This window comes from Pseudoalteromonas sp. UG3-2, assembly GCF_037120705.1.
In the GTDB taxonomy this organism is placed as follows: Bacteria; Pseudomonadota; Gammaproteobacteria; order Enterobacterales; family Alteromonadaceae; genus Pseudoalteromonas.
In genome coordinates, this window is sequence record NZ_JAWLJU010000002.1 from 1,557,128 (window position 1) to 1,614,798 (window position 57,671).

Sequence of the window (57,671 nt, forward strand, 5' to 3'; positions counted from 1 at the left end):
TGCTTATTGATAAGCAGATAGCCTTTTCTAATAAACGCGGGAACCTCTTGAGCAACGATTTGCGCGGCATCTTGTGGCGCCAAGTCGGCCATGTAAGCCTCGGCAGTGCGCTCATTCATTATCATCACATCCGCGCGATCGCGCAGAACAAGCGCAACATTTTTACTGGCGTAAGTGTTATGTAGTGTTTGAATTTGATACTTATCAATCGCAGCCAACAATTCATCTGGATAGGTTAAACCTTTATTTAAGAGTAGCTTAAAGGGCTTAAGATCTTGGTAAGAACGAAACTCAAGCGGCAGCGATTCATGGTGGTAAAAACGGCTGGTTTCAATAGTGAGGGCATGCTGGGTATAAATGTATTCCAAAGCGCGACGTTTGCTGTAATACCAATACGCACTGCCGGCGTAGGCGGCCTTTTTGCCTTCTTCGTAGGCGCGTTGCCACGGCATAAAAATAAACCGCACTTTGATATCATGGAGCGCAAAAGCATCTCGAATAAGGGCGGCAACACAACCTTGATCGCGTTTACTCTGATCTAGGTATGGCGGCCATTGCCCAGTGGTAATATTGATAACACGAGGGGTGTCCGCAGCATGAGCCAGAGTTACAAAAAAGGCAAAAGCGAACGCAAGTATTTTCATAGCATAAATAGTGACCGTTTAGACTAAAGTATAAGCCACTATTGCGTATAAAGGTACAATTTTTAGTTATGCGCGCTATTACCTTGGAATACTGAGTAAATACACCAGTTGTAACAACGACCCGGAGCAAATAGCAGTGTCTGCCGCCGCTACCACCTTCGGCTTGCCATGAACCGCCACCCCTAGTTGCGCCTCTGCCATCATTAGCAAGTCGTTGGCGCCATCGCCAATGGCGACCGTTTGCTCAGGTGCAATGGCGTACTGTTGTGCCAGCGCCGCCACTACTTGCGCTTTTTTCTCAGCATCGACGATATCCCCAATAACACGCCCGGTTAATTTGCCTTGCTCCACTTCCAAGGTATTGGCATAAACCGCATCTAACCCTAATGGCTCAATCAAGGCTTCAGCAAACCAAGTAAAGCCGCCTGAAGCCAAAGCTAAACGCCATTGGTGCTGTTTTAATACCTGACATAGCTCCACTATCCCAGCCATCAGTGGTAAGTTATCCTTCAGCCCTTGAATTTGCTCTAGTGATACAGAGCTTAGAGAAGCCACTCGCTGGTGCAGGCTAGCGGCAAAAGATAAGTTACCGGCCATCGCTTCTGCCGTTACCGCGGCGACCTCGTCGAAACGACCAGCAAGGCGTGCGATTTCGTCAATGCACTCAATTTCTATTGCTGTGGAATCCATATCCATCACCAGCAAGCCCGGTTTACTTAGTTGTGGCGGTGACTGTAGCAGCGCACCTTGAGCGCCACAGCTTTGTGCAAACTGTTTCACCGCGGCTTTGTCTAGCTCAAGTTCTGAAGGCAACGCCACGGCTAAAGCGACCGCTAAGTTCGCCACAGGTTGGTAGGCACAAAGGTAAAAATCGTTAATGTGCTGCTGGGCTAGAAATTGCTCTAATTGTAAGGCATGCTCACTAGTAAACTGGGCGCCAAAAATAGTAATAAACTGGCTGTACTCTTGCGGTGAACTATTCACGGCAGAGAAACTTGTGTTACCTTCATATTGAAACCAGCGCCCTAAGGGCAGTAACTTTTCTAGGGGCTGAGCTTTACCGCTGGGTGTCAGCGGGGATACTAAAGACATAACAATGCGATTCCTTTATAACGTAAGTTCGATTTTTAGCATGAATAGCGAGAGCTGTCAGCTCTCAACCTAGGTTAAAGCGAGTGACACACGATAAATATGAAAAATTTACATGTTACCGATATTATTCGTAGCAACCGTAGCCGCAGATTACTGCGCCTGTGCATTGCTGCGGTTAGCTTAGTGATGATCACTTGGCTGGCCTTTAACACCAGTTTTGAATCCCATCGCTTGCTGCACAATGGCGCCGATTTAACCGCACGCAGTCTCACCAAACAGTTGGCTAAAAACGTCGCATTGCCCTTATCGCGCAACGACCCCCCCAGGCTCAACGCCTTAGCCAACCACTTAGCGGCCGATGACTTTGTTTTGCAGGTGGCCATTTATGATAACCAAGGACGCTTTTTAGTGGCCAGCAATGGCATTAAGGCGCCAGCAAACTATCAAAACCTGCCAAAAACCTTGCCCGGTTTAAGCAAAACCAAGAGTATCATCTCAGAGCCGGTGTATACTCCAAATGGCCAACCGTTAGGTTTTGTTAATATGGTCTATTTAACCGAAGCCGCCATGGCGCAAAGCCATGACCACTTCCATGAATTGGGCCGAGTGGTGTTATTGATGCTGCTTATTACCGTGGTGTTTACTTGGCAAATTGCACGCGCTTTAAAGCGCTGGGAAGTCAGACGTCGCTTTTTAAAACGCGTCAAACCGCCGCTTAAAAAAGCATCAGAGTCATAATGCAGCTGGCTACGCAGTAGAAAGGTTAAATAGCTGCAGAGTATTGTCATACAGCGCTGGGGCAAGCAACTCCTGGGGTTCACTACGGTATTGGCATAACGCCGCGAACACTTCCACCACTCGCTTAGGGACATTCACTTGACCTTGGTAACCATGCAGTGGCATCGAGGGCGAGTCCGTTTCCAATACTAAGCTCGACAGTGGTAGCTGCGCCAATACCTGAGCCGTTTTTTCACCGCGCGGGTAAGTAATGGTGCCGCCGACACCGAGCTTAAACCCTTGCTTGATATAGTAATTCGCTTGTTGCAACGACCCGGTAAAGGCATGGATCACCCCGCCAGATTGCGGCCTAGTGCGCTTAAAACTGGCTGCAATGAGGTGGTGACTGTTACGGTGATGAACAATTAACGGCAACTGCAGTTCATTACTGAGCTCAATATGCGCTGTGAATAAAGCACTTTGCCTGTCGATGTCTACGCAGCTCGCGTCGATACCACACTCGCCGATGGCGCAAATATCGCGGCGATGCTCCCGCGCCCATGATGCGAGCTCAGACATATCTTGGGGTTGATGCTCGCTGATAAAATAGGGGTGTAATCCGGCCGCGATATGACAATGGCGGTGAGCTTGGCGCAATGACAACAATTGCTGGCTTTTTGCCAGTGTAATGCCTGGGATCACAAACTGCTCAACCCCCAGTTGCTGAGCCGCAGCTAGATGTTGTGGTAATTGCGCTGCCAACTCAGCAAAGTCGAGGTGGCAGTGACTGTCAATAAAACGCAGCTTAGGGGTTGAGTCGCTCAATCTGCCAACTACCATCAGCTTGTTTTATATACATAAAGCGGTCGTGCAAACGATGTTCGCCGCCTTGCCAGAATTCAATTTTACTGGGCTCAACACAATATCCACCCCAGAAATCAGGTAACGGAATTTCACCTTTGGCAAACTTGTCTTTCATGCCACTGAAGGTTTGCAGCAGAGCTTGGCGCGAAGACACCGGGCGAGACTGCTGCGATGCCCAAGCGGCTAGTTGGCTTTCTTTTGGTCGCGATAAAAAGTACTTTGCTACACGAGCGGTAGGTAATGGCTTGGCTTCACCATAGACGATCACTTGCCGCTCCATGTCATGCCAAGGAAAGTGTAAGCATATTTTATTGTTGTGCTTCAGCTCTTGTGCCTTGCGGGAGCCAGTATTGGTAAAAAACACAAACCCTTGCTCATCGACGTTTTTCAGCAGCACAATGCGCTGCGAAGGTTGACCATGCTCGTCAACCGTGGCCACTACCATAGCCGTGGGATCGGCAAATTTCGCATCAATTGCCTGCTGCAACCACAGCTCAAACTGCGCAATCGGGGAGCTCTTAAGCATTTCACGACGCAGACCATCTTTAGTGTACTCACGACGAATGTCTTCAAGTTTCATTACCCTATCCTTAATAAAAAAGCCGCTAACAGCGGCTTTTATTGTACTTAAGAGTTGCAAACAAAGTAAGCTACATTTGCTCCATCACTTCAATACCCAGCAGGTCTAGGCCGGTTTTCAGTGTATTTGCAACCAGGTTACATAGCATCAGGCGGCTTTCGCGCACCTCTGCTGCAACGTCTTGTTTCAATATTGGACACGCTTCATAGAAAGTCATATACAAGCTCGCCAGCTCGTATAAGTAACCACACAATACGTGTGGTGTGGCTTCATTGATCATCAGATCAAGTACTTCCTCAAACTGCAGTAGTTTGATGGCCAAGGCTTTCTCTTGTGCTTCTTTAATGGCGATCTGGCCACTTAGAGCATCGCCATCCACACCCGCTTTACGGAAGATACTGCGAACTCGAGTATAAGCATATTGTAAGTAAGGAGCCGTCGCCCCTTCAAAGCTCAACATGCTATCCCAGTTAAAGATATAGTCGCTGGTTCTGTGTTTTGACAAGTCGGCGTATTTAACCGCGCCAATACCCACTTTGCGGGCAATTTCTTGACGTGCTTCTTCACTTAACTCAGCCATTCTGTCAGCGAGCTTATCAGCGGCACGGCTGACCGCTTCGTCGAGCAGATCTGAAAGCTTAACGGTACCGCCGGTACGGGTTTTAAATGGCTTGCCATCACTGCCCATCATAGTGCCAAACAGGCTCGGCTCATAGCTGGTTTTGTCTTGCAGTAGTCCGGCTTTACGCGCGGTGATCTCAACTTGGTTAAAGTGTAAGCCTTGGCGCGCATCAACAAAAATAAGAATACGGTCAACATCTAACTGGTTAGAGCGATAATCACATGCCGCTAAATCTGTGGTTGAATATAAGAAGCCGCCCCCTGATTTTTGCACGATGAATACCGATGGCTCGCCGTCTTTATTGGCCAGCTCATCTAAAAACACCACTTGTGCGCCCTGATCTTCTACTGCAATTTGCTTGTCTTTAAGTAGCTCAATAACTCCAGCCAAACGGTCGTTGTAGGCACTTTCCGCCATGATATCGTCACGAGTCAGTGTCACATTGAGCTTTTCATACACTTCTTCAGAGTGCTTCACTGACGTGTCGATAAACATTTGCCATAGCTTTTTGCAGTGCTCGTCGCCACCTTGTAGTTTCACCACGTAGTCACGAGCTTTGTCTGCAAAGCCGTCTTCGTCGTCAAAGCGCTTCTTGGCATCGCGATAGAAGCTTTCAAGATCTGCCAACGCCACGTTTTCAAGGTCAACGCCTTGATTTAGCAAGTCTTCTAAGTGCGCAATCAACATACCAAACTGCGTCCCCCAGTCACCCATGTGGTTCTGACGGATCACGGTATCACCACGAAACTCTAGCGCACGAACCACAGCATCACCAATGATGGTAGAACGCAAATGCCCTACGTGCATTTCTTTCGCTAGGTTAGGCGATGAGTAATCAACCACAACCTTATTGGGGTTAGCGTGCTCAGCTACGCCGAGTTTGCTATCGCCATTAGCCGTTTCCAGGCTCGCCGCTAAAAACGCTGGTTTTAAATGGATATTAATAAAACCTGGGCCGGCGATCTCGGTTTTTTCAGCCAGATCGGACACTTCCAGATTATCAATAATTTTTTGTGCCAACTCTCTAGGGTTGGTTTTTAGCGCTTTGGCAGCGCCCATTGCGCCGTTTATTTGGTAATCGCCAAACTGTGGGCGAGTACTTTGTGTTACCGCAGGGTTAGTGCCTTCAGGGATCCCAGCAGCTTGCATCGCTGCATTGGCTCTTTCAATTAGAATGCTCTTAATGTTCATGACTTTTCCTATAATACGCAGCGATTAGTGTTCACGAGTATGGCTAAACTTCACTTCTGGATAACGCTCCATCGATAAGTTTAAGTTCACTCGACTAGGGGCGATGTAGGTTAAGTTATCGCCACCGTCCAGTGCCAAGTTTTGCTCACACTTACGGCGGAACTCGGCCATTTTCTTATCATCGTCACAGCTGACCCAGCGCGCGGTTTGAACTGTTACACTCTCGTAGATGGCATCGACGTTGTACTCGGCTTTTAACCTTGCAACCACCACGTCAAACTGCAGCACCCCGACCGCCCCTACGATCAAGTCGTTATTGGCCAGCGGTCTAAATACCTGTACCGCGCCCTCTTCAGAAAGCTGTACCAGCCCTTTTAGCAGTTGCTTTTGTTTTAGAGGATCTTTTAAGCGAATACGACGGAATAATTCCGGTGCAAAGTTTGGAATACCGCTGAACTTTAGCGTTTCCCCTTGGGTAAAGGTATCACCAATTTGAATGGTACCGTGGTTATGTAAACCGATAATATCACCGGCAAAGGCTTCTTGGGCTCGCTCGCGATCTCCCGCCATAAACGTTACCGCATCGGCAATACTCACTTGCTTGCCAATTCGCACATGGTTCATTTTCATGCCTTGGCTGTACTTACCAGATACGATACGCATGAAGGCAATGCGGTCACGGTGTTTAGGATCCATGTTAGCTTGGATTTTAAACACAAAGCCGCTGAATTTTTCTTCATCGGCTTTCACTTCACGCTCGTCGGTTTGACGCGGTAATGGCGTCGGCGCCCACTCAGTCAAGCCATCTAGCATGTGGTCAACACCAAAGTTACCTAATGCAGTACCAAAAAACACCGGTGTTAACTCGCCTGATAAAAACAGCTCTTGATCAAACTCATGGGAAGCGCCAATCACCAGCTCAAGCTCTTCACGCAGTTGCTCTGCTAGGCTGTCACCAATGGCCGCATCCAGTTCGCTGTTATCTAAGCCTTTGATCACACGTTTTTCTTGAATGGTATGACCTTGACCGCTTTGATACAAAATAGTCTCATCGCGGTGGATGTGATAGACCCCTTTAAACTCTTTACCGCAACCGATGGGCCACGTCACCGGAGCACACATGATGTTTAACTCGGTTTCTACTTCATCAAGCAGTTCCATGGGATCGCGAATATCGCGGTCGAGTTTGTTCATGAAGGTAACAATTGGCGTATCACGTAAACGTGTGACTTCCATTAGCTTACGGGTTCTGTCCTCAACACCTTTAGCTGCGTCAATAACCATCAAACACGAGTCAACGGCAGTCAAAGTACGGTAGGTATCTTCCGAGAAGTCTTCGTGCCCTGGCGTGTCTAAGAGATTGACCAAGGCATCATTGTAAGGGAACTGCATCACTGAGGTGGTGACCGAGATGCCCCGCTCTTTTTCCATTTCCATCCAGTCAGACTTAGCATGCTGGTTAGAGCCGCGACCTTTTACTGTACCGGCTTTTTGCAGCGCCTTTCCGAATAACAGCACTTTTTCGGTAATCGTGGTTTTACCCGCATCCGGGTGTGAAATAATCGCAAAAGTGCGTCTGCGCGACACTTCCTGCGGAATACTCGTATTTGACATTGAAATTCTACTTATGGCATTGGCAACCGCACATGACTCGGCCGCACTAAATTCGAACAAAGATTGCTATATTCTCTCCGATCTTGGCCTTTTTAACAACTTGATGTCGGGATTTTTCGCCCTCTACAGCGGATAATCTCGGTTGTGCAACGCCAAGGCCAGTAAAAGCCTCAATATGAGGATTCACAAAGGGGTTACAGTAGCGCAAGTCTTAGGTGGGTAAGGTGGATGTAGCTGGTGCGCACGACAGCACGCACAAACAAGGTAGATTACTCTGGCTTGAGTGCCACTTTTCTGTCGTTGTAATAGGCGATTAAATCATCGACCATTTGCTGGCAATAGGCGCGTATTCCAGACACCAACATGTGCTTCTCACCATAACCAACTTTTTTGCCATTGCTGATTAAGTCAAACTTGAGATTAATTTTGCCGCGCTTACCGTCGTAACTAAATTCTGGTTTAGCTGCTTGTAAGCTCACTTCTGAGACCCGAATATCATCCATTTCAATGGCCATTGACTCATAAATTACCATTGGCCTTGCCGGGTTTATCATCACCTCTTGCTCGCCCATCAGTGGAATAATTACATGAGGAAACGCGGTGCCAGAGAATTCCACGTAATTTTTCGTTAGGCTGTCAATTAAGGTTGGACATTGACTAGTTTCGCCAGAGCGGCTAACCGAAAGCATCACTTTATCGTCGGCTTTAATATCAAACTTATCGCCACCTTCCGGCAAAGTGAGCTCGGTGGTTTCATCGACCATACCGACAAAACTAAATTCCATGCTTTCACTAATGCCATAGTGTTTTAGCACTAAGGCAAACAGCAAATCACCAGGTACGCAGAACTTTTTGGCATCAACATCGTGCAGAGGATTAAAGTCATCCGCCATGCGCTTAGCAAACAAACTGCCCTGCTCTCGGGTGATGGTAATTTTATTGCCTTGCTGCTGGTAATACGGCTCTAACATGATTAATTTTCTCTAATTTTTACGACAAAACGGCAACATACTAACAGAAAAACGCGCACGAGAGGTCATATCTGTTACAGCAAGTAGCTGAGAGGCTCTGCGCCCCAAGTGAACAATAACAGCGCCGACAACAACACAAAAATACCATAGGCAATCAGACCAGAGCGCATTTTAGGTTGGCTTGATAGCTCGGCTTGTTTACCACTGAGTAGCGTTTTCACCAGATTTTGGCCCTTTAAGCGATAAAGCACGATGGCGGCAATATGCACCACAATCGCGGCGATGATGAATTCAATATTGGTATGATGAACATCGCCTGCCAATTGGGCTAAATCATAAGAGATGTATTGCACCAAGGGCCCTTCCACTAAGATGTCGTCGGTGGTCATTAACCCCGAAATCAGTTGCACCAAAATCAGTGCAAAGAACAGCAACACCATTAGACTTCCAGCGGGATTGTGACCAACATGAGGTTGTTTTGATTTTAGTGCCGCAACAATGGCTTTTGGTGAATGAAATAACGCACTCAACTTGGCAGTTTGGCTACCGATAACCCCCCAAATAAGTCGCGTGATCATTAAGGCCAATAACAAATACGCAATCACAAAATGCCATTCCATCATGCCTTCTTCACCGGTGATATACAAAGCCACCAACGCCGCCACCAGCAGCCAATGAAAACCACGAATAAAGCCATCCCATACTTTCGTCATTTTAGTACCCCTTTAGAAAAACTGCGCTAATGATGACAGGTTCTAAATCCAAGTACAAAAGTCTCAAGATAAAATGTTTACTAAGATGATCTTCAGCAAAGTAATTGCACAAATTTCGTTCTTCATTATAATAAATCGCACACGATTTAATTGCGAGAGATTTATGTCATCCATTTATCAATTTGAAGCCACCACATTACAAGGGCAAGCTTACGATTTCAGTAACCTACAAGGCAAAGTAGTGTTGATTGTTAATACCGCCAGTGAGTGTGGTTTAACGCCCCAATATGAAGGCCTGCAACAACTCCACGAGCAATATAGCGAGCAAGGGCTAGTGATCATTGGCTTTCCATGTAACCAGTTCGGCCAACAGGAACCCGGGGATGCTAAGCAAATCGAACAAGGGTGTTTGGTTAACTATGGCGTTGACTTTCAAATGATGGCCAAGGTCGACGTTAATGGCGAGCACGCACACCCTATTTATAACTACCTCAAGTCGGCGTTGCCGGGGTTATTTGGCAATAAAATAAAATGGAATTTCACCAAGTTTTTAATCGGTAAAGACGGTAAGGCATTAGAGCGTTATGCCCCCATTACTAAACCTGAAAAAATAGCCAAAGACATCGAGCAAGCATTGCAGGCTTAAAGCAATGAGCGACAAATACCCGCAACTGCGTTTAGAAAACCAATTATGTTTTCGCTTATATGCCGCTTCACGGCAGGTCACTCGGCTTTATCAGCCATTACTGAAAAAGCTCGACCTGACCTACCCGCAATACATAGTGTTGCTTATATTGTGGGAGCAAGATGGCTTGTTGGTCAAAGAAATAGGCGCCCGCGCTGAGCTCAGCAGCAACACCTTAACCCCCTTGCTGAAACGCCTTGCAGAGCGAGACATAGTCACTCGTTCGCGCAATAGTGAAGATGAGCGACAAACCTTTATCCACTTAACCGATAAAGGCAAAGCATTAGAGCAAGAATGTGCTTGTATACCTGCGGCGATGTTAAACCAAGCAGGAATGAGCATGGCACAAATTGCAGCCCTTAAAGACACCCTCGATGCGTTTTTAGCGCTACAAAAAAGCCGCTAATTATATAGCGGCTTTTCCTTAATGGGGCTGTGGCTAGGCTATCGACGGATACTCGCGGTAGGCCTTTTCTAGCTTTTTGGCTTGCTTTTTCGACACGCCAATGTGGTTGAGCGCTGCACGTAAACGAGCACGAGACAGATCCGAACCTAACACCTCCATGGCATCAACCACTGAGGTCGAAGACGTTTTACCGGTGATGGCAACAAAGATCGGCTCTAAGAAGTCTTTAATTTTCAACTCATGGTGAGTAGCCACGGTTTTGGCGATGGCAAAAATCTCCGACTTATTCCAGCTGCGCAGCTTATCTAGCTCCCAAATAAAGAACTGTAGCGCTTGACGCACCACTTCCTCGTCAGCTTTACCAGCAGTCAATAAAGCGGGGTCGTATTCTGGCATGCCCGCAACAAAGTGACCTGCCAGATCCACTAAATCCGATAAGGTGTTAATCCGCGCTTTGGCTTCAGGTAGCACGCGTGCCAAAGTTGTGGCATTAAATTTCCAATCCACAAAACGCTGGATCAGCTCTTCGTCTGATAAGTTTTCGCGGATCCATAAGCCGTTTAGCCAGTTTAGTTTTTCGATATCAAAAATTGGTCCGCCTAACGACACGCGCTTCATATCAAAGTGCTCGATCATTTCGCCTAGAGTGAACTTCTCACGCTCATCTGGCATTGACCAACCCATGCGACCTAGGTAGTTCAACAGCGCTTCCGGTAAAAAGCCCATTTCTTTGTAATAATTAATAGAAGTTGGGTTCTTACGCTTGGATAATTTCGACTTATCAGGGTTACGCAACAGTGGTAAGTGACCTAAAACCGGTGCCTGCCAGCCAAAGTCTTCATACAGCTTTAATAGCTTAGGCGCAGAGTTAATCCACTCTTCACCACGGAAGATGTGGCTGATCTGCATGTGGTGATCGTCAACCACGTTAGCCAAGAAATAGGTCGGGTAACCGTCGGCTTTCAGCAGCACCTGCATGTCGACGTTTTCCCATGGAATTTCGATTTCGCCACGCAAATAGTCGTTAAATTTAAAGGTGCCTTCAGCTGGGATTTTCATACGGATAACGTAAGGTTTACCCGCTTCTAGGTTTGCCTTTATTTCTTCTTCAGAGAGCTTTAGACCACGGCCGTCGTATTTTGGACGTAACCCTTGTGCCATTTGCTCTTCACGCATTTGCTCGAGCTCTTCGGCGGTAGCGAAACAGTAAAACGCTTTACCCTCTGCAACCAATTGATGGGCATATTTTTTATATAACTCAGAACGCTCAGACTGACGGTACGGGCCGAACTCACCGCCGACATCTGGGCCATGATCCCAATCCAGCCCTAACCAGCGTAGGCTGTCCATAATGGCTTGTTCAGACTCTGGAGTACTGCGAACTTGGTCGGTGTCTTCAATACGAAGTACAAACTCGCCATCTTGCTGCTTAGCAAAACAGTAGTTAAACAGGGCAATGTAGGCAGTGCCTAAATGCGGGTCACCCGTTGGTGAGGGCGCAACACGAGTACGGATTGTCATCAAAATTCTCTTAAAAAATAGATTAATCGGTTATTGGCGCTATGCTAGCACAGCGCCCAATTTGGGCAAAGGTAGTGAACTAGCTGTTAAGCCGCTTTTTCCAGTTTTTCTAAATAAGTAACGATATCGCTGGATTCATACAACCAAGTGACCTCACCTTGCTCTTCTATACGCAAACAAGGTACTTTCACTTTGCCACCTTGCTCCAGTAATTCTTGGCGGTGAGTGGGGTTTTCTTTGGCATCGCGGGTTTCCAGCTTTAAGCCTTCACGTTTAGCCGCACGTCTGACCTTAACGCAAAATGGGCAAGCCTTAAATTGGTACAACTTTAGCTTTGCCGTCATGGCGTCGAGCTTTTGTTGCTGCTCCGCAGAGCGCTTTTTGCTACGGGGTGTAAAAATAAAATCGAACAGTAAAATTAATCGCCCTAGCAGCCATCTAACAAACTTCATGCATACCTCCAACAAATATAAACCACAGCCACAAAATTAAGGCGAAAGTTTATCACATTCAACACAAATGATGGAAATATCAGAGGGGCCTTAAAACAGCTCAATATCACTTAATGGCTGGCTTTGCGGCAGCACTTCTAGGTCTTGGTAGTTTGTTACTTGGTTGCGACCCTGCTCTTTGCTGTGATAAAGCGCTAAATCACTTTTGTGAACTTGCTCAGACACCTGCAAGGTATCTTCAATTTCACTGAACCCAATACTCACGGTCACTTTGCCCACTTGCGCAAAGCGATAATCCGCAATCGCTTGCCTAAGGCGTTCCAGCGCTGCTCGCGCCGCTTTACTGTTATGGCTTTGAAACAACACGGCAAATTCCTCTCCGCCATAACGAAAGACATAATCTTCAGCACGAAAGTTCTCTTTTAGCAGCCTCGCCACCAATAAAATCACTTCATCACCAATCACATGACCAAAGTTGTCATTTACTTGCTTAAAATGATCAATGTCCACTAAAGCCAACAGCCAGTGTCTATCCTCAGGCTCTTCACGGCACACCACGAAGCCATCGCCATTGATTATTTCCATGACTTTTTCATCAAATGTTTGGCGGTTAAGGAGCTCGGATAAAGGGTCAATACGGGCAAAATACAAGGTGGCCATTTGGTGGGCAAAGACATGGAGCAAGTGCTTGCAAAGGGTGGCTTGCGAAACATTCAGCTGCCCTTCTAGGTATAAAAAACCAATTCGCTGACCCTGAAAGTGGAGCGGCACGACACTGTTCCCCCCAGAGAGGAAAAGATCTTTTTCCTCATATTGTTTCGGTATTTGTGTGATGGCAGTGCTTGCTAGGTGGAGTAATTGCGCATCCGCTTCACTTTGAAAAATCACCTTGGGTGTCTCGCGAGCCGATAAGCTGCGACTAAAAAAGAATACGTAGCGACATGTGAACAACTCGGCAACCACATATTCTAGGGCACGAAACAGTAACAGCTCGCTTTTTTGCGACAGCAACTCTAGGGTTAATTCATGACCACATGTCGAATAACGATTTGCCACAGCCCCTCCTCTGGTTGATGATAGATTGAGTAAGTGTAGAACATCTAACAAAAAAAACAGCTTAGTGCGGCCTGAGGGAAAAATTAAGCCGTGCTGTTTGCCGCGCTCGTGGTCATTAAGACTAAATTATCACGATGAACCACCTCTGTGTTGCACTGATATCCGAGTAACTCAGCGAACGCTTCGCTGTGACAACCTTTCACTTTATCAAGGGCTAGGTGGCTGAGCTCAGATAACCCCTGAGCCACCACGCTGCCTTTGCTATCGCAGATTTGCACTAACTCACCTGGGGCAAACGTCCCGGTTACAGCCATCACGCCTTTGGCTAATAAACTCGCACCAGTGCTACAAATGGCGTTAACGGCACCGCCATCACATATAATTTGACCACTGGCTTTTGGCCCTGACAGCAACCAGCGTTTACGCCCACCTAAAGGGGCATTGAAGCGCATAAAGGTGGTACTTGGAGCGGTTTGCGCCATCACTCGGGTAAGAATGTCGCTTTCACTGCCTTTGGCAATAATCACATCAACCCCGGCGCGCTGGGCAATGTCTGCTGCTTGCAGTTTGGTGGCCATGCCACCTGTGCCTAAGTTACTACCACTGTCTCCAGCCAAGGCTCTGATGCTGTCATCAATGGCGTGTATTTGAGTGATCAATTGGGCACTGGGGTTGGCGCGGGGGTCAGCAGTGAATAAGCCATCTTGATCGGTGAGCAGAATCAGTTTCTCGGCATTGGCTAAAATCGCCACATAGGCTGATAAGTTATCGTTGTCGCCGACCTTTATTTCAGCCGTAGCGACAGCATCGTTTTCATTGACGATGGGGATCACTTGATACTCTAGAAGCTTACCTAGCATATCCCGCGCCGTTAGATAGCGGCTTCGGTCCTCTAGGTCGGCGCGAGTTAGCAGCATTTGTGCTACTTTCACCTCAAAAATGGCAAACAGACGTTGCCAGAGGTGGATAAGTTCGCCTTGACCAAGGGCTGCGAGCATTTGCTTTTCGGCCAGTGAATTCCCCACTTGCTGTTGCAGTATTCCTCTGCCTGCGGCAACGGCACCACTGGAGACAATCACCAGTTGATATCCGGCCTTTGTTAATGCCACACACTGACGCACTAACTCAATCATGCGCGCCTGATTAAGCCTAGTGGTGGCGGCCGTTAATACACTGGTGCCTAATTTAATTACGAGAGTTGGTTTATGCTTTTGCATCTTGATCCGAGGTGCCCAACACACTGTCGCTAGGAGATTCAGTTATAGCATGGAACCTGTTCATGCCAAATAGACGCAGATTGAATTTTCCTAAACTAGCGGGCTATGGGTATAATGCTGCGGCTATGATTTCAATCAAAGCACGCTCCCACCTTAAATGACACAGTAGCCGAGTTGCTAAGCGCTGCGGCTGGTAAGATTAAACAGGTTTGATTGACATGAAAAAACACAAAAAAAGTAAAGAGTTGATGATGCTGCCATTGCTGTTTGTGGTGATTGCGCTGTGTATTGGTGGCCACTTTATTTTACAACCCAGTTATCAGCAAAACAGTTTGGCAGAATACAGCCTAGCGGCGCTGCCTTTTGTGATGTTTGCCATTGTGGTTATTGCCATCAAAATGGCCATCAAAGCAGATAAAGACGACCACAACGACTGAATTTATAACGGGTGATAGCCAAACCACAAAGGAGTTAATGGCGTCGACTGCCCGCTGGGGGTAAGCTTAATATTGAGCTGTTGGTCGAGTAAGTCAACGGCAAAACAATCATCGACATCGTGTAAATCATCTTTGTGCAGATGGCTTAAACCACTGAGTAAATGAGCTTTTGCTTTCTCTTTGGCCTCATCTGGAGAACCCGCCACATAGAGCCCAAAATCGTGAATTTCCGCGAGGCTTCCAGGGCGGTACGCCCCTAAATTAACAAAATACAGCTGCTGCGATTGGCTAACCGGCTGCTCCGTAAGCTCTACGGCATGGCCATCGGCGTGCTCGATAATGGTGTAGCTATCCATATGCACACTGCCCTTGTCGCCAACCCACTGCTGCTTGAGTTTGGGATAAGCCTCTTCAATCGTGTTCGCGGCAACAAAGCGCACGTCATGCATTTCAATATGACACCCGGCAATGCGCCCGCCTAAATACACAATAAACAATTTCATTACACGTCTCCTTGCAAAACAGCAGTATAGCAACTGTCATTGGTGGCTAAAAGGTTGGCAATCTGGGCTTTGCCCTTTATGCTGAACAGATTATATGCAAACAAGGACAACATAATGAAAACAATCGTTCTCGCGCTTGCCACTTTATTTAGTGTCACCGCCACTGCGCAAGTGACCTTAATTCATAACGTCAATGGCTACACCCCAACTAAAGCGCAACAACTCAAACAGTTTAGCTCGCTGGTGATCAAAGACGGCAAAGTGGTAAAAACCAGTCAACAGGATTTATCCTCGCAATACCCCAGCGCCACTCACTTTGATGGCCAAGGAAAAACCTTACTACCGGGTTTAATCGATGCTCACGGCCATGTCATTGGCTTAGGCAATAACCTCCTGACACTGGATGTCCGCGGCAGTAAAAGTGCAGCTGAAGTGGGCGAGAAGCTTGCCGCCTATGCCAAACAGCACCAAGGCAAATGGATCATCGGCCGCGGCTGGGATCAAACCCTGTGGCCTGGTGGTCAGTTTCCCAATGCCGCTGACTTGGACCGCTATGTGAGTGATAAACCTGTGATGCTGTCTCGGGTAGATGGTCATGCCATTTGGGTGAATTCCAAGGCCATGGAGTTGGCCAATCTAGACCCGGCAGTCACAGCGCCTGAAGGCGGCGAAATAATTCGCCTTAGCAATAACCAACCTAGCGGCATTTTTATCGATAAGGCCGAGGCGCTGATCCGCAAACACGTTCCCGAGCAATCGACAGAGCAAGTCAATCAAGCTTTAAATAAGGCCGGTGAGCACTTGTTGAGCTTAGGGATCACCGCAACTCACGATGCCGGCATCGATCATACTACTTGGCAGGTGTATCAACAGCGTGCCAAGTCCAATACCATGCCACTGCGCATTTATGCCATGCTCAGTGCCAGCGACCCTAAGCTTGGTGAAATGCTGGATGCTGGGGTGATCAAAGACCTTAATGACCACTTGTTGATCCGCAGTGTGAAAATTTACGCCGATGGTGCCCTTGGCAGCCGTGGCGCAGCGCTCATTGAAGATTATCATGACCGCAAAGGCCATAAGGGCTTAATGTTAGAAGACCAAGGCACCTTGGAGTCTTTAATCACGCAAAGTATTCGCCATGGTTACAGTGCCCATACTCACGCCATTGGTGACCGTGCCAATCGCATCGTGCTGGATGCCTATAAAAATGTGTTTCAGCAAGCCGGTGGCAAGCTACTGCGTAACCGCATTGAACATGCTCAGATTGTCCACCCAGACGACATTCCACGCTTTAAAACCTTAGACATCATACCATCAATGCAGCCGGTTCACGCGACATCGGACATGCACATGGCAGAGCAGCGCCTTGACGATGGCCAACTAAGAGGAGCGTATGCTTGGCAAACCTTTTTACAACAAGGCAGTAAAGTCGCTGCGGGTTCAGACTTTCCAGTAGAACTGGCGAATCCTTTCCATGGCTTACATGCTGCCATCACCCGACAAGATCACCATAACCAACCCAAGTCGGGCTGGCGTCCAGCTGAAAAGCTCAGTCGTGAACAAGCATTACAAGCCTTTACCTTAGACGCGGCGTATGCGGCTTTTCAAGAATATAAATTAGGTAGCTTAGAGCAAGGTAAGTGGGCCGACTTTATTGTTCTCGACAGCGATTACTTTAGTGTGCCAGAAGAAAAAATCGATGACATTAAGGTCGAGCAAACCTGGATAGCCGGTGAACTCAAGTATCAACGCTGATGCTTGTGTAATTTCACCAAGTGGTAGGTGTTAACCAAGGCCAGAATGCCATTGGTTAACGCCACCGGCCACGCCTGAATAACAGCGCCATACGCCGTAAAGCAAATACAGCCCATTAAATTAAACCAACGCAACTTGACGACATTGCTCATCATCAAAGAAACAACTAAAAAAGCGGAGGCCAAATAGCCTAAATATTCCCAACTCATTTGTTCTCTCCTCCAACTTGCGTTAGCATACGCTGTATAGCATTTAAGAAAAAAGCTAACCCACAAGCCCCTAAGAAATTAGCACCAATACTTTAGCTCTAACACGGGAATCGGGGGTTTAATCGTAATACAGAATAGCTCATTAACATGAACTAAACGCAATATTATTTAAACGGTGTGAGTTAGCGTAAAACCTGAAAATTCATGCTAACTTCATTATAGTTTAATAAATAGGACAATTGTCCGAAGAGCCATCTAGATGTTTCAATATCATTTTTCAACCAATTTGGTCGAACAGCTGCTTGCCTTTGCCGGTAATAGCTTTCAACACCGTAAAAAGGAAGTCTTGATCCACCAAGATGAGCCGCTTACTAAGCTGATCCTGGTGACCAGTGGCACGGTATCGTTTAGTTATGATGTCGGTAATGGCCGACGCCTACTGCTGGGGCAACTGGACTGTAATAATACGCTGATTGGCGAAATTGAAGCGCTAAATAATCAACCCTGTATTTATACCGTATCGTGTTTAAGCGATGTGACTTACCACCTTATTGAGCTAAAACATTGGCGTAAGCTATTGCTAGAGCAACCCGAGTTAAGTCTTTATACGGCGCAAACCATTGCCGCTAAATTTGCTGAAAACCAAAAGATCAACCTCGATAAACTGCTGCTGCCTTTGAGTTATAACATTGCCAAAGACTGTTTATTGCGAGCGGAAAACTCTAACCCAACTTTGCTGCGTGCTTATTCCACTGTGAGCGCCGAAGCCGAACGTTTTGCGACCACAGAACGCGCGTATCGCCGAGTGGTGAGTGAGTTGGTGGAAAAAGGCTTGATTGTTCGCAGCAGCGAAGGATTAAAACCCGTTGATGTGGATGCCTTAGAGGATTTTGTAGACAGCTTCGCACAAGCGTAAGCGCAGTATTTTGAGGCGCTTTCGCGCCTCAAAGCGATAACCCTATGTGATTTACTTATCGAATAAATGCTTGATATTCGCAAGATCCGACTTGCCTTCAAGCAGCTCATCCGGGGTTAAGCCCGATAACTCATGCGGGAATACTAACCACTCATCCGACTCATGAATGTAATAATCCGGCGTCATTGGCACCTTTTTGTTGGTGGGCTTGTAATAAGGACAAGCGACGCGAATGTCTTTTGGTAGGTTCAGTCGCATCAACTCTTCCAGCTTTTCACGTAACGCGAAAATACTGCGACCCGAGTCGAACACGTCATCGACAATCAGGAGTGAATCACCGGCGTTGGCGTTTTCCACAATGTAATGCAAACCGTGTACTTTGATTTCTTTCGACTGCTTGCCGATACCATAGTACGAAGAAGTACGTACTGCAATGTGATCCGTTTCTATGCCTTTGTAATCATAATACTCTTGCACTGCGATACCAATTGGTGCGCCACCGCGCCAAATACCGATGATAAAATCAGGTCGAAAGCCATCTTCATACACCTGTGCGGCCAAGCGAAAAGAATCTTCTAGCAATTGTTGCGCTGTGATATAGCACTTATCTGACATAGTTACCCCTAGGAAAGCCCGTGTGATGGTGATAAGCAGCCAATGCTACTTTCCATACTTTTAAAAAATAGTACTCTGCCCCAAAGCTGTTGCGCGACCCTATCGCCAGCACCAGCCATACGGGATGCAGTTTGGTATAACCGAGCATTTTAGCGTAATGACCATAAAAATGCTGCACTGTTGCCACTTTTTTCTCTGCCATGCAGGTTTTTGAGCAATGGTGCAGTAAAAAGGGCCGCGGTTGCGGCCCTTTGTCTTAACTTGGTTCGCCGTCTGGCGAGTCGCTTTCCACCTCTTGGGCGGTTTGCTCTAACTCATAGCGGTCAACCCGCTGCAGTCCCCGCGGTAGTTTATTACCACGACGGCCACGCTCACCATAATAATGCTCTAGATCACTCGGCTTTAAGGTGAGTTTGCGCTTACCGGCATGAAGGGTCACGGAGCTACCTGCAGGCACCACCGCCAATACCTTAACGAACTCTTCGCGGCTTTGCACTTTGGCACTCGGGATAGAAATAATCTTATTGCCTTTACCCTTACCTAGTTTAGGTAGGTCTCGCAGTGGGAACAACAGCATTCGGCCTTCACTGGAGATCGCCATACACATGTCAGAGGCGACATCGAACACCGGAATGGGCGCGAGCAATTGCGCACCCTTTGGCACACTCACAAAGGCTTTACCGTTTTTATTTTTGCTGACCATGTCGTTAAACTCAGCAATAAAGCCATAGCCACCGTCGGTCGCCATCAGGTAGTGGGCTTGCTCTTCGGCCATCACTACGTGCTCAAAATTGCACCCGGGCGCTGGATTAAAGCGCCCTGTCATGGGTTCGCCTTGGCTTCTTGCCGATGGCAAACTATGGGCATCGGTGGCAAACGCACGGCCGGAAGTGTCAAGGAACACAGCAGGTTGATTGCTCTTGCCGCGTGCCGAGGCTTTATAAGCGTCACCAGAGCGGTAATTTAACCCTTGGGCATCAATGTCATGACCTTTGGCAACCCGCGCCCAGCCTTTTTCTGATAGCACCACGGTCACGGCTTCAGAGGGGATCAAGTCTTTTTCGTTGAGGGCTTTGGCTTCGTTGCGTTCAACCACCGGCGAGCGTCTATCATCGCCATACAGCTCAGCCGCTTCCTTGATTTCTTTTTTCATCAAGGTCGACATACGACGCTCAGAGCCTAAGGTTTTTTCCAAGCCTTCACGTTCTTTTTCCAGCTCTTCTTGCTCACCGCGAATTTTCATTTCTTCGAGTTTCGCAAGGTGACGCAGTTTTAACTCCAAGATTGCTTCGGCTTGTTTATCGGTCAAACCAAAGCGTGCAATGAGCTCTTCTTTAGGCTTGTCTTCATTGCGAATGATTTCAATGACTTCGTCGATATTCAAAAACGCAATCATTAAGCCTTCGAGGATGTGTAACCGCGCCAATACCTTGTCGAGACGGTATTGCAAACGGCGGCGTACCGTTTCACGGCGGAACAGCAACCACTCAGACAAGATTTGGCGTAAGTCTTTTACCTGCGGGCGACCATCGAGACCAATCATGTTCAAGTTAACACGATAGTTTTTCTCCAGATCGGTGGTGGCAAATAAGTGCGCCATCAAAGACTCGACATTAACCCGATTAGAGCGTGGCACAATGACGATACGAGTGGGGTTCTCGTGATCGGACTCATCGCGTAAGTCTGCCACCATCGGCAGCTTTTTCGCGGTCATTTGTGCGGCAATTTGTTCTAATACTTTGGCACCAGAGCAATGATGAGGCAAGGCCGTGATCACCACTTCGCCCTGTTCTTCACTGTACACCGCACGCATCTTAATGGAGCCGCGACCAGTGGTATACAGCTTTTTAATGTCACTGCGCGGAGTGATGATTTCGGCATCCGTGGGGTAATCCGGCGCGTGCACTATATCTAGCAGCTCTTCTAACTCTGTTTTTGGTTTGTCGAGTAGCAAGCAGCATGCCTCGGCCAGTTCACGGACATTGTGTGGCGGGATGTCGGTCGCCATCCCCACCGCAATCCCGGTTACGCCGTTAAGCAGAATATGCGGTAACCGTGATGGTAACACCTTGGGCTCATTCATGGTGCCATCGAAGTTCGCGGTCCAATCCACCGTGCCTTGGCCTAACTCTTTCAACAGCACCTCGGAGAACTTCGACAGTTTGGCCTCGGTATAACGCATGGCTGCAAACGATTTCGGGTCGTCTGCCGCACCCCAGTTACCCTGACCATCAATCAGCGGGTAGCGATAAGAAAACGGCTGTGCCATTAATACCATGGCTTCATAACAGGCACTATCACCGTGTGGGTGATACTTACCAAGTACGTCACCTACAGTACGGGCAGACTTTTTATATTTAGCTTGTGCCGACAACCCCAGTTCGCTCATCGCATAAATAATACGACGTTGCACTGGCTTCAAGCCATCACCAATATGCGGTAAGGCTCGGTCCATGATCACGTACATGGAGTAGTTAAGGTAGGCGTCTTCGGTAAAACGCCCCATTGCTAGTTGTTCAATGCCCTGTAACGACAGGGCTTGAGGATCAGTCATGTTACACCTTACTTGTTGTTGTAGCTGATGCGAACCATCGCATTGGCGTAATCATCAAAACCATAGCAGCGTAACCCACTGGCATGATTTTGTTTGTTATTAAACTTCGGCTTTATCACCATGTTGCTCAAGCCAAGACTTGCGGTCGCCGGATCGCTTTTTCGCCAGCAACATGTCCATCATTTCCAGCGTTTGCTCTTGCTCATCAAGGGTTAGCTGCACCAAGCGTCGAGTGTTGGGATCCATGGTGGTTTCACGCAGCTGCATAGGGTTCATTTCCCCCAGCCCTTTAAAGCGCTGAACATTGACCTTACCGCGTTTTTTCTCGGCTTCAATGCGGTCTAAAATGCCTTTTTTCTCGTCTTCGTCTAAGGCGTAAAACACTTCTTTACCGACATCAATTCGAAATAAAGGCGGCATGGCGACAAACACATGGCCTTGTTTTACCAAGGTTGGGAAATGCTTAACAAATAGCGCGCACAGCAGTGTTGCAATGTGCAGACCATCGGAGTCGGCATCGGCAAGAATGCAAATTTTACCATAGCGCAATCCCGACAAGTCTTCTGAGTCAGGATCGATGCCCAAAGCAACAGAAATATCATGCACCTCTTGCGAGGCGAGAATCTGCCCAGACTCCACTTCCCACGTATTGAGTATTTTACCCCGTAGCGGCATGATTGCTTGGAATTCACGGTCACGCGCTTGCTTAGCAGAGCCACCCGCTGAGTCCCCTTCCACTAGGAAAAGTTCTGAGCGCTCGGTTTCAGTGCCAGAGCAATCGGTTAGTTTACCCGGTAGCGCTGGGCCAGAAGTGACTTTTTTACGCACCACTTTTTTCGCCGCGCGCATGCGCTTTTGGGCGTTACTAATGCACAGCTCAGCCAGTAACTCAGCGGTTTCGGTGTGTTCGTTTAACCACAAGCTAAAGGCATCTTTAACAATGCCTGAAACAAAGGTGGCACAGGAGCGTGAAGACAGTTTTTCTTTGGTTTGCCCAGCAAACTGCGGGTCTTCCATTTTTACTGATAACACGTAACTGCAGCGGTCCCAGACATCATCTGGAGTCAACTTAACGCCTCGCGGCACTAGGTTTCGAAATTCACAAAACTCGCGCATGGCTTCCAGTAAGCCTTGGCGAAGGCCGTTTACATGGGTACCACCTTGCGCGGTGGGGATGAGGTTAACATAGCTTTCGGCTATCGAGTCGCCGCCTTCAGGCAACCAATGCAACGCCCAATCTACGCCCTCAGTAGAACCACTGAAACTGCCTGTGAAAGGAGGCTTAGGTAGCACCTCAAAGCCTTCGGCGCTGTCTTTTAGGTAATCCTCGAGACCGGCTTCATAATGCCATTCTTGAGTCTCTTTGGTTTGCTTATTAATAAAACGGATTTTCAAACCTGGGCACAATACCGCCTTGGCCTTTAAGATGTGATGCATCTTGCTGAGGGAGAAGTTGGCCGAGTCAAAATAGCTAGGATCTGGCCAAAAATGCACCGAGGTACCGGTATTGCGTTTGCCAACCGTGCCGGTTACGGTTAAGTCTTCTACTTTATCACCGTGGGCGAACGCCATTTGGTAGACTTGGGCATCACGCTTAACCGTGATCTGTACCCGCGTCGACAGCGCATTCACCACCGAGATCCCTACCCCGTGTAAGCCACCTGAGAACTGATAGTTTTTATTCGAAAACTTACCACCAGCATGGAGCTTAGTTAGAATAAGCTCAACCCCAGGGATCCCTTCTTCAGGGTGAATGTCCACCGGCATACCACGACCATCATCGACGACTTCTAACGAGTTATCTTCATGCAGGATCACATCAATTTTAGTGGCGTGCCCAGCTAACGCTTCATCGACACTGTTATCAATAACTTCTTGGCCTAAGTGGTTTGGCCTTGTGGTATCGGTGTACATGCCCGGACGGCGTTTTACCGGCTCTAAACCATTTAGAACTTCAATGGCTTCGGAATTATAATTTTGCTCACTCATAGGCTAGTTCTAGTTGTATTTTTATCCGCAAATAAGTCTCAACCACGATGTCTCGCAGTTGCAAATAAGGTGTGACGACAGTAATTGCGTCACGGTGATGCTCTTTACTTAACTAAGTGATTGCTAAAAATTCAGCGATGGTATCAAAATAGCGCGAAAATCCGACAAAGCTATGATCTCCACCAAACTCAACAAACTGCTGACAGTGTTGGTAATAGCGTACGGCATCGATAAAAGGCAGTACTTCATCACCAGTTTGTTGCAATAATAACAGCTTTTCAGGGCTTGTAAGGGTATTTATGTAGAGCGCTCGTAGCGCCTCCACATGCTTATGTTGCAACGTATAATGACACTCTTGGTATGGATTATACTGCGGCCCAAGAAAATCGTTCAACAACGCAAACGGCCTTACCGCCGGATTAATGACCACGGCTTTACACCCCAAGGTCTGCGACAAATAGGTGGCATAGTAACCACCTAAAGAGCTGCCTAATAACACAGTATCAGAATCTACCAAAGCATGCAGCTGTGTTAATGCGATTGTTGGATCATAATGCAATCTAGGTACACTGTAAGTGCTTTGTTTTTGCTCCATATAACGGCCAAACTCAGTCGCTTTAAAAGACCGCTCAGAGCTGTTAAAACCATGGATATATACTACGCGTCGAGCCATTTCACCTCTGTTGTTAAGCTCTGTGGTGATAACTCAATGACCCTAAATGCCGGGCCTAAATTCTGTTGCTGCCATTGTAGCGTGTTTTTAGCAAACTGTATTGATGTGGCCGGTGTTGCAAAAATAGCAAAGCCACGAAGCGACAGTTGATACTCATGGTGAACATGGCCATGAAACAGCGCTTGAATCTGCGTGTTATCCACCAAGCAATTCACTAACTGGGGACCGTTTTCTAATATATGCTTATCTAAATACCCAGCTATAGGTACTGGATGGTGATGCACAAAAGCAATGCCAGGTTTATTACCACACTCCACCACTTCCTGCAAATGCGCTGTCTCACACCACCCCGCTGGGGTTGGGCCTTTCGAGTTGAGCAGTAATACTTGGCCAAATGGACCTGCTAAACGCTTATGGGACTTAATTTGCCCTTGGCTAATACAGTGCAAGCTGTCGATGTCATCGTGATTGCCTGGCAGCCAAAACACCGGACAAGCCAGCTCACTTTCCGCCACCAAGCGGGCAAACAACTGATACGATTCCAAGCTGTGATCTTGAGTCAAATCCCCACCAAAAATCACCGCATCGAAGGATTCCTTAGCCATGGCTGCCAGCGTGCGGCTGAAGTTATACGCTGTATTGACGTTAAAATATTCATCATTGGGATGGGCAAATAAATGGCAATCACTGCAATGGCCAATTCGCAGCGTGGTGTTATCAAAATGAAATACCTCGTTAAACCAAGCCATTATCAAAATCCCAATTCAAATGCACACGACCTTTTTCAAGACATACCATCAACCAATCCGCCAAAAAGGCATTTAGCTGGTACTTTTCATCTTTTTGATGCATATCGGGGTTGGGGTAGCCATAGGAAGGCTTGATCCGACGGTGATAATCACGATGGATGACTTCTGCCACTTTGGCGTCGTGATACAACCTAACCAGTAAGGCGAAATGGGGTAAGTGGCTAGTTATTGCTGCTAATTGCTCAATACTAACATCGGTGGTGTATTTACTGACGTTTTCAATGGTGATGCCATAACGTGCCGCGGATAAGTCGACCACACGTTGCTCACCGACAACTTCTTCGGGCAACACTTTAAGCGCACGTAAATAATTACGTTCGCATAGCGTAATATATCGTGGCAGAGATTGAATATACTGCTTAGGACTCAATACCTGTGACAAAAATTACTCCTCGTTCCCCGTTAGTACTTGCGTTTTATTTAATGCCAACCATTGTAGACTAATTACGGTGGCAGCGTTATCAATTTCCTCACTTTCTAGCCGTGCCATGGCGTCACTAAAAGGCAATACATGCACTTTAATGTCTTCACTTTCATCATCCAGTCCAAACACCCCTTGATCCTTTGCCTGAGATAGATCCGTTACAGCAAGATAAAGATACAAACGCTCGGTGGTGCCACCTGGGCTGGACAAATAAGAGCGCATATAAATCAGTTTATCCAACTCAAGCCCGGCTTCTTCTTGCGCCTCTTTTCGCGCTACGGCTTGATAATCTTCACTGCCCTCCGCCATGCCGGCGATGCATTCAAGTAACCATGGAGATTGTCGTGAAGCCAAGGCACCAATGCGAATTTGCTCTATTAATAACACTTCATCAGTGTTTGGATCGTAAGGCAATACCGCCACCGCGTGACCACGTTCAAGGATCTCTCGTTTTACGGTGTCAGAGACACCGCCTGCAAATAGTGCATGTTGAAATTCATACTGATGGATAGTAAAGAAACCATCAAACACGGTATTTACTGCACTAATATTGACATCATGTTGATCAAATTGGCTCAAGGGCTGCATAAAATAATCCTATAAATTGACCACTAATGGTTTAAAAATCGACCACCTGCCCCTATATCAAGTGTCATACTAAAATGAGTAAACGAAGTCGTTTACCTTTAATGTTTTCCACATTACAATGGCAGGGTGATTTTTATATATTCTGTTACACTTGTTGGCGATGGTTTACCTTTTTAGCCTTAATCGCTCGGCAAAAACAGGTTACCATGCTGACAGTATAAAATTTGTCTAAGGACTGAGCGAAAAATGAAAAAAACCATCTTATCTCTAGTCGTCGGTTTATCGTGCTCACTCGCGAGCAGCCTATCCCACGCGGAAGACTTGTTGCAAGTATACGATATTGCCACGGCAAACGATCCGACCGTATTAAAGGCGAAAGCCCAAGCAGACGCGCAAAAGTATGCCAAAGACAAAGCGCTAGGGGAATTGCTACCACAGCTAGGCTTTAGAATGAGTTATTCTGACTCAAACGTTGAAGGAGCGTCACCGCAGCAAACGGATGCGACTGGCTATACTTTAAACGAAGCAGATACAGATAGCTTTAGTCGCTCAATTTCACTAAGCCAAACCATTTTTGATATGTCAGCCTGGCAAGGCCTATCAATTGCCGAAAAAGTGGCGCTACAGGCAAGCACGCAATACGAGCAACAAAAACAAGCATTGATCGTACGCATCGCGGAAGGCTATTTCGATGTCTTAAGCGCCTTAGATAACCTTGAATTTGTGCAAGCAGAAAAACGTGCCATTGAGCGCCAGCTAGAGCAAACCAAGCAACGCTACGAAGTGGGTCTAACCGCTATCACTGACGTTCACGAAGCACGCGCTCAGTTTGACCGCGCAGTGGCTAACGAAATCGTAGCGAAAAACGCAGTGGAAACGGCCCGTGAAACACTCAGAACCATTACCGGTAAGTACCACTCAAAGCTAGACAAACTCGACACTGAAAAGTTCTCTACGGTAAAACCAAACCGTGAAGCGACGGATTTTATCGAGATTGCTAAAAACAAAAACCTCGATTTACAGGTGGCGAAATCAGCCGTTGATATTGCCAAAGATCAAATTGATTTGGCCCAAGCCGGCCATTACCCAACCCTGAACCTAAGTGCTAGCTACAGCGATTCACTGGAAGACAGCCAAGGTCGCCAGCATGCTCCTCGTGGCGACAACACACAAATTGGTTTAACCCTTGACGTACCAATCTACACTGGTGGCCGCACTGTTGCAGCAACCGAGCAAGCACGTGCTAATTTTGTTGCCAGCAGCGAAGACATGGAAGCGGCTATGCGCAACATGACGCGTTCGGTGATCACCTCGTACAACCAAGTAGCCTCTGATGTGGCAACCTACCGCGCTTTAGAGCAAGCGGTGGTATCAGCCGAAAGTGCATTGCAAGCAACGGAAGCCGGTTTTGATGTTGGTACACGTACCATCGTTGACGTGTTAGTGAGCACGCAAAACCTCTATAACGCCAAACGTAACCTAGCAGATATCCGTTACCGTTACGTACTGTCTTCACTGCGCTTAAAGCAAGCAACGGGAACCTTAACTCGTGCCGACCTTGAAGCCATCAACCAAGGTCTAATCGAAGGCTAAGCCGTTCATTTCGTCACCAAAAAGCCAGCACATGCTGGCTTTTTGTGTTTTTCTTCCTGAGTCGCTAAACTAGCCCCTCTATTTTTGTCTCAGGTACAGTATTTTGGTAAATCATTCTCCCTTTAAGTGGTCATTCCTGGCCCCGAAATTTTGGCCGACTTGGCTTGGAGTGGTGTGTTTATATCTTATCTCTTGGTTACCACAACGCCTGCAATTCTCATTAGGTAAAGGCTTGGGCCGTTTAGTGCATAAATACATGCATAAGCGCCGCCATATTGCTGATGTTAATTTAAAATTGTGCTTTCCCGAGCTCAATGAGGCGCAGCACCAGCAAATGCTACGCAAAAACATGGAAAACACCGGCATTGCCACCTTAGAAACGGGAATGGCATGGTGGTGGCCCGAGTGGCGCGTCAAACGCGTTGTCGGTTCCATTAAAGGGATTGAGCATATTGAGCGGGCACAACAGCAAGGCAAAGGGGTACTGTTACTGGTCCCTCATATGCTGCATCTAGAAATGATTAGTCGCGTACTTGGCACTAAGATCCAAGGTGTGGGCTTCTACCGCCCACATAATAATCCGTTAATGGAATTCTTTATGACCCGAGGGCGACTGCGTTCCAACGAGTACTTAGTTACGAAACGGGACGTTAAGGGGTTGCTCAAAGCGCTCGGCTCAAAGCGCGTGTGTTATTATTTACCTGATCAAGACTATGGCCGCAAACGCGCCGAGTTCGTGCCCTTTTTTCAAATGCCAGACGCCGCCACCACAACTGGTACTTTATTATTCTCTGGTAGTAGCAGAGCTGATACTTTAAGCTTACACTGTACTAGAGATGATAAAGGGTTGTATCATTTAGCAATACAACCTGAAATGGCGGATTTCCCCAGTGGCAATGATGCCGCAGACGTAACGCGCGTGAACCAGCGAATGGAACAAGCCATTCTATGCGCACCAGAACAGTATATGTGGGTGCACCGCCGTTTTAAAACACGGCCCGATGAAAACGCCGAGTCGGTTTATTAGCGCCCAGGAGTAGTTCAACATGGCTAAAAAAAAGAAAAATACCGTATCTGCAATGTGGTTTTGGGTAAAACACCTTTCACTGGGCGTTTTACTGATTTGGGCTGCCTATTACTTTTTGTTTGGCGCCAGCAAAACCATGAACTTTAAAGAAACCACCAATGTCGCGGCACAAGGCTTATCGCAGTTTTATGAAAGCTTTAGAAACCGCATGTCTAATCGCGACACCGACCGCGATAAGTATGTGATCAAATTAGACAAACCCACCTTCCCCATTGAAGATGCCTTAGCAAAGCGCGCCCTAGCAGTAAAACCGAGTAGCCCTAATTGGACCGGAGAAAAGCAAGCACGACGCTTTGATACTGGTGATACCTTGAAATCGGTATTAGCACAGCAAGCCAAGGCCGAAGGCGTTGAGCTATTTTGGTATTTAGATAAAGACTATGTGGTTAAATATAATTTCCGTCTCGATACCGACTTTATCAGTGCCCTGTACCAGGTTGGTACCGCCATTAATGACGACTTTGAATTTCAGGTGTATACCTTCTTTTGCCCTCGCTCGCGAGCAGCGGTGATCACCCAAAACCCGCCTCTTTATGTTAGAGAGAACTGTCGTAAACTGGCTGGATAAGCTCTTAGATATTTTTTATGAAGCAGCCCTTCGCTTCGTTTGAGTTTTGATTATGATTATGATTATGAATGAGAATAAACCCTACTATTCAGTGACATACTATCTATGAATCAAAACATTGTTCACTATCGTAAATCAAATGATGATATAGCTGCCTGAAGGCAGTTCACGGAGGTACAACCACCTCTTCAGACCTTTCACAGCACTATCTACCTGTCACCTTCCCATAAAATGAGACATGCATAATTGGAGTTTTCTGCAATCATTAAAGCAGGAGACTAACTATGAAAAAATCACGTTTTACCGAATCACAGATTATTGCTGTGCTAAAAGAAGCTGACTCAGGTATGAAAGTTGAGGACGTATGTCGTAAACACGGCATTAGCAATGGGACGTTTTACAACTGGAAGTTGAAATATGGTGGTATGGAAGCTTCTGATGTTAAAAAGCTTGAAGAAGAAAACATTAAGCTCAAAAAATGTATGCTGAAGTCAGCCTAGAGAATAATGCTATCAAGGAGCTCTTTGCAAAAAAGGGCTGGTGACAGCAGACCGGCGTAGTTGCGTAAGCACCTTAGTTTAAGCTGGCCTGAGCATTGTAAATTAACTTACTAATATATTTGGAGTATTTATGAAGCCGTTAATGACTATCGAAGAAACCTGTGCTGTATTGCGTGTGTGAAAAGACTTTAGGTGAATACCATAAATCTCACCAGTTCAAAGTACTTATGAAATGCTATAAGTTTTCACGTAAAAACGTATTATTTTTCCCAGACTCTATCATCAAGTTTCGCGACGCCTGCCACATTAAATAATGTAGCAGCTTTAAAGTAATAAAATAGCCCCAAAACGGGGCTATAAGCTTAATAAAATGGGGTATAACCAGAGTTTAGTAGCGCCTAACTTTTCAACCTTACTCTATCGCGAGTTCGAATAACAATAAAAGCTAATATTAATAGTAAATTTAACCACCCAAAAGCACCGCCGCTAGATTCCTGTTTTTGTGGTTCAGGTGTTACCGGAGTAGTGCTGTCTGTACCACCCGTATCACCGCTTCCCGTATCAGACTCACCGGAATCATCACCGCCTGATGAACTTTCAGTTGGTGTTACACTGAGTAAATTACCATTTTTATCGTAGGAATAACTGACTACAGTACCGTCTTTATAGGTGGCCTCAGTAATACGGTTGTTATTGTCGTATTTGTATGTTGCCGCAAATGAAGGAAACATAAGCAAAATAAGAAAAACACTCATTACTTTAATAATCATTTAAGGCTCCAATTTAGTTTTGTATATAGTGTTGCCATAATTAGGGTCTATGGTAGTCATCAATTTAATAGAATATTTTTCAAGCGCGGGTATTGTGCTCAAAGGTGGGTTCTCAACTCTAAAAGGCCCCATCTTCTCTATATCTGATTTTCTTCTATCCGATAAGCGTTCGATAACTGTTCGATTTGGTCGTATGGAGCTAGTACCTCCTGCGATCCCATTATAGGGTGTATCTTGAATATTTTTTCTTGAATCATAATAACCTGTCTCAAATTTATAGATTCCAGGCTTATGAACATCTCCACTTATAACTTTACTTTCGATAATGTCTTTTTTTGTATTGTTAACCTTGGTACTGCCACTACTAAGCTTAAATGTTGGCGTACCTTTCCTAATCACCAATGCTGAGCAAACCTCTAATACAGAGGGCAGCTCATTGGAAGTTACAAGACCATCACTACCATTCCCAACGATTACTCCTCCCATTGTTCCTTGATATGCTATGTTTGCAAACCACTCTAGAGCGTTTGCCAACGAGTCAATTTTGCTTGAAGCACTAGTGCTAGTTAACCCACTCGGATCCACTAAATTAATCGGATCACCACCTACATAAGCATAGCGATTGAGTGAGCCTAAATCGTTAATTTCACCGCGAATTGGATCTTTACTCACAAAACGGCGAAGCTCTGGTGAGTAATAACGGGCGCGCATATAGATAAGACCGTTATTATCGGTAATAACCCCATCACGACCGTTATAACCAAACGGTGTTGTAATCGCTTGGTTTTGCTCTGTAAAGCCTGGTGCGTCAAAGCGTTTACCAAATGGCGTATAGCCATAACGGGCAATGACTTCGCCCTCTTTATTACTAATTGCCACAACAGAGCCGCGATAGTCGTAGTGGAAATAATAGTCCTGTTCGACTTGGTTCGCTTTTGATGTATGTTGAGAAACTAAACCGTAAGGGCTGTAGATAAAATAGTGATAATCTACCGTTTCATCAGGATTAGTAACTTCTTGCCATGCTATTTGGGGTAAACCGAGATAATCTGGCAGCAAGGCATAACGGATTTGCGTTACATCATTGCCAACTGAGTAAGTTAACGAATCACGCATACTCTCAGCATTGTAGGTGTATTTATGATCATCAGCACTTACTAGCTGATTACGAGCATTAAAACTTAATGCCAAATCACCAACATTGAGTGTGTTACCATCACCATCAAAGGTAAAAGTCTCATCCGTATTTTTAGTCTCTATACGGTTATCTGCGGTATAGGTCATTGCCTGTGCAGATATTAATTCAATCGGTGGCGCATATTCAGGTGTGACGTCTTCCTTAATAATTTGCCCGATAGCATTATAGGTATAATGCTGTTCAAGTATTACTGTGCCATCAGGTGCTTTATCAATACTGCTGGTTAGCCTATTCAAGTTATCATAGGTATTTTCTAGTATCGTGCCATTACCACGAATTACTTTCGTGATATTTTGGTTAGCATCGTATTCATACTTAGCAGCTAAAAAGTCTTGGTTCAAACCTGAGACAGAAGTAATTCTGTTGAGAGCGTTATAAGTATATTTAATAGGGAGGTTAGTGTTCCCATTATTATTGGTGTATTCAACCTGCACTAGGTTTCCTGCAACATCTCGAAGGAAATTAACACCACTTAAATTATTATCATTTTGCTTATACTGAGCAACTTGATTAAAACGGTCATACAACCTAGAAATAGTGATATCGTTTTCAGTAACACTCGTCGGGTTTGCATTTTGATCATAGCCATAACTAATGGTCGAAATAGGATCAGTAACATTGATGAGGCGTGAGTTAGCATCATACTCATAGCTCGTTTGCTGACTACGACCATTGATGAACGTGCTTACTAAACCATTTTCGTTGTATGAATATTGCAACGCAACACTATCTGCGGTGGTTTCAGTTTCGACTAGCGCATTGTTATTAAGAGCAAGTGTACGAATGTCACCCGCAGGTACTGTGATACTGGTAACATTGTTGTCGTCATCATAATCTTGCTTGGCAAGCAGTGGCTCATCAGCATTGCTTGGATGGGTAACACTAACTAAACGTGAAAGTTTGTCATAAGCATTTTGCCAAACTTGCGATAATGCATTGGTTGTTTTGGTGATCTGCCCAAGTAAGTTATAAACGAAAGCGTGTTTGTTGCCCGCAGCGTCTTCTGTTTGCGTGGTGCGATCCATTTCATCAAAAGTTGCTTTACTGATATTGCCCTTAGCGTCTATCGATTCAATTAGGTTGCCGTTTTCATCAAACTCAACTTCAACTTTATTCCCCAATGCATCAGTTGTGTACATCACTCGCCCTATGGCGTCACGTTCTATTAATGTGACATTACCATTAGGGTCTGTGCTTTTAATTAACCGACTTTCACCATCGTATTTGTAACTGTAGACAACGTCAGGTTTATTGTAATATTTACTAACCCAGCGCTTCTCAACTAGATCGCCCTGTCCATTATAGCTATTTTGAATTTTTCCAGCGAAGTCACTAAACCCACTGTTGTAACGTTTATCTGCATATTCCAGTACATTGCCTCTACCGTCATATGCCCAGGTTTCAACAAAGCCTAGTGGATCTTCTTTTCTCGTCACACGCCCTAAACCATCACGCTCGAAGGTAGTGATATTGCCTAGAAAATCAGTTTCAGACTCAACAAAACCATCCAAATCATAATAAATATGACGAGTATGACCTTCTGGATTGGTTACGCTACTTAATAAACCATTGGTATAACCAAAAGAAGTGGTTCTTCCTTCCGGTGTTGTAACACTTAATTTTTGATTATTTGTGTTATAAGTAAACGAAGTAACTAAGCCAAGTGCATTTTTGACGGACTCAAGATTATTTGTGCCATCTACATAGCGATAGAGCGTTTCTTCACCTAGCGCATTAATATGTTTAACCATGTTGCGGTTGGCATCATATTCTTTTTTATCTTCTGCACCGTCAGGAGTCACTAACTTGGTAATATCACCAAACTCTGTATACGCCATACTTGAGGAGAAACCACGGCCATTGGTAATAAGCGTTGGCTTGCCATCTTCGTTGTACACAAAGTTTTGCTCATGAGAAAGAGCGTTCGATTCTTTAACTAGCTGGTAATTCTTATCAAAAGTTTTTTGAGTGACTCTACCGTTTCTGTCGGTAATGGTTGTAATAACATATTCATCAGTTTCTTGATAAGCAAGGCGAAGAGGTTGATTGTCATCACGAGAATCTTCCTGCTCTACAGCACGGCCTTTGTTGTCGTATGTTGTTGTACTGATTAAAACTGAATCAAGTAGGTGATCGACAATTTGATCTAAATCGTTGTAGGTGAACTCTTCAACAGTACCATCAGCATGAGTTATTTTGGTTAATTGCTCATTTTCGTAGTTAAGGTAAACGGTTCTACCTGCTGTGCTGATAGCTTCAACTAAAAATCCATCTTGATTATAGCGATAGTTGATACCCACATTGCTTACAGGGTCATAAGCTTTAATTAAACGACTTTGCTCATCAAATTCAAAATTTATTCCCTGACCTTTATGGTTTTCGATGCGGGTTAAAAAATTAAATTCATTGAAAACATAAGTTAAACGATTTCGTCGTTCGACTTTAAATGTACCGTCTTCAAGCTTAGCTAACTTATCTAAGCGACAACCAAAGCTTTCGGTGTTGTATGTACCATCTCCTTTGGGACTAAATTTATGCTGCTGATTATCAGACCATAGAATAGTGACATCGCCATTTGGTGCTTCTGCAATTTGTGCAGCATAGGCATTAGCAAAATCCCAACCTACACCAATACCACTTTGACCACGTATAAGTGAGTTGTAGCTAATATCAAACGTAATAGGGACAACGCCGTGTACAGCAAGTAGCTGTTTGTGCTCAACCTTAGCACCGTTGCTTGCAAGGATAGGGTTTGAACTTTCGGCTATAGTAGCTGCTGTTATTTCGCAAACTGAGCTTTTTTGAGGTGCAGTTTCAGCCCCTTCATAACCAGAAACGACTTCTTCTGATTCTTGAGGCTGCACAACTGGAATAGTATGTGCGAAGATGCTTTCGTTACCACTTGCGTCGGTGGCAATGAATTTCAGGGTTAAATCACTTAAATCATTATTGATACGAGTGTAAGAAAAAGTAACATCTTGCCCATACGCATTGCTTACGTTAACTTTGCGGTCAAGATTATTATCACCTTCCCAGTCGGCTTGAATACTCAGCAAATCCCCATCAACATCTTCACTTTTTACAGTTATAGTGAATTGCTCATTTAAAATTGCATAATCGGGTAAGTTATCAATCCAAACAGATGGTGCACTGCTTTGAATAGCAGGGGTAACTTCTACGTACCAATGCTCAGAGCCAGCTATCGATTTACTTCTATCATTAGCATCTTTGATATAAAAACGTTTAGCGCCTTTTGCATCAGGTGTACAAGCTAATGTTGCTGAGCTTTCATTAATATTAATCGCTGTACAATGCCCTAACGTTCCTTGAATGTTTGCAATAAGCTGTTCAGGTAAGTTTTCACCAATTAATGTAAATGTTGTACTACTTCCTTCTTGTGCTCGTTTTGGAGTGAAGTCAATAAGGCGAGGATCTGTAGTTGGTACTTCTTGCTCAACAAAAACCGCTGTAAGCGTTAAATCTTCTTTAATAACTAAAGTACAAGCTGCTGTTGTACACTTATTTGTTTGAGTTGGCTGGTAACTCCAAGAACTAAACTCCCAACCTTCAGCTGCACTGGCAACCAATGTTATTTGGGTATCATTTTTATATTGATAACTACAGTTACTACCACTACTACCACAATCAATTTCGTTAGAAGGAGAAGTAAATACTTTACCTTGTCCTGATAAATGAATGTTTAAGATTGCAGCGTTATCGAGTGGCTCTTGAACATTGACATACCAATCTTCAGAGCCACTGATAAAGTCTTCATCGCCCTCTTTTACCTTGACATAAAAACGTTGGTTGCCCGCTTTTGTTGGCGTACAGTTAAATTTGGCTTGGGTAGACGTAACGGACTGCTGTGTACAAGATTCCGAGCCATTAATATTCGCTACGATTGTGGATGGTAGGTTAGAGCCATCAATCGTGACTAATTGCGTCGTGTTTACTGTAATTTCTTTCGGTGAATAACCACTGACGCTTGGACTGGTGTCTTGAGTTACATTGACATACCAATCTTCAGAGCCACTGATAAAGTCTTCATCGCCCTCTTTTACCTTGACATAAAAACGTTGGTTGCCCGCTTTTGTTGGCGTACAGTTAAATTTGGCTTGGGTAGACGTAACGGACTGCTGTGTACAAGATTCCGAGCCATTAATATTCGCTACGATTGTGGATGGTAGGTTAGAGCCATCAATCGTGACTAATTGCGTCGTGTTTACTGTAATTTCTTTCGGTGAATAACCACTGACGCTTGGACTGGTGTCTTGAGTTACATTGACATACCAACCTTCGGAGCCACTGATAAAGTCTTCATCGCCCTCTTTTACCTTGACATAAAAACGTTGGTTGCCCGCTTTTGTTGGCGTACAGTTAAATTTGGCTTGGGTAGACGTAACGGACTGCTGTGTACAAGATTCCGAGCCATTAATATTCGCTACGATTGTGGATGGTAAGTTAGAGCCATCAATCGTGACTAATTGCGTCGTGTTTACTGTAATTTCTTTCGGTGAATAACCACTGACGCTTGGACTGGTGTCTTGAGTTACATTGACATACCAATCTTCAGAGCCACTGATAAAGTCTTCATCGCCCTCTTTTACCTTGACATAAAAACGTTGGTTGCCCGCTTTTGTTGGCGTACAGTTAAATTTGGCTTGGGTAGACGTAACGGACTGCTGTGTACAAGATTCCGAGCCATTAATATTCGCTACGATTGTGGATGGTAAGTTAGAGCCATCAATCGTGACTAATTGCGTCGTGTTTACTGTAATTTCTTTCGGTGAATAACCACTGACGCTTGGACTGGTGTCTTGAGTTACATTGACATACCAATCTTCAGAGCCACTGATAAAGTCTTCATCGCCCTCTTTTACCTTGACATAAAAACGTTGGTTGCCCGCTTTTGTTGGCGTACAGTTAAATTTGGCTTGGGTAGACGTAACGGACTGCTGTGTACAAGATTCCGAGCCATTAATATTCGCTACGATTGTGGATGGCAGGTTAAAGCCATCAATCGTGACTAATTGCGTCGTGTTTACTGTAATTTCTTTCGGTGAATAACCACTGACGCTTGGACTGGTGTCTTGAGTTACATTGACATACCAATCTTCAGAGCCACTGATAAAGTCTTCATCGCCCTCTTTTACCTTGACATAAAAACGTTGGTTGCCCGCTTTTGTTGGCGTACAGTTAAATTTGGCTTGGGTAGACGTAACGGACTGCTGTGTACAAGATTCTGAGCCATTAATATTCGCTACGATTGTGGATGGTAGGTTAGAGCCATTTATAGTTATTACTTGTACAGACTCATTGGTTATTTCGTTGGGAGTAAAAGAACTAACACTTGCAGGTAAAACAGTGTAGCTACCTTCGTACTCTTTAGTAACTCCAATATCATTCTCAAAAATCTGATACTTAAAGACTCGATCTCCAGATTTTGAAACTTTTCTTTGATAAGTAAACTTTGTTCTATCATTGTTAGGAGACATGAGTTCATAGCTTAACCAACCTCCACCTCCATCACCCAACGCTAACTTTAGGTCATATTTATCATCAAGACTGCCAGAAAGTGTTACCGTAAAAGTATAGTTATCGTTTTGATGACCTGGGTTGGGAGAAACGCTATAACCTGCATAACTATCTATTGAAACAATTAAACATGTAAATAAAAACAATACGTTAAAATACTTCACAGCAGGCAGTTCCTTTTATCATCAACAATGAAAATTGATGATAACTTAGCCTGAACAAAAAAAGAACTACCTTTAAAGAAGTTCTTTTTCTTTATTAAGCTAAATCAATAACACCAAGTGCGTACGCCTTTACTGCTGCTTGCTTATAATTTTGCGCATTCAACTTAACCCTAACCTTCTGTAAAATATCTAAAATATTTCTTTTCGTACATCTATATTTTACAGCTAAAGCATCAAGGTCATTATGATGGAAGTAGTCTTGAACCACTTGCTGTTGATGTGATGTTAAGTTGAACATTCCGCGTAGACACTGATCTTTAACAAATTTATTGAATTGTTTTACTAACTTAATAAGATACTCTGATGATTCTTACCAATTTGTTAAATAGAAGTGGATACCCTAAATAACAAAGTGTTTGCCTAGCCTACACATATATCTAAGATACCTCCGTGGTAACACGAGATGATCGCGGAGTTAGCGACAACATTATTATGTCCAAAAGACCACTTAATAAAACGAAAAGATATTCTTTATTATCATTAATAACCTTATAAATTTAAGCCAAATTCTTAGCTCCCACAGCAGTGTGGTGCCTCACATTAGAAACCTTTACTTTACTCTACCTCACCAGCAAACTTATAACTAAAAAATAACTTTAAATTTACATTTAAAAACACAAAAGTTACTGTATGATACATACAACCAACTAAAGTAAAGCAAAAGGAAATTTACAATGCTAAAAAAGCGCGCATCTCTCATTGCCGGATTATTAACACTTATCAGTACCTCAGCAATAGCTAATGGTTATTGGAAGTATAATACAGTCTGTGACTATGAAACCGTATACGAAGACGTAGAATATACCGTCTGTAGTTATCAAGGTTACATTGATGGTATACCCAAGAACTCAAGTGGAAAGAACCCAGGACATTTCCAGTGTACTGATTATATCTTTGGTTCGGAAAGAGTGTCTGAGTATATGTGTAGCTGGAAATGGGTCGGCGAATGGGGAGTTGACAGGAGGCAAGTTTATGAATGTGGCTATGAGTGGGTTACCAAAAATTACCGTCTTGACTTAGTATCACAACAACATGAGTATGAAAAAGAGCCGGTTCGAAAGAAAGTGGAAGGGTCTTGCCGTACGGAAAAGGTTTGGGTCCCTTTATGTGATACATGTAACATTCCATAGCAATATATTTAAGGTAAAGTAAGAGTGTGGACGGTAATCGACGCTTAGTTGATGCCGTCCATTCTTTACAAGAACCAATTCTTTGCACCCAAATACTACTAAAAAGCGGATTGCATGTTGCTTCTACTGTTCGCCCATAGCAAAACAGGCATCACGAGTTAAAGGCTAGTTCCAAAGATTTTATGCCAAATATGGCAAACAGAGGAACGCTGCATTTTAAAATCATTTAAATTTATGCATCTCGAACCTCCATTCAAGCACTGATAATGGTATTTGTTTCGATACAAGCAATAAGCATTTATTAGGCTCTTGCATTCTGACTCTGATAAAACAGAGACACTTTTGGCCATCTCGAAAATACGAATGTTATCTGAATAGGTGCAGAGATCAGAGTATTCATTACCATACTGCAGCACGATATATTGACTAATAAACTCAATATCCGTGATGCCACCACGACCTTGCTTTAAGTCAAATTCTGTAGCCGTGGTCTTGTCGAGATGGCTGCGCATTTTTTCCCGCATGGCAACGATATCAGCTTTCAGCTTTTGCTCATCACGGGGTTGTGTTAGCACCTGAGCTCGGATAGCAGCAAAGCGTTCCAGCATGTCCTGCTGCCCTAATACCATTCTCGCCCTAACTAAAGCCTGATGCTCCCACGTCCATGCTTGCTGTAACTGGTATTGGTAAAAGCTCTCTAGGTTAATTGCCAACAACCCTGAGTTGCCCTCTGGGCGCAAACGCGTGTCTAATTCGTACAACGGTCCAGATAAGGTTTTGGTATTAAAAAGATGCATTAACCGCTGTGCGAGCTTAAGGTAAAACTGCCGAGACGAAATCGACTTTTCACCCTGAGTGTAGCTGTCACCATCACGGTTGTGCACAAAGACTAAGTCTAAATCCGAGTTGTAACCAAGCTCCAATCCCCCAGCTTTGCCGTAGGCTATCACCGCAAACCCCTTTTCCTCTTCTGAAGCTCCCTCTGGTGCACCAAAGCGGGCCACGATGTGACTCCAAGCAATCGCCACCGCTTTGGCAATAATCGCCTCAGCCAGCGCCGTTAAATGATCGCTCACCTTCATCACATCCAGTACCCCAGTGGCATCAGCAGCAGCAATGCGTAATTGCTGAGTTTGTTTAAACTGCCGTAAGGTTTCCATTTGCAGCTCAATATCGTCGGCTTCAATGCGTAAAAAAGCTTGCTGAATTTCACTGTGGTAGGCCGACAGAGGCAAAGGCTTATACAGCGACTGCGGGTCGATAAGTTCATCTAATAAAATGGGGTATTTGGCAATATGCTCTGCAATCCAAGCACTGTGACAACATAACTTGATTAATTGCGTCAGGGCGCCATGGTTTTCATACAGCAACTCAAGATACGCGGTACGCGATACCACTTTGCTAATGACTTTGAATACTCGGGCTAAGGCAGGCGGCATATTTTGCTTGCTAAGCTCCGCTAACACGATAGGCATGAGCTTATCGAGAATATCGCGGCCGCGAGTGCCGGCCTGTTTTTTTGCCAGCACTTTATTGAACTCGTCCAAGTCGTGTTGCCATTGCTCAAAACAGCGACTTGCAGGGCACTCACCAAGTTGAGCTATTTCACCACTTTGCCAGGCGTAAGTGGCGCTTTCATTATCATCAAATTCCTCTTCCGGCGGCTCGCCTATCACTTGCATAAACTCATCACGAACGCCTTGCATTAGGCGCGACAAGGTTAGCTGCACAGTATGATAGTCAGGGTAGTCCAGCAAATACGCCAATCGCTGTTGGCTCAGTTCGTCCTCGGGCAGGGTTTGAGTTTGTTTATCATCAAACGCTTGTAAATACTGCTCCACTTGACGCAAACGCAAATATTGCTGTTGTAAATCGTCAGTGACTTGGATTGGGATGATTTCGAGCTGCTGCAGTTGCGCCAGTGCCTGTAACAGCGATGGCGTTTGCAGCGGCTGTTCGCGACCACCGCGGATCAGCTGAAGCGCTTGGACAATAAACTCGGCTTCTCGAATTCCCCCCGCCCCTAGTTTAATATTGTTACTGAGGCCTTTGCGGCGAACCTCTTGCGCAATTAAGTGCTTCATCTTTCTAAGTGAATCAATCACCGAAAAGTCAATGTAGCGACGGTAAACAAACGGTCGGATCAACTGGTAAAATTCCTGCCAGTATTGATTCGGCTGGCCAATGGGCCGCGCTTTTAACATCGCGTAGCGCTCCCATTCCCGGCCTTGGTCTTGATAATAGTCTTCCATCGCCGCCAAACTCATGACCAAAGGGCCACTGTCGCCGAAAGGCCGCAATCGCATATCAACACGAAACACTTGGCCATCAATGGTGGTTTGATCCAAAGCCGCGATCAGCTTTTGCGCTACCCGAGTGTAAAACACTTGCGCTTCTATGCTACGGCGCCCGCCTGAGGTCGATACGCTGCGCGGGTAAGCAAAAATAAGGTCAATATCAGAAGAAAAGTTAAGCTCTCGCCCACCCAGCTTGCCCATGCCCAACACCAACATAGGTAGGGCGTTACCCTGATCATCTTTGGGACTCCCCGACTGTTGCTCACAGCTGCGATAAGCCCACTGCTGAGCTTGATCTATGAGGGTGTCGCTGAGCTCAGAGACATAAGCAATACTGTCACTGATGTCATTTTTTACAATCAGATCGAGCCACATCACTTTCAACCAGTAGCGCAGTCGATATACTCTAAGCGCATGAAAAGCTTGTTTTTCATCTGCTAAGGGTTGGCTAAAATCAAATACTGCCGGGCACTGCCGAGAGGCCATTTGCTGTTCGTCTAGCAGCCACTCGGCCCACTGTGGAAAACGCGACAAAATACGATAAGCAAAGTCGCTTAATGCCATTAAACGAGCAATATCAGGCATGAGAGCCTGCTCCGGATAGAGCTCCTGATGACGCTGGTGAGCCAGTTCATTTAAGGTCGCATTGTTAAACAGGGCCGTCATAAAAAACTCCTTTATCAACTGGCGCTTAGCATAAGCGGTGTTATGTATTATAGTAACTCTATTGAAACCACAACCTTACACTGAGTATGAGTTATTTGTCTCTAGCCAACATCAACTTTTTAGCCATTGCCATTTGTTTTGTTTTTGCCTGCGGCTTTACCATACTGCTGCGTTTACTAGCGCAACGCAGTGCCAACAACTTGTTAAATGAAGAGCTGGCGCAACGAGATAATTTTGCTCTGGGGATCAGTTATGCCTGTCAGGTTGCCATTGTCAGCGTCTGTATGGCGTACTTATTTAATGATTTGGGTGTTGAGCAAGCGCAGCAGCAGCCCCTTAAAGCATTACTAACCATTACTTTAATCCTTGGCTTTATTTATGCTGGTCAATGGGTACACCGCAAATGGATTTTGCGGCAATTCAATGAAGAAGAGGCCATTCTCAAGCAGAACATATGTGCCGCCATGGTGGACTCCGGGATGTTACTCAGTAACGCCATTTTAGTGCTGGGGTTATATCACTGGGTACACCCTAAAGGTTGGAGTGATCTGTTAGTGGTGGGCTTGAGTTTTGTGTTATTGCAGTTTTTATTTGCACTCGATAGTAAAGTAAGGGAGAGCCGCTTTGCCGAACTCAACCAAGGCGCTTCCCTACAGCAAAACTTTAACCTCAAAAACACCTCGATTGGGATCCGCTATGCCGGTAAATCCATTGCTTTGTCATTGGCCATTTACGCAGGTCTGCATAGCGCCCCTTACCACGGCGCTATGGTAGTGGAAAACCTATTCTCTGTGATATTGCATTGTGGGGTGATGTGGGTATTGCTTTACCTTGGCAGCTATGTGTTACTGCATCTTTCGTTGCCAAAAGTAAACATTGGCTTGGAAGTGGATCATCAAGATAATGTCGGTATTGCCTGTTTAGAATTTGCGGTTTTCTGCTCTATGGGCTATTTACTTATTAACTTGTTCTCTGTGTAACTCATGGTTAATGGCATTACAAGATGGTTGTTTTTTACTGGTCGATAGCAATTGGGATTTTAGCCTAGAGTTGGTCGAGCATATAAAAGCCAGACAGCCATCCGCCGCCAGTAATATTATTATTGCTGGCGACAACACCAAGCAAATGCTGAAAATGATGTTTAACGAGCAAATCAAAGACTACTGCTACTGTGATTTTGATAACGAAATCAGCGTTTCTGAGCTAGCCACTTACCTGCATCAACACCATAGAATTTGCGCAGTGCTATTTTACGCCTTGGATTATCACTTGGCCTCGTCAGAGCAGCGCTTTATTTTCGACTCCTTGCACCGTTTCCGCTTTATTATTGAGCAGTCCCCTGCAGGCTTTGAAGTAAGCCAACTAAACGCTAGCGCCACTATCAATCACCTCTCTTGTCACCCCGAGCGCAATGACTTGCCCAGTGCCGCCCTTATGCTCACTGAGCTAAGCCAGCTGCTGGGGTTAAAAAGCAAGGTGGTAAGCTAGACTATCCTATTGCTAGCGCTTAACATTGCAATTATTGATTCCGTAAATAATGCAATTATGCGCGTACCACATATATTTCAAGACTCGCCACTGGCAATTGGCGAAGCCGTAACCTTAGACGACGATGCTGCCGGTCACATCGGCCGCGTTTTAAGAATGACCACCGCTGATAAAGTAAGCTTGTTTAACGGCCAAGGTGGTGAATACCTGTGTCGTCTCAGTGAAGTCAGTAAAAAGAAAGTGATCGCCATTCCAGAGTCGTTTAGCGATCATAACGTCGAGTCACCACTGGCCATCCACTTAGGCCAAGGCATTTCTCGAGGTGATAAAATGGACTTCACCATTCAAAAGTCGGTGGAGTTAGGAGTCACTGAGATCACCCCACTCTTTACGAACCGCTGTGGCGTCAAGCTCAGCGGCGAGCGTCTGGCGAAAAAACATCAACAGTGGCAGAAAATAGCCATTGCCGCAGCTGAACAGTCAGGTCGTAATACCATTACCACCGTCCACCCTCCTATCGATTTGGCGCAGTGGTTAGCACAGCAAAGCAATGCCTTGAAAGTGACCCTACACCCAAGAGCCGAGCATTCAATTAAAACCTTACCCTACCAAGGTGAGGGGATCCGCTTTTTAGTTGGCCCAGAAGGTGGCTTCACCGACGAAGAGCTGAGCGCAACTCAAGAGCAAGGATTTATTGATGTCCGCTTAGGGCCAAGAGTGCTGCGAACCGAAACGGCGGCACTAACGGTGCTGAGCGCATTGCAGTTGCAATTTGGCGACTTAGCTCTTTAAATTTAGCTGGGCGAGCCCCATATTATCAATAACTTCACCTATATAAGCGCTCAGCGGGAGCAACTATGACGATTAAATTAGGGATCATCTCAGACCCAATCAGTGGCTTTAACATCAACAAAGACACTGGATTTGCCATGATGCTGGCAGCCCAACAACGCGGCTATGAGCTTTACTACATGGAAATGGATGACTTGTTTTTATACCAAGGCAATGCCCAAGCCACTGCGGCTAAGCTAGAGGTATTTGATGATCCTAACCACTGGTATGAGCTGGAGCCAAAACAAGAGCTTAACCTAGGCGATTTAGACGTCATTTTAATGCGCAAAGACCCGCCCTTCGATACTGAATATATTTACGCCACCTATATTCTCGAACGCGCGGAATTAGCGGGTGCCTTGGTGGTTAATAAGCCGCAAAGCCTAAGAGATGCCAATGAAAAGCTCTATACCGCTTGGTTTAGCGAACACACGCCCGACACCCTGGTAACACGCAGCCAAGAGCAAATACGCGCATTTTTAGCCAAACATGGTGACGTGATTTTAAAACCGCTCGACGGCATGGGTGGCGCATCTATTTTTCGCGTGAAACAGGATGACGCCAACATTGGTGTGATCTGCGAAACACTCACCGAGCATGGCAGTCGTTACGCCATGGCGCAAAACTACATTCCCGCCATTAAAGATGGTGATAAGCGCGTACTGGTCGTTGACGGTGAGGTGATGCCTTACTGCCTTGCACGGATCCCACAAGGGGGTGAAACGCGCGGTAACTTAGCTGCTGGTGGCAAAGGTGAAGCACGCCCCATCAGCGACAGCGACCGCAAAATTGCCGAGGCCGTAGCGCCGACGTTGAAACAAAAAGGCTTACTGTTTGTTGGCCTTGATATTATTGGCGATAAACTCACAGAGATTAATGTCACCGCACCAACCTGTGTGAAAGAGATTGAAGCGGCGTATGACATCTCTATCATGGCGAAGTTTTATGATGCGATCGAGCGAAAACTCGACCATACTAAAAAGTAACCATTAAGGGGGCTGGTTATGAAATCACTTGCAAACCATTTTTTAGTGGCAATGCCCACCATGGACGATCCGTTTTTCAATCACACCGTAACTTACTTGTGTGAACATAATGACGATGGTGCCATGGGACTGGTGGTTAACCATCCCATCGATATCACTGTGGGCGAGTTATTAGACCAAATTGATATTGAAAACGACAAAAGCAGTCAAGCTGCCGATGTCCAAGTGTATGCTGGCGGACCGGTACACACCGACCGCGGTTTTGTGCTGCACACACCAAAGTATGGCTATGCAGCCAGCCAAGAGCTTAGCTCTGACATTATGATCACCACCTCAAAAGACGTGCTAGCCTCGCTGACTTCAACCCAGTGCCCCGAGGGCTTCATTATCACCTTGGGCTACGCCGGTTGGGTCAGTGGTCAGTTGGAAAAAGAACTAAAAGAAAACACCTGGTTAGTGGTCGAAGCCGACCCAGAGATCATCTTTAATACGCCACCCAATAAACGCTGGGAAAAGGCCGTACAAATGCTTGGCATTGACGTTGCCCAGCTCAGCTCACAAGCAGGCCACGCCTAGCTTAGTTTTACTAAAAGAAGCATCCATGGAAGCAAAAAAAGAAAAACCCGCTAAAGGTCATCGCACCGTATTAGGCTTTGACTTTGGCACCAAAAGCATTGGTTTGGCTATTGGCCAAGAGATCACCGGCTCCGCCTCATCACTGGGTGCCGTGAAGGCGCGAGATGGCATTCCCAACTGGGATGATATTGCTGTTTACATTAACGAGTGGCAGCCAGATGTTATCGTGGTAGGCTTACCCCTGAATATGGATGGCACCAGCCAAGACCTTACTTTTCGGGCAAAAAAGTTTGCCAACCGGCTACATAACCACTTCCGCTTGCCAGTAGAGACCCAGGATGAGCGTCTCACCACTGCCGATGCCAAAGCGAGATTGTTCGAACAAGGCGGCTATAAAAACCTAGCAAAAGGCAACGTCGATGGAATGTCGGCCTGCATCATTCTAGAAAGCTATTTCGAGTCCATGTGGCAATAGCCACGCTAAAACAGTTTTGACCCAGTGATGAAGGTGTGTAAATGCCTTCATACCCAAAATATCGCCCACACCTGCGGTTGCATAAACTAACTACCCCCTATACAAAATGAACACATAGTGAATAACTATTCCTAGAACTACGCTCCTTTGTTGATATTATTTCACTTTTGGCTGAATTTAAGCTCTGGTACTCTCCACGCTTCGTTTATTCATACCAATCCAGCAGTAATATATAACAAGGGAACTTATGAAAAGAACACTTGCGGCCACGCTTATTGCCAGCGTGCTTACAGCCCCAATAGCCACCGCCATCGAGCTCTACAAAGATGAACAAAACAGTGTCAGCGTTGGCGGCTTTATTGACGCAAGAATAATTCATACGCAAAACGAGAGCGAGTTAGTTAACGGTGCCTCACGAGTGAACTTTGGCTTCAAACGGCAACTTAAAGATGACTGGCTGGCGTTTGCGTTACTCGAGTGGGGTGTCAACCCAGTGGGTAATAGCGACATAGTGTACAACAATCGTTTCGAATCAAAACAAGATGAATTTTTATATAATCGGCTCGGCTATGTCGGAATTGAACACCAAGATTATGGTCAAATTACCTTAGGTAAACAGTGGGGTGCATGGTACGACGTGGTTTACAGTACCAACTATAGCCTTGTCTGGGATGGCAACGCTGCCGGGGTTTATACCTACAATAAAGACGATGGTGCGATCAATGGCACTGGCCGTGGTGATAAGGTACTGCAATATCGTAATAACTTCGATAAATTCAGTTTTAGCGTCCAAGCGCAATTAAAATCTGATGATTTTTATACCTGTGACGTCGTTGATATCTCACTCAGTTCTTGTGAGGCGCTATTTAACCAAGGGGATAACGCGGCACAAAAGGTCGAGTTCAACTCCACTTATGGCGCAGCACTGAGCTACTCTGCCACACAAAACCTAACACTTAGCGCCGGCATTAACCGTGGCGAGTTCGATATTGTCTACGCGGGTGGCCGCAATCAATCCGTTAAAGACGTCATTTATGGTGTAGGCATCACCTACGGTGACTTTAATCAACCTGGTTGGTACGCCGCAGCCAATATCAACAAAAACGAAAATCACGATACCGATAACTTAGGCCGCTTAATAAAAGAGGCCGTCGGTTTGGAGTCACTACTTAGCTATCGCTTCAAAAATGACCTTCGCACTTTTGTTGCCTACAACCTATTCGACGCCGGCGATGATTATGTTATTCAACCCAACTTTAACGCCGACCCGAGCGACATCTTCAAACGTCAGTTTGCTGTACTGGGTATGCATTATTTTATGAGCGACGACACCATATTATATATAGAAGCACGGAAAGACTTTAGCGACTTTTCCAGCGCTAATGCCACGCAAGAAGCACAAATGTCACAAACCGAAGACGACGGGATCGCCTTGGGTGTTCATTATTCATTATAAACAACGCAGTGGCTGCTCAGTGAGTATTAGCCGAGCCATACCCACGGCCTAGCTGGCGACTACTTGGCAGGCTGGCGCACTTGGTACTGAGTCAAATCAGGGATCAACCCAGCTTGCTGATACGCTTTTGTTATGGCGCCTTGCTGGCGCAGCTGCTGCAAGCCTTTTTGTTCGTTATTTTGTAGTTTAATCACCAAGCGTAGGTCGTTTGGTGAGTTAGCACGGTGTAAGGCATCGGCATAGTTAATGCGCTGCATTTTTAGCGCAAACTACTGGTCGGATCTGATTTAGCTGTTATGCTGAAAATAAAAAATGGAGTTCAGCATGACTTATATTCCCCCTGAAGGTGAGACCCATGAGGTGTTTAACCAACCTCCGGCACTGGAAAACTATAATGTTTTTAGCAGTGATACTGTGCTGCAATACTGGGTACAGCGATTCGCCTCAGAACGTTCGACCGCTGTCTTAGAAAAGTTTGGCAAGGAATGTGGCCACGGCCTACTCGCTGCAGGTTTTTTGGCAAATAAGCACCTGCCAGAACTGCAATCTCATGATCGTTTTGGTCATCGAATTGATCAAATTAATTACCATCCAGCCTATCATCAACTGATGCGTCACGCTATCGAGCAAGGACATTGTAGCCTACCATGGCAAGACCATGGTGATGGCAGTCATGTGATGCGTGCTGCCATGGCATACCTGCATACCCATGCCGATCCCGGTTCTGGTTGCCCTTTAACCATGACATTCGCAGCCGTGCCTGCTATTGCCAGTCAACCCGATATCGCCAGTCAATGGCTACCAAAAATTCTCAGCGGTGTTTACGATGAGCGCAATATTCCTTGGTTTGACAAGCAAGGAGTCACCATAGGAATGGCCATGACCGAAAAGCAAGGGGGTAGCGATGTTAGAGCCAACACAACTACGGCGCAAGCACTGTCCGAGTCAGGCCCAGGTCAGCTCTACAGCTTAAGCGGTCATAAGTGGTTTTGCAGTGCACCTATGTGCGATGGCTTTTTAGTCTTGGCTCAGGTGGAACGGCGATTGTCGTGCTTTTTAGTGCCACGTTGGCGTGAAGATCGCAGTAAAAACCCGATCCACATTCAACGCTTAAAGAATAAACTCGGCAATCGTTCAAATGCCAGCTCCGAAATTGAATTTCGCGGTGCCCATGGGTGGCTACTCGGCGAAGAGGGTCGCGGTATTGCTACTATTATTCAGATGGTGGCACTCACTCGCTATGACTGCATGCTCGGCTCCACCGCCCTCATGGCCCAAGCAGCCAAAGAAGCCATGTGGCATACTGCACACCGCCAAGCCTTTGGCAAACCACTGCAACAACAACCGCTCATGACTCAGGTACTAGCAGACTTAGCGCTGGAAGCGGAAGCGGCTATGGCTATCAGCTTTCGTCTCGCCCACGCTCTCGATAACCAAGCCCTTCCCCATGAAGCAGCCCTTATACGTAGTGCCACCGCCATTGGCAAATATTGGATCTGCAAACGTGCTGTGCAGCATACCTATGAGGCCATGGAGTGCATTGGTGGCGTAGGCTATGTGGAAGAGAATATTACTGCCAGAACCTTTCGCGAGGCACCAGTCAATGCCATTTGGGAAGGCTCTGGCAATGTCCAATGTTTGGATCTATTGCGGGTGCTACAACGCGAGCCAGACACCTTAGCGGCATTATTTAGTGAGCTGGAACAGGCTAAAGGGCACTATGCGCTATTTGACCAGACTCTAGCACAATTGCAGCAAGCCCTTGCTGAGCCACAACAAGTGGCGCTGCAGGCTCGTTGGTGTATGGAGCGCTTAGCCCTATGCTGGCAGGCCGCCACGCTAATTTGCTACGGTGAGAAAATGATTGCCAACACCTTTGTCAGCAGTCGCTTTAGTGACCATCGAGGCAGTCAATATGGTGTGCTGGCAAGCGACGTTGATGCTCAAGCGATTGTTAATCGAGCGATGCCAACACTCTAGCTGGCGACTACTTGGCAGGCTGGAGCACTTGGTACTGAGTCACATCCGGGATCAACCCAGCTTGCTGATACGCTTTTGTTATGGCGCCTTGCTGGCGCAGCTGCTGCAAGCCTTTTTGTAGCGCCGTAAATGCCCTTTTGCCGTCAGGGTGAGCACGGGAAACCAAAAAGTGACGACTGTCATCCAGCAAAATAACCACATGGGGGTTCGCCACCAGCTCGATATTGGGTAAGGTGAAACGGTTATTGTTTTTCGGTTGTAGTGGCATCATCATAAAGTCAACCCAGCCTTTAGATACCATTCTGGCTTGCGCTGTCCAATCGCTCTCGCTGTGTACTTTCTTTAGTTCAAGCGCTTGTAAAGTCTGCCAATCGGTTTTCCACCTCGGGCTTGATACCGCGCTCAGCTGTTGCAACTGAGCTAAGCTTTTTACCTTTGCCACTTTACTATTGTGCGGTGCATGATACACCCCAGCATAGTACTGCCCCGCCAGTATCACCGCATCACTAACGAACACTTTGTTTTCTCTGTCAGCAATATCGCGGCGCCAAAAACTATCAAAATACAATAACTGCTGGCCCGTCAGCAGTAGGTTTGAATCACGGAAATTGACAAACCCGGGACGAAAGGTAAAGCGCTTTTTAAAGCCACCTAATCGCAAGGCTTGTTGTGCGATTATCATGTCCACCACATCGCGACGCACAGCTTGATGGCTAAAGTCGCGAATGGTGCTGACGTCACGCTGGCCGACAAAACGCTGATAATCACTTAGAACGTCGTCGCGAATAAAAACATCTAGGGTATCACTGCCGTGGCTGCTGCCAACGGCACACAGCCATAGGCAAATAGCCAAGCAATAGGGCTTAGCTATTTTTATCCAAGCCATCGACGGTTACCCCTTGCAAGAATCCAGCGCCTTTTTGTTCGTTATTTTGTAATTTAATCATCAAGCGCAGATCATTTGGCGAGTCGGCATGGTGCAAGGCATCGGCATAGTTAATGCGCTGCTGTTTGTACAAATCAAACAACGCTTGGTCGAAGGTCTGCATGCCCATGTCTTTGGATTTTGCCATCACCTCTTTAATCGAGCCAATGTCGCCTTTTTTAATCAGCTCTGCCACCAATGGTGAATTTAGCAACACTTCGATGGCTGCCTCACGCCCTTCTCCTTTAGAAGAGGGTACCAGCTGTTGCGCCACAATGGCCCGCAAGTTTAAGGCTAAGTCGTATTTTAGCTTGTCGTGCTTTTCTTTGGGCACTAAGTGCATAATTCTATCAATGGCTTGGTTGGCATTATTGGCATGCAAGGTAGCCACACACAAGTGCCCGGTCTCAGCAAAACTTAAGGCGTATTCCATGGTCTCTTGTGAGCGTATTTCACCAATCAAAATGACATCCGGCGCCTGACGCAACGAGCTTTTTAGCGCCGCTTCAAAGCTTTCGGTATCTAAGCCAACCTCGCGCTGAGTTACTATGCTCTTTTCGTGTTGGTGCACAAACTCAACGGGATCTTCTATGGTTAAGATATGGCCGCGCTGATTGCGGTTTCGATACCCAAGCAGTGCAGCCAATGAGGTGGATTTACCGGTGCCGGTGCCACCCACAAACAAGACTAAGCCACGCTTGGCCATAATGACATCGGTGAGAGTTGATGGTAGACCTAAATCATTAACATCGGGAATGGTGGTTACAATTCGGCGGATCACCATCCCGGCGCAGTCACGCTGCCAAAACGCCGAAACACGAAAGCGCCCGATGTCGTTGGCAATAGCAAAGTTACACTCTTTGCTGTCGTAAAATTCCTGCTTTTGCTTTTCACTCATGATGGAGGTGACCAGCGCTTCGGATTCTTTGTCATCAAGCTTAGCATCACTTAACGCCCGCAATTCACCGTCAACCTTGGCGCTCACCGCCAGGCCAGCGGAGACAAATAAGTCCGAGGCTTGCTGCTCTATCATGGATTTTAAATAAGGTTCAATCGTCATCTTCGCTTACCTCTTAAAAGCCACCACTGTTAAACTGGTTTTTATCATGTGCTTTGGCGCGGGCATCGGCTTGAGTGATCAGGCCACGGTTAAGTAGATTGGATAAGCACTGATCCATAGTTTGCATGCCATGCATGGCGCCGGTTTGAATGGCCGAATACATTTGCGCGATTTTATCTTCACGAATGAGGTTTCTAATTGCCGGGATCCCCAGCATGATCTCATGGGCCGCCAGTCGCCCACCGCCGACCTTTTTCACTAAGGTTTGTGAAATAACCGCTTGCAAAGACTCCGACAACATCGAACGCACCATGTCTTTTTCTTCCCCTGGGAAGACATCCACAATACGGTCTATGGTTTTCGGTGCCGAGGTGGTATGTAAGGTGCCAAACACCAAATGCCCCGTTTCGGCAGCGGTCAGTGCCAAACGAATGGTTTCTAAGTCCCTTAATTCACCCACCAAGATAACATCCGGGTCCTCACGCAGGGCGCTGCGTAGCGCCGCATTGAAACTAAGAGTGTCACGGTGTACTTCACGTTGGTTAATGAGGCTCAACTGGTTGTCATGAACAAATTCAATGGGGTCTTCAATGGTCAAAATATGGTGGTGTTTATTGCGGTTAATGTAATCAACCATGGCCGCTAAGGTGGTCGATTTACCCGAGCCGGTTGGCCCTGTGACCAGCACCAGCCCGCGAGGGTTATCCGATATTTTACTGAAGATTTCTGGGGCCCCAAGATCTTCCAGAGTCAGCACTTCATTGGGAATAGTACGGAATACCGCTGCAGGGCCGCGATTAGAGTTAAAAGCATTAACACGAAAGCGCGCGAGATTGGGCACTTCAAACGAGAAATCAATCTCAAGGTTTTGCTCATAGTCACGACGTTGATTATCATTCATAATATCGTAGATGAGGCTGTTAACATCTTTGGCTTCTAGTGGCGGAATATTGACCCGACGGACATCGCCATCGACGCGGATCATCGGTGAAACATTAGAAGAAAGGTGTAAGTCAGAGGCTTTGTGTTGCACACTAAAAGCCAATAATTCAGTAATATCCATTTATAACTCCACAATGAGCGCTAAAACTATATGGTTACAATAGCAGAACGGTTACACAACGCCTACGCTCGGATTGAAAAAGCCCAGCAAAATTGTCAATTCAACGAGACAGTTAGCTTACTGGCTGTGTCGAAAACCAAACCCATCGCCGACATCGCCGCCGCCATAGAGTGTGGGCAAACCTGCTTTGGCGAATCGTACGTGCAAGAAGCCGTTGATAAAATTACCCATTTTAAAGATAACAAGGCGTTAGAGTGGCACTTCATAGGCCCCATTCAATCCAATAAATCGCGCCTCATTGCAGAGCACTTTCAATGGGTGCAAAGTGTCGATAGAGAAAAGATTGCTCGCCGTCTCAATGAGCAGCGGCCCTATAACTTAAAACCGCTTAAAGTACTGTTACAAGTGAACATCAGTGACGATGCCAACAAGTCGGGCTGCCCGTTAAATGCGGTGGAAGAATTAGCGGCTTACATTGATAGCTGCCCCCAATTAGAGCTGCGTGGGTTAATGACGATCACCGAAAAAACCGACGATAAACAAAAGCAATTGCAATATTTCCAGCAAATGCGTGCTTGCTTTGATAGACTAAAGGACCAATATCAACAGCTAGATACCTTATCGATGGGCATGAGTGGCGATTTAGAAGCAGCCGTCGCGGCTGGCTCCACCATGGTTCGCATTGGTACTGATATTTTTGGCAAACGACAATGAGGTGAACAACACTATGTCAAATAAGACGATTGCATTTATCGGCACAGGAAATATGAGCTACGCCATTATTGGCGGCATGATCAAAAGTGGCTTTGACGCCCAATCCATCATTGCCACCAACCGAAATGCAGACAAGCTTGCCAAAGTTGCAGAGCAGCTGTCGGTTAGAACCACCCAAGACAACCTTGAAGCCGTTGCCGCAGCAGACGTTATCGTATTATCTGTAAAGCCACAAATGATGGCTGACTTGTGTCAAACATTCCAAGACGCTGACATCGATATCAGCAATAAATTATTTGTTTCCGTGGCAGCGGGGATCACCGTGGCGCGCTTACAAGAAATGCTAGGTCAACCAGTTAAAATGGTTCGCTGCATGCCCAACACACCATCGCTACTGGGCCGTGGTGTGTCAGGTTTGTACGGCGAGGGCTTGAGCGACGAAGAAAAGCAATACATTGAAGAAGTATTCTCCTCAACTGGCATTGCCTTGTGGCTCGATAAAGAAGAAAAAATTAATAACGTGATTGCCGTAACCGGCTCATCACCCGCCTACTTCTTCCTATTTATGGAAGCTATTGAAGAAAAAGCCAAAGCGCTTGGCTTTAACGATGAAGAAGCACGCAAACTAGTGCAACAAACGGCTTTAGGCGCTGCTGAAATGGCGCTATCACAGCCGGAGATCAGCATCTCGCAACTGCGCGCTAACGTCACCTCGAAAGGCGGAACGACCCACGCAGCCGTGGAACATTTAAAATCACAAGGCCTAGTTAATACCGTAGCCGATGCGATGGATGCATGTATCGCTCGCGCTGAAGAAATGGAAAAAGAAATATAAGGGTGACCAATGAATGCCATGCAATTTTTAGTCGGGATTGTTTTTGATCTGTTTTTGATGGTGGTGTTGCTGCGCTTTTGGTTGCAGCTTGTCAAAGCCGATTTTTACAACCCACTGAGCCAAGCGGTAGTCAAAGCGACTGCCTTTGCAGTTAACCCACTGCGCAAGATTATCCCTGGCGTAGGTGGTTTAGATCTCGCCTCTTTAGTGCTGGCATTCCTTGTCGGGTTCGCCAAAATGGCCACCCTGATGGCGCTGTTTGGCGGCTATTTTGATGCCATCGGCGCCCTAGTGGGTGGCGCCATCACGGTATTGCGCGAAGCCTTTAGTTTGGTCTTTTGGATCCTCATCATTCGTGCCATTTTAAGTTGGGTCTCGCAAGGCTATAACCCAGTGGCGGCCGTTTTTGAACAGCTCACTGAGCCAATGTTGCGCCCTATTCGTAAAGTTATACCACCGCTGGGTGGTTTAGATTTATCCATTTTAGTGCTGATCATCGCGATGCAGTTTTTGCAAATCTTGATGATGGACCTGTTTAGATAGGAGCGCCTGATGAAACCATTATTCTTCGCCCTGCTTTTATTGCTTGCGCCCAATGTGATGGCTGAGCAACAAGGAGGCCAGTTTAAAGATCTTGGACCTTGGGAAGTGCACTACATTGCCTTTCCCTCTACGTTTATCCAGCCCAATATTGCCAAGGCCTACAACTTAACCCGTAGCGGTAGCCAAGCCATTGTTAATATCTCAGTGCTTGCCGACAAACCAAGTAAGCCTGCAGTAAAAGCAAATGTCTCTGGCTTTGCCCGCAACCTGCTGGGCAAAAAAGTCGAGCTCGAGTTTAAAGAGGTGGTTGAAGGCGAAGCCATTTACTACCTCGCCCAACTGGACTACGACCACGAAGATGTTTTTCGCTTTGAAATCAACATTAGCCAAGGCAGCCAAAGCCGTCAGCTGGTGTTTTCGCAGAAGTTTTATGTAGATGAGTAAAATGAGCAAAAAAGTAGTACTTGCCAGTGGTAACCAAGGCAAAGTAAAAGAGTTAAGTAGTATGCTGGCGGACTTTGCCATGGAAGTTATCCCGCAAAGTGAATTTGCCGTGTCTGACGTAGCAGAAACTGGCACTACCTTTGTGGAGAATGCCATTATTAAAGCCCGCCATGCCGCTAAGGAATCGGGCTTGCCAGCCATAGCCGATGACTCGGGCTTAGAAGTAGATGCTCTAGCCGGCGCGCCTGGCGTGTACTCGGCTCGCTATGCCGGCAGCGGCGCCAGTGACCAAGATAACATTGATAAGCTCTTAGCCGCCCTTGAAGGCCAGTCGCAACGTAGCGCCCGCTTTTGGTGCGTACTGGTGTATATGCGTCATGCTGATGACCCAACGCCACTGATCTGCCAAGCCAGTTGGGAAGGTGAAATTACCACCTCACAACAAGGCCGTGAAGGCTTTGGCTATGATCCGGTATTTAAAGTAAACGGCTTAGATTGCACCTCGGCACAACTGAGTAAGGCAGGGAAAAATGCCATCAGTCACCGCGGTCAAGCGCTGCAACAATTGGTTCGTCACTTTCAAGGTTCAGTGTGAAACTCCCTCCCCTAAGCTTATATGTGCACGTGCCTTGGTGCGTGCAAAAGTGCCCTTATTGTGACTTTAACAGTCATGGTAAAAAGGGCAAGATCCCCGAAACCGAGTATATTCAACACCTACTGCATGATTTAAAAGCCGACTTAGAGTATGTTCAAGGACGTAAGCTACACAGTATTTTTATTGGCGGCGGCACCCCAAGCTTACTCTCAGGTCAGGCTTATCAGTATTTATTAGCTGAAATTGAAGCCTTAATTGGCTTTACAGACGACATTGAAATTACCTTAGAAGCCAACCCAGGTACGGTAGAAACCGACCGCTTTAAACATTATGTTGACGCTGGTATTAACCGTATTTCTATTGGTGTGCAAAGCCTACAGCAAGAAAAATTAACCCAGCTAGGCCGCATTCATGGCAAACAAGAAGCGCTCAAAGCCGCTACAGAAGCCCATCAAGCAGGGTTAAACAGCTTTAACTTAGATTTAATGCATGGTTTGCCTGGACAAACGGTTGCAGATGCCTTAAGCGACTTACGTCAAGCCATTGCCATGGCACCGCCCCATTTATCGTGGTATCAGCTCACCATCGAGCCCAACACCCAGTTTGCTTCAAAGCCCCCGACCTTACCGCAAGACGAAGTTTTATGGGACATTCAGGAGCAAGGTCAGGCGTTGTTGGCGGAGCATGGCTATCATCAGTACGAAATCTCCGGCTATGCTAAAAGTGGCTATCAGTGTCGACATAACTTAAATTACTGGCAATTTGGCGATTATTTAGGAATTGGCTGTGGTGCTCATGGCAAAATCACTTTACCACAGCAGCAGCAAATCTTACGTACGGTAAAAGTCAAACACCCTCGCGGTTATATGGACTTAAGCAAACCCTATTTATACCAAAGTTGGGATGTGAGCGAGGCTGACAGGCCATTTGAGTACTTTATGAATGTGCTACGGCTGAAGGCACCTGCTGCGAAACAGCAATTTTGCGATTATACTGGTTTATCATTGAACCAAGTTGCAGCGCAAATTAGCAGCGCGGTGCAAAAAGGCCTACTCAGTGAATCTCAAGATTCATGGTTAGTTACAAATAAAGGCCACAGATACCTCAACGATTTGTTAGAGTTATTTGTTTGATAATACGTTTATATCAAGCTGAGGCATGACAGGCTTCGTGCCTCAGATTGTGACAAAGATAAAACATAATAAAAGGGTATATGATGCGTAAATTAAGCATTCTTGCGGCGGCGGTTAGTGTTGCACTATTCGCTGGCTGTCAACAAACCACCACTTCTGAAGCGCCACAAGCTCAAGTGCAACAACAAGTAGTACAAAGTGAAGTAGAAAAGGCGAACGCCCTGTTTGAAGAGTCTTTTAACCGCAGTGTGATGCGTAGCCCAATTTACCAAACTTACATGGGCATTAAGAAAGATTATGGCAAATGGGACGATAACAGCGAAGCCCGCCAGCTTGAAGACCTTGAACTGACAAAAAAAGACTTAGCCGCGCTAAACGCTATCGACCGTAGTAAGCTCGATGCCAGCACCCAAGTCAGCTACGACCTATTTAAGCAAAACCTTGAAACCGAGATTGCTGATTTCGAATGGCGCTACCATAACTATCCTGTGAACCAAATGTTTGGTATGCACTCAATGGTGCCAGCGTTCTTAATCAACCAACACCAAATCGCCAACGTTGACGACGCTAAAGCGTATATCTCACGTTTGAATGGTGTGCCAAAAGTCTTTGATCAGCTTATCGTTGGCCTACAAAAACGCGCAGACAAAGGCATCATTGCCCCTAAATTTGTTTTCCCTCACGCTATCGAATCCAGCGAAAACATCATTAAAGGCGCGCCATTTGCTGAAGGTGACGACTCTACTCTACTGGCTGACTTTAAGCGTAAAGTAAACAAGCTAGAGATTGCTGAAGAAGAGAAAAATAAGCTTATTGGCGAAGCGGTTGATGCCCTAACCAGCGCCGTTAAACCGGCATACAATACGCTGATCAGCTACCTTCACCAGCTTGAGAAAAAAGCCGACACCCGCGATGGCGCATGGAAGTTCCCTAATGGTGAAGAGTTCTATAACACAGCCCTAGCGCGCACCACTACCACAGATCTGACGGCCAAAGAAATCCATGAAATTGGCTTGTCTGAAGTCGCTCGCATTCACGATGAAATGCGTGCAATCAAAGAGAAAGTGGGCTTTGATGGCGATTTATCGGCCTTTATGGAGTTCATGAAGTCAGACGAGCAGTTCTACTTACCAAACACCGATGAAGGCAAAGCGCAATACTTGTCTGAAGCCAAAGCGATGA

General features: G+C 46.0%; 52 protein-coding genes and 2 pseudogenes (2 of these 54 running past the window's edge). 25 read left to right on the forward strand and 29 right to left on the reverse strand.

Annotation, left to right across the window (positions count from 1 at the left end; all coding sequences use genetic code 11):
- Together R3P39_RS10245 and serB are read right to left on the reverse strand one after the other, a co-directional pair.
- A protein-coding gene (locus R3P39_RS10245) for a substrate-binding periplasmic protein (protein WP_336567304.1) crosses the window boundary here: on the reverse strand, window positions 1-644 show its 5' portion. It extends 100 nt beyond the left edge of the window; only the first 644 of its 744 coding nucleotides appear in the window; it begins with the start codon at window positions 642-644; the stop codon falls past the left edge of the window.
- A 78-nt stretch (window positions 645-722) separates the two neighbouring features.
- Window positions 723-1,736 carry a phosphoserine phosphatase SerB gene (serB, locus tag R3P39_RS10250; RefSeq protein ID WP_336567306.1) on the reverse strand — a complete coding sequence of 338 codons (1,014 nt, stop codon included), beginning with the start codon at window positions 1,734-1,736 and terminating at the stop codon, window positions 723-725.
- 99 nt (window positions 1,737-1,835) lie between these two features.
- On the opposite strand from serB, the gene R3P39_RS10255 reads away from it, so the two are divergent.
- Window positions 1,836-2,474, forward strand: a complete 639-nt coding sequence (locus R3P39_RS10255) for an AhpA/YtjB family protein (RefSeq protein WP_336567307.1) — start codon at window positions 1,836-1,838, stop codon at window positions 2,472-2,474.
- A 9-nt stretch (window positions 2,475-2,483) separates the two neighbouring features.
- Here the strand turns inward: R3P39_RS10255 and R3P39_RS10260 are convergent, their stop codons facing one another.
- The 6 genes from R3P39_RS10260 to R3P39_RS10285 all read right to left on the reverse strand — a co-directional run bounded on the left by R3P39_RS10260 (window position 2,484) and on the right by R3P39_RS10285 (window position 9,008).
- Window positions 2,484-3,293 (reverse strand): TatD family hydrolase, encoded by an 810-nt coding sequence (locus tag R3P39_RS10260; RefSeq protein ID WP_336567309.1) that lies wholly within the window; start codon window positions 3,291-3,293, stop codon window positions 2,484-2,486.
- Entirely contained in the window at window positions 3,259-3,897 is a 639-nt protein-coding gene (pdxH, locus tag R3P39_RS10265; RefSeq protein ID WP_336567311.1) for a pyridoxamine 5'-phosphate oxidase, read from the reverse strand. The genes R3P39_RS10260 and pdxH overlap by 35 nt, the downstream gene beginning before the upstream one ends.
- 70 nt (window positions 3,898-3,967) lie before the next feature.
- Entirely contained in the window at window positions 3,968-5,710 is a 1,743-nt protein-coding gene (gene argS / locus R3P39_RS10270) for an arginine--tRNA ligase (protein WP_336567312.1), read from the reverse strand.
- A 24-nt stretch (window positions 5,711-5,734) separates the two neighbouring features.
- Window positions 5,735-7,324 (reverse strand): peptide chain release factor 3, encoded by a 1,590-nt coding sequence (gene prfC, locus R3P39_RS10275; RefSeq protein ID WP_336567314.1) that lies wholly within the window; start codon window positions 7,322-7,324, stop codon window positions 5,735-5,737.
- A gap of 269 nt (window positions 7,325-7,593) precedes the next feature.
- Window positions 7,594-8,295, reverse strand: a complete 702-nt coding sequence (locus R3P39_RS10280) for a DUF3581 family protein (protein ID WP_336567315.1) — start codon at window positions 8,293-8,295, stop codon at window positions 7,594-7,596.
- A gap of 74 nt (window positions 8,296-8,369) precedes the next feature.
- Window positions 8,370-9,008: a cytochrome b/b6 domain-containing protein gene (locus R3P39_RS10285; RefSeq protein WP_336567316.1), complete on the reverse strand. Its 639-nt coding sequence runs from the start codon at window positions 9,006-9,008 to the stop codon at window positions 8,370-8,372.
- 163 nt (window positions 9,009-9,171) lie between these two features.
- Here R3P39_RS10285 and R3P39_RS10290 point away from each other — a divergent pair, with 163 nt between their 5' ends.
- Both R3P39_RS10290 and R3P39_RS10295 read left to right on the forward strand, forming a co-directional pair.
- The gene (locus R3P39_RS10290; protein WP_336567317.1) at window positions 9,172-9,654 is read left to right on the forward strand and encodes a glutathione peroxidase; all 483 of its coding nucleotides are present in this window, start codon (window positions 9,172-9,174) and stop codon (window positions 9,652-9,654) included.
- 4 nt (window positions 9,655-9,658) lie between these two features.
- A complete protein-coding gene (locus tag R3P39_RS10295; RefSeq protein ID WP_336567319.1) occupies window positions 9,659-10,099 on the forward strand; it encodes a MarR family winged helix-turn-helix transcriptional regulator in 441 nt (146 codons plus the stop codon).
- A 33-nt stretch (window positions 10,100-10,132) separates the two neighbouring features.
- Here R3P39_RS10295 and gltX read toward each other — a convergent pair whose 3' ends face one another.
- The 4 genes from gltX to proB all read right to left on the reverse strand — a co-directional run bounded on the left by gltX (window position 10,133) and on the right by proB (window position 14,345).
- Window positions 10,133-11,620, reverse strand: a complete 1,488-nt coding sequence (gene gltX, locus R3P39_RS10300; RefSeq protein ID WP_336567320.1) for a glutamate--tRNA ligase — start codon at window positions 11,618-11,620, stop codon at window positions 10,133-10,135.
- Between the two features lie 86 nt (window positions 11,621-11,706).
- Entirely contained in the window at window positions 11,707-12,072 is a 366-nt protein-coding gene (locus tag R3P39_RS10305; protein WP_336567322.1) for a glutaredoxin family protein, read from the reverse strand.
- Window positions 12,073-12,162: 90 nt separating this feature from the next.
- A complete protein-coding gene (locus tag R3P39_RS10310; RefSeq protein ID WP_336567324.1) occupies window positions 12,163-13,128 on the reverse strand; it encodes a GGDEF domain-containing protein in 966 nt (321 codons plus the stop codon).
- Window positions 13,129-13,211: 83 nt separating this feature from the next.
- Entirely contained in the window at window positions 13,212-14,345 is a 1,134-nt protein-coding gene (gene proB / locus R3P39_RS10315) for a glutamate 5-kinase (RefSeq protein ID WP_336567325.1), read from the reverse strand.
- Window positions 14,346-14,563: 218 nt separating this feature from the next.
- Here proB and R3P39_RS10320 point away from each other — a divergent pair, with 218 nt between their 5' ends.
- Window positions 14,564-14,782: a hypothetical protein gene (locus tag R3P39_RS10320; protein WP_336567326.1), complete on the forward strand. Its 219-nt coding sequence runs from the start codon at window positions 14,564-14,566 to the stop codon at window positions 14,780-14,782.
- A gap of 2 nt (window positions 14,783-14,784) precedes the next feature.
- On the opposite strand, the gene R3P39_RS10325 is transcribed toward R3P39_RS10320, so the two are convergent.
- Window positions 14,785-15,285 carry a DUF1543 domain-containing protein gene (locus R3P39_RS10325; RefSeq protein WP_336567328.1) on the reverse strand — a complete coding sequence of 167 codons (501 nt, stop codon included), beginning with the start codon at window positions 15,283-15,285 and terminating at the stop codon, window positions 14,785-14,787.
- Between the two features lie 114 nt (window positions 15,286-15,399).
- Here R3P39_RS10325 and R3P39_RS10330 point away from each other — a divergent pair, with 114 nt between their 5' ends.
- On the forward strand, window positions 15,400-17,040 hold the full coding sequence (locus R3P39_RS10330) for an amidohydrolase (protein ID WP_336567330.1): 1,641 nt from the start codon (window positions 15,400-15,402) through the stop codon (window positions 17,038-17,040).
- On the opposite strand, the gene R3P39_RS10335 is transcribed toward R3P39_RS10330, so the two are convergent.
- On the reverse strand, window positions 17,031-17,315 hold the full coding sequence (locus tag R3P39_RS10335; protein WP_336567331.1) for a YgjV family protein: 285 nt from the start codon (window positions 17,313-17,315) through the stop codon (window positions 17,031-17,033). The genes R3P39_RS10330 and R3P39_RS10335 overlap by 10 nt on opposite strands.
- Before the next feature lie 193 nt (window positions 17,316-17,508).
- Here R3P39_RS10335 and R3P39_RS10340 point away from each other — a divergent pair, with 193 nt between their 5' ends.
- The gene (locus R3P39_RS10340; RefSeq protein ID WP_336567333.1) at window positions 17,509-18,165 is read left to right on the forward strand and encodes a Crp/Fnr family transcriptional regulator; all 657 of its coding nucleotides are present in this window, start codon (window positions 17,509-17,511) and stop codon (window positions 18,163-18,165) included.
- Between the two features lie 51 nt (window positions 18,166-18,216).
- Here R3P39_RS10340 and R3P39_RS10345 read toward each other — a convergent pair whose 3' ends face one another.
- The 8 genes from R3P39_RS10345 to R3P39_RS10380 form a co-directional block, all read right to left on the reverse strand.
- Window positions 18,217-18,780, reverse strand: a complete 564-nt coding sequence (locus R3P39_RS10345) for a phosphoribosyltransferase (protein WP_336567334.1) — start codon at window positions 18,778-18,780, stop codon at window positions 18,217-18,219.
- Window positions 18,770-18,982, reverse strand: coding sequence for a hypothetical protein (locus R3P39_RS10350; RefSeq protein ID WP_336567336.1), 213 nt, complete (start codon window positions 18,980-18,982; stop codon window positions 18,770-18,772). The genes R3P39_RS10345 and R3P39_RS10350 overlap by 11 nt, the downstream gene beginning before the upstream one ends.
- A gap of 54 nt (window positions 18,983-19,036) precedes the next feature.
- Window positions 19,037-21,334, reverse strand: coding sequence for a DNA topoisomerase IV subunit A (parC, locus tag R3P39_RS10355; protein ID WP_336567337.1), 2,298 nt, complete (start codon window positions 21,332-21,334; stop codon window positions 19,037-19,039).
- Window positions 21,335-21,433: 99 nt separating this feature from the next.
- A complete protein-coding gene (gene parE / locus R3P39_RS10360; protein ID WP_336567339.1) occupies window positions 21,434-23,323 on the reverse strand; it encodes a DNA topoisomerase IV subunit B in 1,890 nt (629 codons plus the stop codon).
- Between the two features lie 112 nt (window positions 23,324-23,435).
- Entirely contained in the window at window positions 23,436-23,996 is a 561-nt protein-coding gene (locus R3P39_RS10365; protein WP_336567340.1) for a YqiA/YcfP family alpha/beta fold hydrolase, read from the reverse strand.
- Window positions 23,981-24,745 carry a metallophosphoesterase gene (locus R3P39_RS10370; RefSeq protein WP_336567342.1) on the reverse strand — a complete coding sequence of 255 codons (765 nt, stop codon included), beginning with the start codon at window positions 24,743-24,745 and terminating at the stop codon, window positions 23,981-23,983. Before R3P39_RS10370 ends, R3P39_RS10365 begins: the two co-directional genes overlap by 16 nt.
- Window positions 24,732-25,187: a DUF1249 domain-containing protein gene (locus R3P39_RS10375; RefSeq protein WP_336567344.1), complete on the reverse strand. Its 456-nt coding sequence runs from the start codon at window positions 25,185-25,187 to the stop codon at window positions 24,732-24,734. Before R3P39_RS10375 ends, R3P39_RS10370 begins: the two co-directional genes overlap by 14 nt.
- Window positions 25,188-25,190: 3 nt before the next feature.
- The gene (locus R3P39_RS10380) at window positions 25,191-25,817 is read right to left on the reverse strand and encodes an NUDIX domain-containing protein (protein ID WP_336567345.1); all 627 of its coding nucleotides are present in this window, start codon (window positions 25,815-25,817) and stop codon (window positions 25,191-25,193) included.
- 246 nt (window positions 25,818-26,063) lie between these two features.
- Here R3P39_RS10380 and tolC point away from each other — a divergent pair, with 246 nt between their 5' ends.
- The 4 genes and pseudogenes from tolC to R3P39_RS10400 form a co-directional block, all read left to right on the forward strand.
- On the forward strand, window positions 26,064-27,410 hold the full coding sequence (gene tolC / locus R3P39_RS10385; RefSeq protein ID WP_336567346.1) for an outer membrane channel protein TolC: 1,347 nt from the start codon (window positions 26,064-26,066) through the stop codon (window positions 27,408-27,410).
- A gap of 103 nt (window positions 27,411-27,513) precedes the next feature.
- Entirely contained in the window at window positions 27,514-28,437 is a 924-nt protein-coding gene (gene lpxL, locus R3P39_RS10390) for an LpxL/LpxP family Kdo(2)-lipid IV(A) lauroyl/palmitoleoyl acyltransferase (protein WP_336567349.1), read from the forward strand.
- A 19-nt stretch (window positions 28,438-28,456) separates the two neighbouring features.
- Window positions 28,457-29,065, forward strand: a complete 609-nt coding sequence (locus R3P39_RS10395) for a TcpQ domain-containing protein (protein WP_336567351.1) — start codon at window positions 28,457-28,459, stop codon at window positions 29,063-29,065.
- A gap of 284 nt (window positions 29,066-29,349) precedes the next feature.
- Window positions 29,350-29,600, forward strand: a pseudogene (locus R3P39_RS10400) (transposase); the annotation flags it as partial.
- A 363-nt stretch (window positions 29,601-29,963) separates the two neighbouring features.
- Here R3P39_RS10400 and R3P39_RS10405 read toward each other — a convergent pair.
- From R3P39_RS10405 to glnE, 3 genes are all read right to left on the reverse strand, one after another.
- Window positions 29,964-30,335, reverse strand: a complete 372-nt coding sequence (locus R3P39_RS10405; RefSeq protein ID WP_336567354.1) for an RHS repeat domain-containing protein — start codon at window positions 30,333-30,335, stop codon at window positions 29,964-29,966.
- Window positions 30,336-37,232, reverse strand: a complete 6,897-nt coding sequence (locus R3P39_RS10410) for an IPT/TIG domain-containing protein (protein ID WP_336567356.1) — start codon at window positions 37,230-37,232, stop codon at window positions 30,336-30,338. It lies immediately after the preceding gene.
- 1,348 nt (window positions 37,233-38,580) lie between these two features.
- Window positions 38,581-41,385 (reverse strand): bifunctional [glutamate--ammonia ligase]-adenylyl-L-tyrosine phosphorylase/[glutamate--ammonia-ligase] adenylyltransferase, encoded by a 2,805-nt coding sequence (glnE, locus tag R3P39_RS10415; RefSeq protein ID WP_336567358.1) that lies wholly within the window; start codon window positions 41,383-41,385, stop codon window positions 38,581-38,583.
- Between the two features lie 86 nt (window positions 41,386-41,471).
- On the opposite strand from glnE, the gene R3P39_RS10420 reads away from it, so the two are divergent.
- From R3P39_RS10420 to R3P39_RS10450, 7 genes are all read left to right on the forward strand, one after another.
- Complete coding sequence (locus R3P39_RS10420) at window positions 41,472-42,365, forward strand: DUF350 domain-containing protein (protein ID WP_336567360.1); 894 nt, start codon at window positions 41,472-41,474, stop codon at window positions 42,363-42,365.
- A gap of 10 nt (window positions 42,366-42,375) precedes the next feature.
- A complete protein-coding gene (locus tag R3P39_RS10425; protein WP_336567361.1) occupies window positions 42,376-42,873 on the forward strand; it encodes a hypothetical protein in 498 nt (165 codons plus the stop codon).
- 57 nt (window positions 42,874-42,930) lie between these two features.
- The gene (gene rsmE, locus R3P39_RS10430; protein WP_336567362.1) at window positions 42,931-43,665 is read left to right on the forward strand and encodes a 16S rRNA (uracil(1498)-N(3))-methyltransferase; all 735 of its coding nucleotides are present in this window, start codon (window positions 42,931-42,933) and stop codon (window positions 43,663-43,665) included.
- A 65-nt stretch (window positions 43,666-43,730) separates the two neighbouring features.
- Window positions 43,731-44,690, forward strand: coding sequence for a glutathione synthase (gene gshB / locus R3P39_RS10435; RefSeq protein ID WP_336567363.1), 960 nt, complete (start codon window positions 43,731-43,733; stop codon window positions 44,688-44,690).
- A gap of 18 nt (window positions 44,691-44,708) precedes the next feature.
- Window positions 44,709-45,266, forward strand: a complete 558-nt coding sequence (locus R3P39_RS10440) for a YqgE/AlgH family protein (protein ID WP_336567364.1) — start codon at window positions 44,709-44,711, stop codon at window positions 45,264-45,266.
- A 25-nt stretch (window positions 45,267-45,291) separates the two neighbouring features.
- Window positions 45,292-45,741: a Holliday junction resolvase RuvX gene (gene ruvX, locus R3P39_RS10445; RefSeq protein WP_336567365.1), complete on the forward strand. Its 450-nt coding sequence runs from the start codon at window positions 45,292-45,294 to the stop codon at window positions 45,739-45,741.
- Window positions 45,742-45,988: 247 nt separating this feature from the next.
- Entirely contained in the window at window positions 45,989-47,197 is a 1,209-nt protein-coding gene (locus R3P39_RS10450; protein ID WP_336567367.1) for a porin, read from the forward strand.
- A 59-nt stretch (window positions 47,198-47,256) separates the two neighbouring features.
- Here the strand turns inward: R3P39_RS10450 and R3P39_RS10455 are convergent.
- Window positions 47,257-47,457, reverse strand: a pseudogene (locus R3P39_RS10455) (hypothetical protein); the annotation flags it as partial.
- 64 nt (window positions 47,458-47,521) lie between these two features.
- Between R3P39_RS10455 and R3P39_RS10460 the strand changes: the two are divergent.
- Complete coding sequence (locus R3P39_RS10460) at window positions 47,522-49,177, forward strand: acyl-CoA dehydrogenase family protein (protein WP_336567369.1); 1,656 nt, start codon at window positions 47,522-47,524, stop codon at window positions 49,175-49,177.
- Between the two features lie 7 nt (window positions 49,178-49,184).
- Here R3P39_RS10460 and R3P39_RS10465 read toward each other — a convergent pair whose 3' ends face one another.
- Genes R3P39_RS10465 through R3P39_RS10475 form a run of 3 tightly spaced genes read right to left on the reverse strand, consistent with a single transcriptional unit; the run spans window position 49,185 to window position 52,225 of the window.
- Window positions 49,185-50,063 carry a hypothetical protein gene (locus R3P39_RS10465; RefSeq protein WP_336567370.1) on the reverse strand — a complete coding sequence of 293 codons (879 nt, stop codon included), beginning with the start codon at window positions 50,061-50,063 and terminating at the stop codon, window positions 49,185-49,187.
- The gene (locus tag R3P39_RS10470; RefSeq protein WP_336567372.1) at window positions 50,041-51,162 is read right to left on the reverse strand and encodes a PilT/PilU family type 4a pilus ATPase; all 1,122 of its coding nucleotides are present in this window, start codon (window positions 51,160-51,162) and stop codon (window positions 50,041-50,043) included. The genes R3P39_RS10465 and R3P39_RS10470 overlap by 23 nt, the downstream gene beginning before the upstream one ends.
- A 13-nt stretch (window positions 51,163-51,175) precedes the next feature.
- A complete protein-coding gene (locus R3P39_RS10475; protein ID WP_336567374.1) occupies window positions 51,176-52,225 on the reverse strand; it encodes a type IV pilus twitching motility protein PilT in 1,050 nt (349 codons plus the stop codon).
- Between the two features lie 30 nt (window positions 52,226-52,255).
- On the opposite strand from R3P39_RS10475, the gene R3P39_RS10480 reads away from it, so the two are divergent.
- From R3P39_RS10480 to R3P39_RS10510, 7 genes are all read left to right on the forward strand, one after another.
- A complete protein-coding gene (locus R3P39_RS10480; protein WP_336567375.1) occupies window positions 52,256-52,939 on the forward strand; it encodes a YggS family pyridoxal phosphate-dependent enzyme in 684 nt (227 codons plus the stop codon).
- Window positions 52,940-52,952: 13 nt separating this feature from the next.
- Window positions 52,953-53,774, forward strand: a complete 822-nt coding sequence (proC, locus tag R3P39_RS10485) for a pyrroline-5-carboxylate reductase (RefSeq protein ID WP_336567377.1) — start codon at window positions 52,953-52,955, stop codon at window positions 53,772-53,774.
- Between the two features lie 9 nt (window positions 53,775-53,783).
- On the forward strand, window positions 53,784-54,317 hold the full coding sequence (locus R3P39_RS10490) for a YggT family protein (protein ID WP_336567378.1): 534 nt from the start codon (window positions 53,784-53,786) through the stop codon (window positions 54,315-54,317).
- Window positions 54,318-54,326: 9 nt separating this feature from the next.
- Window positions 54,327-54,761, forward strand: coding sequence for a DUF4426 domain-containing protein (locus R3P39_RS10495; protein WP_336567380.1), 435 nt, complete (start codon window positions 54,327-54,329; stop codon window positions 54,759-54,761).
- A gap of 1 nt (window position 54,762) precedes the next feature.
- Complete coding sequence (gene rdgB, locus R3P39_RS10500) at window positions 54,763-55,356, forward strand: RdgB/HAM1 family non-canonical purine NTP pyrophosphatase (protein ID WP_336567382.1); 594 nt, start codon at window positions 54,763-54,765, stop codon at window positions 55,354-55,356.
- Window positions 55,353-56,489 carry a radical SAM family heme chaperone HemW gene (hemW, locus tag R3P39_RS10505; RefSeq protein WP_336567384.1) on the forward strand — a complete coding sequence of 379 codons (1,137 nt, stop codon included), beginning with the start codon at window positions 55,353-55,355 and terminating at the stop codon, window positions 56,487-56,489. The genes rdgB and hemW overlap by 4 nt, the downstream gene beginning before the upstream one ends.
- An 83-nt stretch (window positions 56,490-56,572) precedes the next feature.
- A protein-coding gene (locus R3P39_RS10510; protein ID WP_336567385.1) for a DUF885 domain-containing protein crosses the window boundary here: on the forward strand, window positions 56,573-57,671 show its 5' portion. It continues 734 nt past the right edge of the window; only the first 1,099 of its 1,833 coding nucleotides appear in the window; its start codon is at window positions 56,573-56,575; the stop codon falls past the right edge of the window.

Coding starts and splice junctions, on each gene's coding strand:
- serB (WP_336567306.1), bottom strand. CDS start 1,736: ATGTCTTTAGTATCCCCGCTGACACCCAGCGGTAAAGCTCAGCCCCTA.
- R3P39_RS10255 (WP_336567307.1), top strand. CDS start 1,836: ATGAAAAATTTACATGTTACCGATATTATTCGTAGCAACCGTAGCCGC.
- R3P39_RS10260 (WP_336567309.1), bottom strand. CDS start 3,293: ATGGTAGTTGGCAGATTGAGCGACTCAACCCCTAAGCTGCGTTTTATT.
- pdxH (WP_336567311.1), bottom strand. CDS start 3,897: ATGAAACTTGAAGACATTCGTCGTGAGTACACTAAAGATGGTCTGCGT.
- argS (WP_336567312.1), bottom strand. CDS start 5,710: ATGAACATTAAGAGCATTCTAATTGAAAGAGCCAATGCAGCGATGCAA.
- prfC (WP_336567314.1), bottom strand. CDS start 7,324: ATGTCAAATACGAGTATTCCGCAGGAAGTGTCGCGCAGACGCACTTTT.
- R3P39_RS10280 (WP_336567315.1), bottom strand. CDS start 8,295: ATGTTAGAGCCGTATTACCAGCAGCAAGGCAATAAAATTACCATCACC.
- R3P39_RS10285 (WP_336567316.1), bottom strand. CDS start 9,008: ATGACGAAAGTATGGGATGGCTTTATTCGTGGTTTTCATTGGCTGCTG.
- R3P39_RS10290 (WP_336567317.1), top strand. CDS start 9,172: ATGTCATCCATTTATCAATTTGAAGCCACCACATTACAAGGGCAAGCT.
- R3P39_RS10295 (WP_336567319.1), top strand. CDS start 9,659: ATGAGCGACAAATACCCGCAACTGCGTTTAGAAAACCAATTATGTTTT.
- gltX (WP_336567320.1), bottom strand. CDS start 11,620: ATGACAATCCGTACTCGTGTTGCGCCCTCACCAACGGGTGACCCGCAT.
- R3P39_RS10305 (WP_336567322.1), bottom strand. CDS start 12,072: ATGAAGTTTGTTAGATGGCTGCTAGGGCGATTAATTTTACTGTTCGAT.
- proB (WP_336567325.1), bottom strand. CDS start 14,345: ATGCAAAAGCATAAACCAACTCTCGTAATTAAATTAGGCACCAGTGTA.
- R3P39_RS10320 (WP_336567326.1), top strand. CDS start 14,564: ATGAAAAAACACAAAAAAAGTAAAGAGTTGATGATGCTGCCATTGCTG.
- R3P39_RS10325 (WP_336567328.1), bottom strand. CDS start 15,285: ATGAAATTGTTTATTGTGTATTTAGGCGGGCGCATTGCCGGGTGTCAT.
- R3P39_RS10330 (WP_336567330.1), top strand. CDS start 15,400: ATGAAAACAATCGTTCTCGCGCTTGCCACTTTATTTAGTGTCACCGCC.
- R3P39_RS10340 (WP_336567333.1), top strand. CDS start 17,509: ATGTTTCAATATCATTTTTCAACCAATTTGGTCGAACAGCTGCTTGCC.
- R3P39_RS10345 (WP_336567334.1), bottom strand. CDS start 18,780: ATGTCAGATAAGTGCTATATCACAGCGCAACAATTGCTAGAAGATTCT.
- R3P39_RS10350 (WP_336567336.1), bottom strand. CDS start 18,982: ATGGCAGAGAAAAAAGTGGCAACAGTGCAGCATTTTTATGGTCATTAC.
- parC (WP_336567337.1), bottom strand. CDS start 21,334: ATGACTGATCCTCAAGCCCTGTCGTTACAGGGCATTGAACAACTAGCA.
- parE (WP_336567339.1), bottom strand. CDS start 23,323: ATGAGTGAGCAAAATTATAATTCCGAAGCCATTGAAGTTCTAAATGGT.
- R3P39_RS10365 (WP_336567340.1), bottom strand. CDS start 23,996: ATGGCTCGACGCGTAGTATATATCCATGGTTTTAACAGCTCTGAGCGG.
- R3P39_RS10370 (WP_336567342.1), bottom strand. CDS start 24,745: ATGGCTTGGTTTAACGAGGTATTTCATTTTGATAACACCACGCTGCGA.
- R3P39_RS10380 (WP_336567345.1), bottom strand. CDS start 25,817: ATGCAGCCCTTGAGCCAATTTGATCAACATGATGTCAATATTAGTGCA.
- tolC (WP_336567346.1), top strand. CDS start 26,064: ATGAAAAAAACCATCTTATCTCTAGTCGTCGGTTTATCGTGCTCACTC.
- R3P39_RS10395 (WP_336567351.1), top strand. CDS start 28,457: ATGGCTAAAAAAAAGAAAAATACCGTATCTGCAATGTGGTTTTGGGTA.
- R3P39_RS10405 (WP_336567354.1), bottom strand. CDS start 30,335: ATGATTATTAAAGTAATGAGTGTTTTTCTTATTTTGCTTATGTTTCCT.
- glnE (WP_336567358.1), bottom strand. CDS start 41,385: ATGACGGCCCTGTTTAACAATGCGACCTTAAATGAACTGGCTCACCAG.
- R3P39_RS10420 (WP_336567360.1), top strand. CDS start 41,472: ATGAGTTATTTGTCTCTAGCCAACATCAACTTTTTAGCCATTGCCATT.
- R3P39_RS10425 (WP_336567361.1), top strand. CDS start 42,376: ATGGCATTACAAGATGGTTGTTTTTTACTGGTCGATAGCAATTGGGAT.
- rsmE (WP_336567362.1), top strand. CDS start 42,931: ATGCGCGTACCACATATATTTCAAGACTCGCCACTGGCAATTGGCGAA.
- gshB (WP_336567363.1), top strand. CDS start 43,731: ATGACGATTAAATTAGGGATCATCTCAGACCCAATCAGTGGCTTTAAC.
- R3P39_RS10440 (WP_336567364.1), top strand. CDS start 44,709: ATGAAATCACTTGCAAACCATTTTTTAGTGGCAATGCCCACCATGGAC.
- ruvX (WP_336567365.1), top strand. CDS start 45,292: ATGGAAGCAAAAAAAGAAAAACCCGCTAAAGGTCATCGCACCGTATTA.
- R3P39_RS10450 (WP_336567367.1), top strand. CDS start 45,989: ATGAAAAGAACACTTGCGGCCACGCTTATTGCCAGCGTGCTTACAGCC.
- R3P39_RS10460 (WP_336567369.1), top strand. CDS start 47,522: ATGACTTATATTCCCCCTGAAGGTGAGACCCATGAGGTGTTTAACCAA.
- R3P39_RS10465 (WP_336567370.1), bottom strand. CDS start 50,063: ATGGCTTGGATAAAAATAGCTAAGCCCTATTGCTTGGCTATTTGCCTA.
- R3P39_RS10470 (WP_336567372.1), bottom strand. CDS start 51,162: ATGACGATTGAACCTTATTTAAAATCCATGATAGAGCAGCAAGCCTCG.
- R3P39_RS10475 (WP_336567374.1), bottom strand. CDS start 52,225: ATGGATATTACTGAATTATTGGCTTTTAGTGTGCAACACAAAGCCTCT.
- R3P39_RS10480 (WP_336567375.1), top strand. CDS start 52,256: ATGGTTACAATAGCAGAACGGTTACACAACGCCTACGCTCGGATTGAA.
- proC (WP_336567377.1), top strand. CDS start 52,953: ATGTCAAATAAGACGATTGCATTTATCGGCACAGGAAATATGAGCTAC.
- R3P39_RS10490 (WP_336567378.1), top strand. CDS start 53,784: ATGAATGCCATGCAATTTTTAGTCGGGATTGTTTTTGATCTGTTTTTG.
- R3P39_RS10495 (WP_336567380.1), top strand. CDS start 54,327: ATGAAACCATTATTCTTCGCCCTGCTTTTATTGCTTGCGCCCAATGTG.
- rdgB (WP_336567382.1), top strand. CDS start 54,763: ATGAGCAAAAAAGTAGTACTTGCCAGTGGTAACCAAGGCAAAGTAAAA.